The organism is Mycobacterium kyogaense (genome assembly GCF_036946525.1).
GTDB lineage: Bacteria > Actinomycetota > Actinomycetes > Mycobacteriales > Mycobacteriaceae > Mycobacterium > Mycobacterium kyogaense_A.
The window spans coordinates 1-56409 of sequence record NZ_JAQIIY010000010.1 but is presented as its reverse complement, the minus strand read 5'-3'; the positions used below and the strand labels follow the sequence as shown (position 1 = coordinate 56409).

Below are 56409 nucleotides of genomic sequence, written 5' to 3'. Positions count from 1 at the left end.
CCCGAGCAAGCTCGGCCATCCGCTGTGCCAGGTCGCGGTCGGTCGAACCGGTCATGACCTCGTGAACCCCTTCATCGAAGGGAACCGTACACCGCGACGGGTTTGCGGCGCTGGCGTGCGGGCAATGCAGGGCCGCAGACAGGCGCATCGGTCGACCGCGGCGCCTGTCAGGTCTCGTCGGTTCAGACACGTAGCCGGCGGGACCGCCTAGCCACTGTCACTCTGCTAGTTGAAGTAGTAGCGTCACGCGGGTGAGCACAGCGGGCGTCTGGATCCTGGGCGGCTACCAGAGCGACTTCGCGCGCAATCTCGAGCGGGAGGGTTCGGACTTCGCTGCACTCACCGCTGAGGTGGTCGACGCGACCCTGACCGCCGCGCGCGTGGACGCCGCCGACGTCGGTGTCGTCCACGTGGCCAATGCGTTCGGTGAGCTGTTCGCACGCCAAGGCCACCTCGGCGCGATGCCGGCGACGGTGTGCGACGGCCTGTGGGACACCCCCGCCACCCGGCACGAGGCCGCGTGCGCCTCCGGCAGCGTCGCGACGCTCGCCGCCATCGCCGATCTGCGGTCCGGCGCCTACGACAGCGCGCTCGTCATCGGTGTCGAGCTGGAGAAGACCGTGCCCGGCGACACCGCGACCGCGATCCTCGGCACCGCGGCGTGGACGGGCCACGAAGGCGCAGACGCAAAGTACATGTGGCCTCACATGTTCGACGTCGTCGCCGCCGAGTACGACCGCCGCTACGGGCTCGACGACGCGCATCTGCGCGCCATCGCCGCACGAAACTTCGCCAACGCGCAGACGAATCCCAACGCCCAGACCCGGTCCTGGGCCGTGCCGCACCCGCTCACCGCTGACGACGTCAGCAACCCGCCGGTCGAAGGCAGGCTGCGCCGCTTCGACTGCAGTCAGATCACCGACGGGGGTGCCGGCATCGTCCTGGTCACCGACGGCTGGCTACGTGCCCATCCCGGCGCCCGCCCGCTCGCCCGCATCGACGGCTGGGGGCACCGCACCGTCGGCCTCGGGCTGAACCAGAAGTTGCAGCGCTCCGCACAGTCCCCCTATGTCCTGCCCCACGTGCGCTCCGCAGTGCACGACGCGTTCGACCGCGCCCATGTCACCCTCGACGGCATAGACGGCTTCGAGGTCCACGACTGCTTCACGCCCAGCGAATATCTCGCCATCGACCACATCGGACTGACCGAGCCGGGACAGTCGTGGCAGGCCATCGAGAGCGGCGACATCGACCCCGACGGCCGGTGCCCGATCAACCCCAGCGGCGGACTCATCGGCGGCGGCCACCCCGTCGGCGCCACCGGAGTCAGGATGCTTCTCGATGCCGCCCGTCAGGTGAGTGGAACCGCCGACGGCTACCAGGTCGACGGCGCAACCACTTTCGGCACCCTCAACTTCGGTGGCAGCACCGCCACCACCGTCAGCTTCGTCGTCGGGAGACACTCATGAGTTTGCGCACCCATCCCGAGGTGGTCGCCTCGTTCCTGTCCACACTGCCGCCGGACGACGACCACCCCTATCGCACCGGCCCTTGGCGACCGCAGACCACCGAGTGGGACAGCGACGATCTCGAGGTCGTCGCCGGGACCGTGCCCGAGGATCTCGACGGGGTGTATCTGCGCAACACCGAGAACCCCCTGCATCCGGCACTCAAGAACTACCACCCGTTCGACGGTGACGGCATGCTGCACATCGTCGGCTTCCGGGACGGAAAGGCGTTCTACCGCAACCGCTTCGTGCGCACCGACGGGTTCCTCGCCGAGAACGAGGCGGGCGGACCGCTGTGGCCGGGCATCGCCGAGCAGATCGAGCTGGCCCGCCGCGACCATGGCTGGGGCGCAAGGACGTTGATGAAGGACGCGTCGTCGACCGATGTGATCGTGCATCGCGGTGTGGCACTGACCAGCCACTACCAGTGCGGCGATCTCTACCGCATCGATCCGTGCACCGGCGACGCGCTGGGCAAGGAGGACTGGAACGGCGGCTTCCCCAGCGACTGGGGAGTGTCGGCGCACCCCAAGGTCGACGGCGATGAACTGCTGTACTTCAGTTACAGCAAGCAGGCGCCCTACCTGCGCTACGGCGTGGTCAGCGGCAGGGGCGACGTGGTGCACACCGTCGACGTCGAACTCCCCGGTCCGCGGTTGCCGCACGACATGGCGTTCACCGAGAACTACGTGATCCTCAACGACTTTCCACTGTTCTGGGACGCCGCGCTGCTCGAACACAACGTGCATCTGCCGCGCTTCCACCGCGACACCCCGTCGCGGTTCGCCGTCATCCCGCGTCGTGGCGACGCCTCCCAGATCCGTTGGTTCGAGGCCGATCCCACCTATGTTCTGCATTTCCCCAATGCCTACGAAGACGGCGACGAGATCGTGCTCGACGGGTTCTTCCAGGGCGATCCCGAACCCGCCGACAACGGGATGGGCAACAAGTGGCAGCGGGCCTTCCGGTTCCTCGCACTCGACCGGATGCAGGCTCGGCTGCACCGCTGGCGGTTCAATCTCGTGACGGGCGAGGTCCGGGAGGAGCAATTGACCGACAGCATCAGCGAATTCGGCATGATCAACCCCCACCGCGCCGGCCTCCCCCACCGCTACATCTATGCCGCGACGGGAAAGCCGTCCTGGTTCCTGTTCGACGGGCTGCTCAAGCACGATCTGCACACCGGCCGCGAGGAGCGGTTCGCCTTCGACGACGGCGTCTACGGCAGCGAGACCGCGATGGCGCCCCGCCCGGGCGGTACCGCCGAGGACGACGGATACCTCATCACCCTCACCACCGACATGAACACCGACGCGTCGTACTGCCTGGTGTTCGACGCGGCCCGGGTCGCCGACGGCCCGGTGTGCACACTCGCACTGCCCGAACGGATCTCGAGCGGTACCCATTCGACGTGGGCGGCAGGATCGGAGTTGCCTCGCTGGCGCATCGACGATTCGGCAGCTTCCGCGATCGGGTTGTGACCGACGACCCGAACGCCGTCGCGCGGATGCTGGGCGTCCTCGGCGACGAGTGGAGCCTGCTGATCATCCAGCAGACGCTGCTCGGCGCCACCCGCTACGGCGACTTCGTCGACGCGCTTCCCGTGTCCCACGCGGTCCTGTCGGGGCGCCTCCGAGCCCTGGTCGCCGAGGGCCTGCTGGATCGGCGCGAATACCAAACTCATCCGATTCGCGTGCAGTACACGGCCACAGCGAAGAGCCGCAGCCTGTGGCCGATGCTGACGTCGATCTGGGAGTGGGAGCGTGGCTGGGTCACTGAACATCCGCGACCACTGCCCGCGATGCGCCACACGTCCTGTGGGGCGTTCTTCGCACCGAGACTGACCTGCCAAGCGTGCGATGCGGCTGTCGCCTCGGAGAAAGAGCTCGTGGCGCAGTGGGGTCCGAGCGGTGGCTGGCAGCGCTCGGTCCCTTCTACCTCGAATCGCCGCCGCTCCGCCGGCCGGCGCGCCGGAGTTCTGTTCCCGCAGACGATGACCGTCATCGGTGATCGCTGGGGATTCGCGCTGCTGGTGGCCGCGTTCGTCGGCATCGGCAGGTTCACCGATTTCCACGCCGAGCTCGGCGCACCGCCGGCGACGATCTCGGGCCGGCTGTCCGTCTTCACCGCCGAAGGGATTCTGCACGCGGTCGCCGGTCGCTACCTGCTCACCGACAAGGGCCGTGCGCTGCTGCCCGTTCTCGTGACCGCGCTGGCCTGGGCGCAGCGCTGGTACCCCGACCCCGACGGGCCGGCTGTCCGCGTCACCCACGTCCCGTGCGGGCGCAGGTTCCACCCGCGGCTCACCTGCGGCCACTGCCTCGAACCGCTGCGTGGGGCGCAGATAATGACGTCATGACCACACTCGCAGACCGGATGGCGATGGCGCTGCTCGTCGTCGACGTACAACACGACGTCGTCGCCGGAGCTTTCCGGCGAGACGCGGTGGTGGCCAACATCGCCCGGCTTGTCGAGGAGGCACGTCGACAGGAGGTTGCTGTCGTGTGGGTGCGACACCACGACGACGAGCTGCGCCACGGCAGCGACGGCTGGCAGATCGTGCCGGAGCTCTCCCCCGCCGACGGCGAACCCGTCATCGACAAGACCTACGGGGACGCGTTCGAAGCGACCTCGCTGGAAAACACCCTGGCTGAGCGCAGCGTCGGCCGGCTGATCGTCGTCGGCGCGGAAACCGATGCGTGCGTGCGCAGTACGCTCCACGGGGCCTTCGTTCGGGGCTACGACGTCACCCTCGTCGCCGATGCTCACACCGCGGGCGACAAGACGTCGTGGGGCGCTCCGCCCGTGCCCGCCGTCATCGACCACACCAATCTCTACTGGTCGTTTCAGGCCGCGCCCGGACGCGTCGCGGCGGTCACCGCCACCGACGCTGTCGCGTTCGGCGACAGCTGACTCAACCGGTCGAAAAGTCTTGGCACTCTCCGGTTTCGAGTGCTAATCTCGGCACTGCACAGTGATTTGGTCGCCCGCCAGGGTGGCGGGCTCTTGGACGATGTAGGAGGTGGATTGCTGTGCTTCGCTTTGATCCGTTCAGTGACCTTGATTCCCTGACCCGGGGCTTGCTGACCAGCCAGACCGGATCGAACCGCGTCCCGCGCTTCATGCCGATGGACCTCTGCAAGATCGACGACCACTACGTGCTGACCGCTGACCTGCCCGGTGTCGATCCCGGGTCGGTGGACGTGAACGTCGACAACGGCACGCTGACCATCTCTGCCCATCGCACGGCACGCTCCGACGAATCGGCGCAGTGGCTGGCCAACGAGCGGTTCTTCGGCGGCTACCGTCGGCAGCTCTCCCTCGGAGACGGGATCGACACCAGCGCGATCTCGGCCACCTACGAAAACGGCGTGCTGACGGTGACGATCCCGGTCGCCGAGAGGGCCAAGCCGCGCAAGGTCGAAATCCAGCACGCCGGCGCGCAGACGTCCATCGCTCCGACGACCGTCGACGCCGACTAGCACCGACTGACAACAGTTGCGGTCCAACCGGATTCGTCCGGTTGGACCGCACAGTCGCCTCACCGTCGCGGCAGCGTCAGGACGAACCTCGCGCCGGGCCGGTGCCCGACATTGACCAGATCCCCGCCGTGCGCCCGCGCCAGGGCTCGGGCGATCGGTAGCCCGAGCCCGGCGCCGCCGCGGTCACGATCGCGGGCCTCGTCGAGACGGACCAATCGCTCGAAGATCCGCTCCCGCTGATCGTCCGGCACGCCGGGACCGGTGTCGGTGACGGTGAGCACGGCACGATCACCCGCGGTGCGCACGTCGATGTCGATCACCCCGCCGGCCGGGGTGTGCCGGCGGGCGTTGTCGACGACGTTGGCGAGGATCTGCGCGATGCGCATGGCATCGGCGACGATCGGCAGCGCCGTCTCCCCGCTGCGTCGGATCTGCAGACCGGGGGCGAGAACCGCGCTGCGATCGCGCTCGGCGTCGGCCAGCGTCACCAGATCACACCGCCGCAGATCGAGCGGTGAGCCGGCATCGATACGGCTCAGGTCGAGCATGTCGGCGACCAGCCTGCCGGCTCTGCGTGCCTCGTTGAGGACCAGCTCGGCCCGATGGCGCTGGCGCGCGGACTCGGGGTCGTCGTGCTGCACGGCCGAGGACACGAGTTGGTCTGCGGCAGCGTGTATTCCGGTGATCGGGGTGCGGAGTTCATGCGCGGCGTCTGCGAGGAAACGGCGGGTTGCGGCTTCCGCCTGCGCGGCGGCCTGCGCCGACCGATGGGCGTGCTCCTCCGAGTACTGCAGCGCATCGACCATGGTGTCGAATGCCGCTGCGGCACGGCCGAGTTCAGTGCTGGGACGGTCCGGCCGTACCCGCCTGCCGCGGTCGCCGGCGGCGATGGACTCGGCGACCTGGGTCAGGCGGGTCAGGGGCAGCATCGTCGCGCGGGCGATCAGCGTCACGCCGAGTGCGGTGAGAAGCAACACGGCGATGCCCGCGACCACCATGAGGATGCGCAACTGCCGCAGCAGAGCCGAGGTGGCGGTCGTGTCGGCCACCAAAATGAGCCGGCTTCCGTCCGGCAGTCTGTGATCGATCACCGTCGCGGTGGCGTCCGGCGGGGGCGGACGGCGACCGCCCGGCGGTCCCGGCCCGCGGTCACGTCCGGGCGGGCCGGGGGGTCCAGGTGGTGCGGGTGGCGGGACGTCCTCGCCGACCGTGGTGTCGGGATCGATGCCGGGATCGCCGTATCGCTCGCCGTCAGCGGTGAAGACCGCGGCGCGGACACCCCCGCCGTCCACCTCGCCGACCCACTGCCACGGCGGGACTCCGGTACGCGCCAGTGCGTCGACACGGGTGACGCCCGCCTGGAGGCGGTTGTTCAGATCACGCCGGGCCTGGGCGCCGATCATCACGTCGATGACGACGCCGAGCACGACGAGGAGAACTGCGAGGAACAACAGGACGGCGATCACCACGCGTCGCTGCAGCGACGGCGTGGCGGTCATCGGGCCTGCAACCGGTAGCCGATGCCGCGCACGGTGTGCAGAATTCGCGGGCCGTGCGCCTCCATCTTGCGCCGCAGGCTGCTGATGTGGACGTGCACGAGATTGTCGTCGTAGGAGGCGTAACCCCATACGGCATTGAGGATCTGGTGCGCGCTGACGATGCGGCCACGTTGATCGAGCAGGAAGTCCAGCAGGCGGAATTCGGTGGCGGTCAGATCGAGCGGGAGGCCGGCGCGCGACGCGACCCCGGCGCCGCGGTCGACGACGAGGTCACCGGTCTGCACGGTCGCGGGCAGACGCCCGCGGCGGCGCAGAACAGCGCCGACCCGGGACACGAGTTCCGGCACCTCGAACGGTTTGACGACGTAGTCGTCGGCGCCGCCGTCGAGGCCGCGCAGCCGATCGGTGAGACCGTCACGTGCGGTCAGCATGATCAGTCCCACGTCGCCCCACTCGCGGACGACATCGGCCAGTGCGAACCCGTCCCGGCCGGGCAGCATGATGTCGACGATCACCAAATCAGGGCGGTAGCCGTCGAGTGCCCCCTCCAGGTCGTTGCCGTCGACGCGGCCGTCGGCGGCGTATCCGGCCGAGACGAGCGCATCGACCACCATCTCGCGGATGGCCGGGGAATCCTCGACGACGAGCACGCGGGCTGCGGCACGGTCGGTGTCTGCGGGGGCGCCCATGGGTCCATTCTGGCCGGTGCTCTCTGAAGCCCGTCTGAAGAATCCGCTGCGGCCGCCGCTCTTCAGGTTGGCTTCATCACCACGCCCTAGCGTCGCGATCAGTCCGAGTTATCCCGACGAAAGAGGTCCCATGGCCAACGAAGCTCGCTCAGACGACGACCGCCCGCACGAGGATCGGGCAGACGAGCACTTTGACGACACCCCCGAAACCGACCGCATCCCCGAACCGCACTATGCACCGCCGGCCCCTGTGGTCGAGAAGAAGAGCCGCTGGGCGACGATTCGCGAACCCGCACGTCGCCACCCGATCGGTGCCGCCGTGGGCGCTGCCGCCGCCGGTCTGGTCATCGGATTCCTCGGCGGCACACTGGCCGACGCGCATCCGATGATGTCGCTGTCGGTCGGCACCGCGTCGGTCGCTCAACCCGCGCCGCCCGGTCCGGGCTTCTGGGGCCCGGATGGACCGGGAGGCCCGGGTGGTCCGGGAGGACCCGCTGGCCCGGGTGGACCGGGCTGGGGTCCGGGTGACCCCGGAGGGCCTGAGCGCGGTCCGGGTGGACCTGGAGGACCGGGTGGTCACGACCGAGGACCCGGAGGCCCGGGTGGGCCGGCTGGCCCGGGCGGACCTGACCGAGGACCCGCAGGCCCGGGCGGGCCGGGTGGTCCGGGGCGAGACGCTCCGCCGCCGCCTCCGGGTGGTCCCGACGGTCCCGGCGGGCGCGGCGGGCCTGCCGGACCGGGTGGGCCTGCCGGACCGGGTGGGCCCGGTGGACCGGGTGGACCAGGTGGGCCTGCCGATCAGGCACCGCCACCGCCTCCGCCCTCCGGCGGGCCCGCCGGCCAGGCGCCTGCTCCCGCCGGCCAGGCGCCCGCTCCGAGCACACCGCCGCTGCCCGCCGAACGAGGTGCCACACCACAGGCGTGACGTCAGCCGTGCGGTCCAACCGGTATCGCAGGTTGGACCGCACGGCCGGCCATTCGATGTCGAGTATCACCGCGACATGGGCAGCGGTATGGACATCGCCTCAGCTACACAGGGTTTGGCGTGGAGTTCGCCCGTAGTGCTGGCGGTAGTACATCGCGAAGCGACCGGTGTGGAAGAAGCCCCACTGACGGGCGACGGTACTGACTGTCGTGACTCCGCGGTCGGCGGCGACGAGATCGAGATGCGCATTGTGCAGCCGAACGCGCCGCAGGTATTCGATCGGAGTGCAATCGCGGTGCCTGCGGAACATGTACTGCAGGGCGCGGGTGGTGACGAAGATGTGATTGGCGATGTCAGCGACCGTGATATCGGTCTGGGCGTGGTCGTCGATGTAGGCAAGGGCGCGCCGCAGCAGCGCAGGCGTGGAGTCGTGGCGGTCCTCAATGGTCGGTTCGAGCAGAGCGTTACTGGGGAAGGCGGCGATCATGGTCGCGGCGAGGTGCCGTGCGACCGAACCGACCATCAGTGGGCTGGCTGCAGCATCGGAGCTTGGCGCAACGTCATGAAAGAGGTAATGGAGCGTGTCGGCCATCAGCTTGTTGGCGACCGGTGACACCGGCATACCCGCGACAAGCTTCACAGGTTCAGGACTGCTGCCGAGCCCGGGTGCGGTCGAGGCCACGGCACCGAGCAACCCCCGGTCGACCGCCACCACGTCGAAATGCCCGCGATGAATGTCGCCAGCGATAGGCACTTCAGCCTGCCACCCTATTGCTGTCACCGTCCCTCTGTGACACGCGTGCCCCATGCCGCCGGGGTGCGCATGGCGAAGGGAGCCCGACCGCACCAGGCACAACACGATGTCGCCCATCGGGTCACACTCGAAACGGCAGCGATAGCTGTGTCTGAGTTGATCGAACGCCATCGTGCCCAACTGTGATCGCCCTGCCCAGGTATGGGGGGGCGATCAGAGGTCGGGCCGAACGTGGTCTTCGTGTAGTTCGCGCTCACGAAACTTTCTGCAGCGTCAAGCTCAGTCGTATCGAGGACGACGGCGCCCGCCGCAGGAGGATTCTCGTGATCGCCGCGTTGCAATTGAGCCAGTTCCATAGCGGACCCCCGTCCTCTGGGCGTACGTGTACTCAACCCACACTGGGCTTTCACCACGCCCGTTTCCTGATCCCACGGGCGCGAAGGGGCGACCGCAAATTCCTCCTCCTGTGCCCTGTTGACATCGCAGATGCGCCCTTCGCGATTTGTGGTCTGCGCCCGGCCTTGCCTTCTGCGCACAACGGCGTCGACTGCGGCTCTGTCGCGTTTGCGCCACGGTCTTGCACGCTGACGCTGGCGCGAATTGTCCGCTGTCCGAACATGTTTTAGCCGATCCCGGTCAGTGCGAATCGCGCATTCCGAGGCGGGTAGCCAGCGTTTCGGAGCACGGGAAACGTTCCCGCCGACGCCTTGCGTCGGGCACTGCCGCGTCACTTTCGAGCAGCCGTGACTGATCCACTCCACAAGAGATGAGGAAAAGCAGATGATCGCAACAACGAAGTTCGTGATCGGGGCCGCGCTGAGCGGGGCCGCTCTGGCGATGACAGGCGCCGGCACCGCGGCAGCGCAACCCGCAGACGAAAGCGTCAACGTGATGGTTGACGCCGTCACGATCCAGGAGCACGCCAGTCCGGAGGACGCAGCGCAAACCGCTGCGGCCATCTGCGCCCAGAGCACTGCGCAGATCACCGCACTGGCGCGCACCGTCAACACCACTGGTGCGCCGCAAACCGTCTGCAACGTCCCCGGAGGATCTGTCGTGCTGACCAAGTACGGTCAGAGCGAGGGCAACGTACCGGTCCACCCGCCGGCCGGCGCACAGCCCGCGCCTCCTCCGGCCCCCGGACGCTGACCTGACCACAGGAGCATGTCGCCTGGCCTCGCGCCAGGCGACATTGCTCTTGCAGCCTCTGCCCCTCCAGCCGAGCGACGGCGCAACGGCTCTCGAGCTACCTTCGGTCCAACCGGTGTCGCAGGTTGGACCGCACGGCCGGCCATTCGATGTCGAGTATCGAGTACACGACCGTGTCGCGCCGCGACCCGTCGGGCAACAACTGGTGGCTGCGCAGGATGCCGTCGAGCTTGGCGCCCAGCCTCTCGATCGCGGCACGACTGTCGCGATTGAGGTGGTGCGTACGCAATTCGACTGCCAGACAACCTAGTTCATCGAACGCGTGGCCGAGCATCAACAACTTGGTCTCGGTGTTGACCCCGGTGCGCCGGGCCGAGGCGACGTACCAGGTGTGGCCGATCTCCAGGCGCCGGTTCGGTGGATCGACGTTCATGTAGCTCGACGAGCCGACGATCGCCCCCGAGCGGTCCCGCACCACGAAAGTGAGCCCGGTGTGCGGGGTCTGCGCGGCCAGCCGGCCCGCCACCCACTGCGCGGCAGCCCCCGCTTTCGGCGCCGCGGTGAACCACAGGCCGCCCAGTTCCCCATCGGCGGCGACCGCCTCGATCTCCGCGACGTGGTCGTCTCGCAGAGGTTCCAGCGACACCCCGTGCTCGCCGTTCAGTTCGACCGGCTGGACGAAACCGTTCACCCTCTGGCACCGACGATTCCGGCCGAGCGCTTCCACGCCGCGAGCATCGTCCAGATCGACAGCAGCACCGACGCCGCCGCAACGCCGCCGACGACGTAGAGGCCATAGGCGGCCGACACCGGCGGATACACGTACAGCCGGTAGAACCACACCGCCAGCACCACCAGGATCACCGAAATCGCCAGTGCGGCAGTCGAAGCCATCCGCGCCGAGACTCCCCGCGCCGCCATCGCACCGGCCACCACCAACGCCGACGCCAACAACACGACCAGTTGCCCGACACCGAATCCGGGCGGTGGCACCGGCATCTCCCCTGCGACCCCGCCGATCCCGTTGGCGCGCCCTCCGCCCCCCGCCGATGAACGCAGCCACGGCAACCAGGCACCGACCGCCACCGCCAGCGCGCACACTGCCACCAGCCAGCCGGGACGGGCGCGAGACATGGGCAAAGACTACTAGGGTGAGCCGATGAGCGATCTCCCCGAATGGGCGCGTCGGCTGAACCTTTCCCCGCACCCCGAAGGCGGATGGTTCACCGAGACGTGGCGCAGTGAGCTCACGATGCCCGAGTCGGCACTCCCTGCGGACTACAACGGAAGCCGCAGCGCCGGCACGGCCATCCTGTTCTTGCTGATGCCCGGCCAGCAGTCGGCGTGGCACACCGTACGCAGTGCCGAATTGTGGCTCTACCACTCCGGCGGTCCGCTGCTCCTCGACGTCGGAGCGGAGCAGGACAGTGCCACCACCCATGTGCTGGGCACCGACATCCTCGCTGGAGAACATCCGCAGTTCGTCGTGCCACCGGGCCACTGGCAGCGCGCCCGCCCGCACGGCGACCACCCCTGCCTTGCCAGCTGCGTCGTCGTCCCCGGCTTCGATTTCGCCGATTTCGCCCTCGGAGCACCTACCGACTGAGCAACTCGACCGCGGCCGTGACCAGCGCCGCGTTGCCATCGGCCAACGAGCCGTCGGGTAGCCGCAGCGTGTCCTCCATCCCGATCCGCGTCTGCAGTCCACGCGCGCCGGCGTGCTGCAGCAGCGGCCAGCAACTCTCGTCGAGCCCATGCAGCAGCACCGGGGCAGGGGAATCCGCCGCGGCGACCTGCGCCAGCACCTCATCGGCCGTCGCGACGTCGCCGTCGGCGCCCAGCTCGACCATCACCCGCAAGCAGTGCGCAGCCACCTCCGAGCGCGCCCACGACTGGGCCGCCTCGACGTGAAAGATTCCGACTTCGACGCCGATGCCGCGGGACAGCAGCAGCTCGACGAGTTCAGGTGATCCGGGTTCGTGCCAATTCACTGACGCGAAATCCGGTGACACGGACCAGTTTTCGATCGCTCGACGGCGCTCCCCGGCATCGGGCAACGCCCAGAAGCCCGTCGTCACGCCCAGCGGTAGTCCCGGGACGGCTTCCCGCACGGCCGCCACGGCTGCCGCCACGTCAGCGGCCAGCAGCGAGTCGACGCCCCGATCGTCCTTGGGGTGCATGTGCACGGCCCGGGCTCCGGCGACGTGGGCGGCCATCGCTTCGGCTGCCAACTGATCCGGGGTCACCGGCAACGCCGAGTGTTCGTCCGGGGTACGTACCCCGTTGATGCACGCCTTCAGGTAGAACGTCTGTTCGTCCACGCCACCATCTTGACGCTTCCGCGACCATGTGACAGTTTTCGGATCCACACTCTCCGCACGCCGCCTGTCGATGGGCGGTGGGGAAAGGTATGGTCGGCGGCGGAGCCAGTTTCTCGTGGCCGGGCGGGTCAGCAGCGTACCCGCGCCGTGTGCCGCAGGTGAATGTCGAACTCAGATGAGGATGGACGAATGTCGAACACCGAGACCGATCAGCCGCAGGCCACAGCCCAGTCGAAGTGGCTGTCGAAGTCCGCGTCGGACACCCGCGGCTCGGACAAGCAAGAGGTCCAGTTCCACTACGACATCTCCAACGAATTCTTCAGGCTGTGGCAGGACCCCAATCAGGTCTACAGCTGCGCATACTTCGAGAAGGACGACTACACCCTCGAGCAGGCCCAGATGGCCAAGATCGACCTGTCCCTGGGCAAGCTCGGGCTCCAGCCGGGGATGACGCTGCTCGACATCGGCTGCGGCTGGGGCGCGACGATCATGCGTGCCGTGGAGAAGTACGACGTCAACGTCATCGGCCTGACGCTGTCGGAGAACCAGAAGGAACACATCGAGAACCACTGGTTTGCCAACTCCACCAGCAAGCGCAGCATGGAGGTGCGCCTGCAGCCCTGGGAGGAGTTCGAGGGCCAGGTCGACCGGATCGTGTCAATCGGCGCGTTCGAGCACTTCGGCTTCAACAAGTACGACGACTACTTCAAGAAGACCTACAGCTGGATGCCCGACGACGGCGTCATGATGCTGCACACGATCATCATCCCCGAGGATGAGGAGATCAAGGCCAAGGGACTGCCCTTGACCATGTCCAAGGTGCGGTTCATCAAGTTCATCATGGATTACATCTATCCCGGTGGCCGCTTGCCGCTGGCGTCGATGGTGCGCGACCACGCGGTCAAGGCCGGCTTCACGATCACCCGCGAGCAGCACCTGCAGCCGCACTATGTGAAGACTCTCGACACCTGGGCGTCGAACCTGGAGAACAAGAAGGACGAGGCCATCGAGATCACCTCAGAGGAGATCTACGAGCGGTTCCTCAAGTATTTGCAGGGCTGCGCCGATCTGTTCCGGGACGGCTACACCGACGTCGCGCAGTTCACCTGTGAGAAGCAGGCTTTGACGTCTGTGTAGTAATTTGAGCAGATTCGCCATCGGTGCGGATGAATTGGAGGTCGGTCGGGGAATGGGTAAGGGCGCTGCAGGGCGGTCCGCCACGAACAAGGACATGACGCCCCACTTCGAAGAGGTGCAGGCGCACTACGACCTCTCTGACGAGTTCTTCGGTCTGTTCCAGGATCCGTCTCGGACCTACAGCTGTGCGTACTACGAGCGCGAGGACATGACGCTCGAAGAGGCCCAGATGGCCAAGATCGATCTCGCGCTGGGCAAGTTGAACCTCGAGCCGGGCATGACACTGCTCGACATCGGCTGCGGTTGGGGGTCGGTGCTGCAGCGGGCCGTCGAGAAGCACGACGTCAATGTCGTCGGGCTGACCTTGAGCCGCAATCAGTGCAAGTTCGCGCAGGAACTGCTCGACGGGCTCGACACCGACCGCAGCCGCCGGATTCTGCTGCGCGGCTGGGAGCAGTTCGACGAGCCCGTCGACCGGATCATCAGCATCGAGGCGATCGAGGCGTTCCCCCAGGAGCGTTACGAGCCGTTCTTCAAGATGTGCAGCAGTGTGCTGCCCGACGGCGGGCGCATGCTCCTGCAGGCCATCCTCGGCCACCCACTGAAGAAGTGGCCGGAGTTGGGCATCCCGATCACGATGACCGACCTGAAGTTCATGCGGTTCATCGCGAAGGAGATCTTTCCCGGCGGATCGGTGCCCGGCGAGGAGAACATCGTCGAGCTGTCCGGCCAGGCGGGCTTCACCCTCGAGCAGACGCAGTTCCTCAACGCCGATTACGTGCGCACCCTCGACACGTGGGCCCACGAGCTCGAGGCCCATCACGACGAGGCAGTCGCTGCGACCTCGGAAGAGGTGTACCAGCGCTACATGAAGTACCTGGTCGGGTGCAGCGACTTCTTCAACCGCGGCGTCAGCGAACTCGGCCAGTTCACGCTCGTCAAGAGCTGATTCACCGTAATCCTTCGGTCAGGTCTGACCGTCTGCCGGCCGGGTATTCGCCGTGCATGAGCGAACTACACAAGGGCGACAAGGTCACGTGGCAGAGTCACGGCAACACGGTCAAGGGCACCGTCGAGGAGAAGATCACCTCGGATAAAGAGGCGGCCGGGCGCACGGTGCGCGCATCCAAAGATGATCCGCAATACCGGGTGGTCAGCGACAAGAGCGGCAACGACGCTGTGCACAAGCCCGACTCGCTGAACAAGAAGTCGTGAGCGATTCTCCGGACCAGACCCGCGAGGACTTCTCCGATGCGGTGAACATGACCGCGTCGGAGCTGGAGAAGTGGCTGGACACCGACGAATCACGCGATGTCGGGCAGAAGCCGTCGTCGGGCGGCGAGTCGACCGGACATCACAGCGGGCGGCGAATCATCGAGATCTTGCGCACCAAGAAGGCGGATCTGAGCGACGACGACTACGCCCACATGCGCAAGGTGGTGGGATACGTCAAACGCCACAGCGCGCAGGGCCCGGATTCCGACGTCGAGCACAGCAAATGGCGCTACTCGCTGATGAACTGGGGCCACGACCCGCTGAAGAAGTCCTGACCGCACGCGGTCAGGAGGTGACCCCGAGGACGCGCAGCGCGTTCTGCTTGTAGATCAGCGGCAACACCGCTGGGTCTACGTCGAGGGTGTCGAAGTCGCGGCGCCAGCGGTCGAGCTGCAGATACGGGTAGTCGGTCCCGAACAGCGCCTTTGTGCGCAGCTGTCGGCTCAATGCATGCACCAACTGCGGTGGGAAGTACTTCGGGCTCCACCCCGAGAGGTCGATGTAGACGTTCGGTTTGTGCGTGGCGATCGCGATCTGCGCATCGACCCACGGGACCGCCGGGTGGGCCATCACGATCGTCAGCTCCGGGAAGTCGGCGGCCACGTCGTCGAGCAGCATGGGGTCGCTGTAGCGCAGCTTGATGCCGTACCCGCCGGGAAGCCCTGACCCCATTCCCGTCTGTCCGGTGTGGAACAGCGCGGGCACACCGGCCTCGGCAATCGCGTGATAGATCGGATAGTGGGCGCGATCGTTGGGTTCGAACGCCTGCATGCTGGGATGGAACTTGAAGCCCTTGACCCCGAAGTCGCGCACCAGTTCGTGCACCCGGTGCACCGCGTGCCGGCCCTGATGGGGGTCCACGCTGCCGAACGGGATCAGCACGTCGTTGTTGCGCTCCGCGCCCAGCACCAGATCCTCGATCGAGTTCGGCATGTGCCGCATCCCGTGCCGAGCGTCGATCGTGAACACGACCGCGGCGGTGTTGTGCCGGCGGTACTGGTCGGCGATGGCGTCGACACTGGCGACGATGCCGGGCGGCATCTTGAAGTACTTCGCCGTCGCCTCGATCAGGACGTCGTCGTAGGCCCGGTGACCATGCCCGTCGATCTCGACGTGGGTGTGAATGTCGATGGCCTCGACGCGGTCGAAATCGATGTTGTAGGTGTACATTTCCCCGCTTCCTACTGCCGCGTCACGCCGACACCACGGCCTTGATCTCGAGGTACTCGTCGAAGCCGAAGCGGCCCCACTCGCGGCCGTTGCCGCTGCGTTTGTACCCGCCGAAGGGTGCCGCGATGTCGAAGGCGTGGTTGATTGCCACCGAGCCGGCGCGGATGCGCGTGGCGACGGCGCGTGCCTGGTCGGCGTCGGCACCCGAGACGTACCCTGCCAATCCGTACTCGGTGTCGTTGGCGATCTCCACGGCGTGGTCGAGATCGTCGTAGCCGAGGATGCACAGCACGGGCCCGAAGATCTCCTCGCGCGCGATGGTCATGTCGTTGGTGACGTCGGCGAACACCGTCGGTTTGACGTAGTACCCGGTGTCGAGACCATCGGGCCGGCCGAGTCCGCCGGCGACGAGCGTGGCCCCCTCGTCGATGCCCCGGGCGATGAGGCCCTGGACCTTGTCGTACTGGGCCTTTGACGCCACCGGTCCGATGGCCTTCTTGTCCGCGAGATCGCCGACTGTCACAGCCTGTGCCGCCTCCCTCGCCGCATCGACGGCCTCGGCCATTCGCGCCGCAGGCACGAGCATGCGCGACGGCGCGTTGCAGCTCTGGCCACTGTTGAGCATCATGGCCGTCGTCCCCGCTGCGACGCTCCTGGCGAACCGATCGTCGTCGAGCACGATGTTGGGGCTCTTGCCACCGAGTTCCTGTGTCACCCGCTTGACGGTCGCGGCGGCGTTCCTCGCGACCTCGACGCCTGCCCGGGTCGACCCCGTGAACGAGACCATGTCGATGTCGGGATGCGCGGCCAGCGCCGCCCCCACCCCTGGACCATCGCCGTACACGAGGTTGTAGACCCCTGCGGGAACTCCTGCAGCAGCGAGTATTTCAGTGAAGATCTGTGCCGAGAACGGTGCCACCTCAGACGGTTTGAGCACCATCGTGGCGCCGGTGGCCAGCGCGGGGAACACCTTGCAGGCGATCTGGTTGAGGGGCCAGTTCCACGGCGTGATGAGACCGCACACCCCGATCGGCTCACGGACCACGTGAGTGTTGCCCTGCTGCTCGTCGAACGCGAACGTCTTCAGCGTCTCGATGGCCGAGAGCAGGTGACCCAGTCCGAGGTTGACCTGAGGTCCCGCCGCCAGTGCCGGCGGCGCCCCCATCTCCTCGCCCACCGCGTCGGCCAGGTCGCTGCTGCGGTCGCGGTACCCGGCCAGGATCGCCGACAACACCTCGAGCCGGTCATCCCGGCTGGTCTGCGACCACGAGGCGAACGCCCGCCGCGCGGCCTGGACCGCGATGTCCACGTCCGCCGAGGAGCCCAGCGCGATGCGGCCGGTGACCTCTTCGGTGGACGGGTCCTCGACGTCGAGGGTGTTGGGCCGCAACGGCGGGACCCACTGACCGTCGATGTAGAACTCGAGATAGTCACGCATGCCACCACTGTTCCTCACCGGGCCCGCGTGCGGGCGCCTTCGGACGCAGCGTTTGGTCGGTTTGGTTTTGACGGATCGGGTAATTCCTCTTTCGCAATTGTGACGTGACCATGTCCTTAGAAGATCGGATTGATCATGATCGTGCTCGGCATCATCCTTCTGTTGATCGGCTACTTCACCAGCCTGTCCATCCTGTACACGATCGGCGCAATCCTGGTTGTCGTCGGTGTCGTGCTGTGGATTCTCGGTGCTGTGGGCCGTCCCGTCGGCGGGCGAAAAGTCTGGTTCTAGCGGGCCGACACATGCCGCCAAAGCCCACGGGCTTTGGCGGCATGCGGCATCGTTGATGCATGACCCCTCAGAAAGTCCCCAGTCCGAAGGAGATCAGGGCGGCGGCACAGGCGGCCGCCGATGCGGCCCAGACCGTCGCATCCACCGCGATGCGCATTCCGCCCGCCTCCATCCAGCTGGCCGCCGAGATGCCGGACCTGATCGAGAATCTGGCGGCCGCCACGGCGCGTCTCAATGCCGTGATCGACCGGACCGAACGGTATCTGGCGCTGGCCGACCCGATGTTGCGCACCCTCGATGCGCTGCTCCCCCAACTCGAAGCGCTGGTGTCCACCGGCAACGACGTCTACCGCGCGGTCTCCACGATGCCTGGGGTGTCCACGCTGGGCCGGTTCACCAACCGGGGCGCCGCCGAACCACCCAGTGAGGAGAAGCCGCCCCGTCGGCGCGCGTCACGCTCGAAACCTCACCCGACGTAGATCGTGTCGCCGGTCGGCGGCGGTGCGTCGATCGCCGCGACGATCGCGGCGGCGAACTCCGCGACGGTCGGCAGGGAACCCGCTGCGCGCCGGGCTGCCACCCCGTCCGGGTCGACGCGCTGCAGCAGCCTCAAGGCCACCGATCCTTCCAACAGATCTCCCGAGACCACCACCAACGTGAGGCCCTTCGCGTCGAATTCCGGGCCGAGCTCACGCAACGCCACCTCACCGGCATGTTTGCTTTCCGCCACCGCGGCGTAGCCGGCAATCGGCACCGGGCGGCGGCCGAAGAAATGCGCGGGATGGCTGGTGACGAAGACGATCACTGCACCGGGCGGCATGATCGCCAGCGCCCGCCGCGCGACATCCACCTGCGCGTCCCGGTTGAGCCGCCGAGCGTAACCGGCGTCGGCATGGCGCTCCAGACCACCAGAAGCGTTGAGCACCAGCACCTTCAGCGTCCCCAGGAGGGACACCTGGTCGAACATCGCACTCACTGCCTGCTCGTCGCAGAGGTCCGCCTGCACCGCCGTCGCGCCGGCACCGGTGTCACGCACCGCTGCGACGACCTCTGAGGCGCGACGCTCCTTCTCCCGAAAGTTCACCACGACGTGCCGACCGGGACGCGCCACCCCGACGGCGACGTCGGCGCCGACCCCGCGGGAGGCACCGGTCACGAGAACGACGTCGGGACGATCACTCATCCGGGTCAGGGTCGGCATCGCTGAGGTCGGCGTCGCTGAGGTCGTAATCGACCATGACGCCTCCCCACGCCTCACCGGCGCCGTAGGCGACCAGCAGGGCCCGGCCCTCGGTGGGAATGCTTCCTCGGCGCAGTGATTCACCCAGCGCCAACGGGATCGATGCCGCCGAGGTGTTGCCGAAGTTTTCGACGCAGTCGACGAACACGGCGTCGCCGATCTCGGCTTCGTCCCGGACCCGTTGCAAAATCCTCGAATTGGCCTGATGCCCAATGACGATGGACGGTTCGACATCGCCGTCCTGCAGGATCTTCGCCGTCTTGGTCATGGTGCGGACGGCGCGATGGTAGACGCGGATGCCGTCGAGCGTGATCCCCTGACCGACCTGACCGCGCATCAGATCCGCACCCGCGCCGTCGGATCCGGCGTGCCAGCGATGCTTGCGGAACTCCGGCCGGGGGGCGATCAGCACCGCGCCTGCGCCGTCACCGAACAGCGGCCCCGTGTTGCGGTCGGTCTTGTCCAACATGCGCGACATCGCCTCGACGCAGCACACGATCACGGCCGAGCCGTCGCCACCGTCGCACAGGGTCAACCCGGAGATCAGACCGTAGATGAAGCCACTGCACGCCGCGGACATGTCGAAAGCCAGTATTTCCTGCGGCAATCCGGCCTTGGTGGCCACCCGCTGGGCGATTCCCGGCACTGCGCCACCGGCCGAACTGCTCACCACCAGCAGCGCCGCGATGCGAGTGCCCTCATGCCGGGCGACCAGCGGTGCGCAGACGCGCGCGGCAACATCGTCGAGAGCTTCGTCGTCGTCCATCCACCACCGCGCAGCCACGCCGGTACGGCGGCGAATCCACTCGTCGGTGAGCCCGATGGAGTCGAAGAAAGCGTTCGGGACATGCTCTCCCGTTGTGGCCGTGGCGATGTCGACGATCCCGGCGTTCACGGTGTGCCGATCAGTCCCAGAAAGTAATTCTTGATGTCGGCGGGGCTGACACACTCATCCAATCGCTCCAGGTCGGCTTCGACGCTGAACTCCTTTTCCAAGAGCTCGGTGAGCTCGGCGACATCGAGCGAATCCAGGTCGAGATCCCAGATCGCCGTGGTGAAATCGTCGACGCCGGCGTCGGGCGATCGACGCTGGACGATCTTGAGCATGATGGTGTTCATTCGTTCTTCGATGGATGACAACGTCTTCGACCTTTCACCGTCGCTCGTCGAGTTTGTACAACACTGATCCTGACGTGGTGATCGACCTGGCATCCACCACTATTTCGACCACCGTGCCCGGCTTTTCGGCCATGAGATCGACACTGCTCTTGTCCGTCTCGAGCACCGCCACCACGTCGCCGCGCTCGACGACGTCACCGACGGAGACCAGCCATTCCACCACCAGGGCATCGGTCAGCCCGTGACCGAAGTCGGGTACGTGGATGTCCACCGTCGAATCCCCGGTCACCGGAACATCTCCTCGATCGCGCGGACGATGGCGGGCTGATCCACCAGGTGGCCTGCCTCGAAGTCCGCGGGCGGGTAGATGTGGCGCGGTGGCGCCAACCGGCGTACCGGGGCCGTGAGGTCGTGCCAGGCCCGCTCGCTCACCGTCGCCGCCAATTCCGCACCGACACCACAGAATTCGACTGCCTCGTGCACGATCAGCAACCGACCGGTGCGGGACACCGACGCCAAGACGGTGTCGACGTCCATCGGCGCGATCCAACGCAGGTCCACCACTTCGACGTCGACGGAACCGGCCAGATCTTCGGCTGCGGCCAGAACCTCTTCGAGCACGGCTCCCCAGCCTGCCACCGTGATGGCCGATCCGGGCCGGATCACGCGGGCTCCGAGCGCCGAACGTGGCTGCGAATCCGCCCTGGCTTGGCGCCGGCGATGCCAGTACAGACGTTTGGGCTCGAAGAAGATCACGGGTGAGCCGAGGTGACACGCATAGTCGAGCATCGCGGCCGCATCCTCCGGCGATGACGGGTAGGCGACGTGCAAGCCCGGCGTGTGGGCGAACAGCGCTTCGGGAGATTCACTGTGGTGCTCGACCGCGCGGATGCCGCCGCCGACGGGAACCCGCACCACCAGATGCAGGTCGAGCTCACCGTTCCAGCGAGTCGTCATTCTGGCTGCCTGCGTGACGATCTGGTTCATCGCCAGGTAGACGAAGCCGTCGAATTGGATCTCGCAGATCGGTTTGAGGCCCGCCATCGACATCCCGATGGCCTGGCCGACAATCGAGGATTCGGCCAGCACGGCGTCGCGCACCCGGCCGGCTCCGAAGCGGCTCTGCAAGCCCCGGGTGACCCGGAAGACCCCGCCCAGGCGTCCGATGTCCTGTCCGATCAACACGATCGAGCTGTCGCGGTCCATCAGATCGGACAGCGCGCCGTTGAGCGATTCGGCCAGGCAGCTGGGCCGCGCGGTGGTCATCGACCGAATACCTCCACCATCGCGCGGCTGTGCGCCTCGATGTCGCGGTCGACCTCGGCGAGCCATGCGTCGTCCACGACCCCGGCGCAGTGCAGCCGGTCTCGGTAGCGCTGTACCGGATCGTTGGCTGCCGCGGCAGCCAACTCCTGCTCGTCGCGGTAGAGCGTGTGCGCATCGGAACTGCTGTGTCCCGCCGTTCTCGTGGTGTGCAATTCGATCAACCCGGGGGTGCCCGTGGTCTCCACGTGCTCGCGCGCGCTGACGCACTGCAGATAGGCCAGTTCGGGATCCTCGGTACGGACGGACCACGAGGTGATACCGAAGCCGCGGGCCCGCTCGGCGATACTGGTGCGCATCTGTTCGTGGCTCGGTTTGGAGATCGCCCACCCGTTGTTCTGCACGACGAACAGCACCGGGACCGATTCGACCGCCGCGAGATTCATCGCTTCTGACACGTCCCCTTCGCTGGTTGCCCCGTCACCGAGATAGACCACCACCGTCTCGGGGAGGCTCTGCAGCCGACGGGCGATCGCGTAACCGACCGCATGCAGCGTCTGTGCGGCAACCACCAACGTGTACGGAAAGAACCGGTGCCGGCGCGGATTCCACCCGCAATAGGTGCGGCCCGCCCACTGCGCCACCAGTCCGACGCCGTCGATACCACGCACGATGGCCACGGCATGTTCGCGATAGCTCGGGAAGATGGTGGTGGCCTCACCGATGGCCATCGCCGACGCCACCTGCGCTGCTTCCTGACCACGGCACGACAGCCACAGATCGACCCGGCCCTGGTTCTGCAGACGGACCGCCTCTGCGTCCACGCCTCGCGCGACCAGCATGTGGCGCAACATGGCGCGGCTGGTCTGCACACTCACAGACGTTGCCAGATCGGTCAATTCAGCACCGTTCCTGTCGGCGTCGACGACTACGACCTACGACTACCTATTCACGACCTACCCAAGAGCTACCCGTGGACATCCCGGCGACCAGCCCGGGATGCGTGAGAGAAACTGGTTACGCAACGCTGTGACTGACCTTCGGAACAAGTTCTTAGCCACTGTAACTTACCGCACCGTCGAATAGTTCGTGTGCCTATCTTCACAGCACGGGCACGTCAGTCTGGCTGCGGCGCGTGCTCTCCGGAGGCACTCGGCCGAGTCGCCGTCGGACCGGCGGTGCCGAACAGGCCTGTGCGTGGCGGTGCTCCGTGCACGTTCGCGTGCCCGTGAACACCTTCGGCATAGGCGGTTTCGGCGTGCTGCGAGAAGTCGACACCCGACACCTCGTCCTCGGCGCTGATGCGGAAGCCGATGACCTTGTCGATCACCTTGGCGAGCGCGAACGATGCCGCGAACGCGTAACCGGCGACCACCACGACCGCCACCGCCTGCTTGCCGAGCTGGCCGAAGCCGCCACCGTAGAACAGACCGCTTGCCCCGCCCGTCATCGTCTCCGAGGCGAGAAGACCGATGAGCAGAACGCCGACCACACCACCGACGAAGTGCACCCCGACCACATCGAGGGAATCGTCGTAGCCGAACCGGAACTTCAGACCGATGGCGAAGGCGCAGACGACACCGGCGGCCACACCCACCACCGCGGCACCGAACGTGGTGACCGTTCCGCACGACGGCGTGATCGCCACCAGGCCTGCGACCACGCCGGACGCCGCACCGAACGTCGTGGGCTTGCCGTCGCGAAGTTGTTCGACCGTGAGCCACCCGAGCATGCCCAGGCAGCCGGCCACCAAGGTGTTCAGGAAGATCGCCGCCGCGGTACCGTTCGCAGCCAGCGCCGACCCGGCGTTGAACCCGAACCAGCCGAACCACAGCAGGCCGACGCCGAGAAGGACGAACGGCAGATTGTGCGGCCGCATCGCCTCCTTCTTGAACCCGATGCGTGGTCCCAGCACCAGCGCCAACGCCAACGCCGATGCGCCCGAGACGATCTCGACGACCAGACCACCCGCGTAGTCCAGGACACCCCAGCGCATCATCCACCCGCCGGGCGCCCACACCCAGTGGGCGACAACCGAATACACCACGATGACCCATACCGGGACGAAGACCACCCACGCCGCGAACTTGGCCCGGTCGGCGATCGCGCCACTGACCAGAGCGGCGGTGATGATCGCGAAGGTGAGCTGGAACGTCACGAAGAGGAGTTCGGGAACCTGCCCGTGCACGGTGTACGGGGTGATTCCGCCCAGCCCGAGATGCGACAGACTCCCTATCACTCCGCCGGCGCGGCTGTCCGAGAACGCGAGGCTGTACCCGGCGAGCAACCACGTCACCGTGACCAACGGGATCGCGATGAAGCTCATCATGATCATGTTGAGCACGCCGGTGGTGCGGACCATCCCGCCGTAGAAGATCGCCAGGCCCGGCGTCATGAGAAGCACCAGGGCGGTGCTGGCCAACAACCAGGCGGTCGCTGCGGGGTCGATCTGATTCACGTTCGCACTCCTTCGGGCGGTCCCGAACGAGAATGTCGACCCCTCGTTTCAGCGACAAGGCGATCATGTTTCCGACATGTTTCGTACAGCCTCCTTAAATCGGAGAGGTGTCCGACCGCCTTCACCGCGTGCCGTCGATCGAGGAGGTGCCGGCGGCCCAGCTTGCGCCGTGTCAGCGCCTGAACTCAGCGTCCGTGGGCGGCGAAGAAATCTGCGCCGGCCTGACTGGCGTCGAACCCGAATCCGGTCGGCCAGACGTGCCCGCCGCCGCCGATGATCACGAACTCGACCGCGGTGCCGTCGGCGCAGCCCGTCGCCGACGAGCGGCCCGGCGAATCCACCGGCGGCGGGCACTGATCGATGGCGCGCCAGCGGTTCACCAGTTCGGGCGCCGACACGATCACGCTCGGCCCACCCCGCCCGACCATCGGACCGCCACCGAACGGGACCACCGGATCGGCGTCGCCGTGCACGGCGAGTACGGACACCGGGCGTGACGGCGCGCACGGAACCGTCGCGCCGAGCGTCCCGGACACCGACACCACGGCCGCGACCAGGTCGGCGCGGTCGCAGGCCAGCCGCTGCGCCATGAAGCCGCCGGCCGACATGCCCGTGACGAACACCCGGCCCGGGTTGACCCCGTACTCGCCGGTGAGCTGCGTGATCAGCGCGGACAGGAAACCCACGTCGTCGACACCCTGCCGCTCGGGGACGGACCCGCCGCGACCGTCGGCCCAGCTCATGTCGACCCCGTCGGGGTAGGCGACGACGAACCCATAGCGGTCTGCGACGGCGTCGTAGCTGGTCCCCACCTCCTGGTCACGGCCGGTCTGCCCCGCGCCGTGCAGGTTGATGACCAGGCCGGTGACGGCACCGGGCGGTACGTGGACCGAGTAGGTGCGCTGCAGTCCACCGACCTGGAGCAACCCGGTGGCCGGCCCCGGTTGGGCAGCGGCAGGTACGGCCAAGGCGACGGTGCCCAGCACGGTGGCCAGTGCGGTCAGGAATCGGGCGGCGCTGCGATGCACGGGCGCCAGTATTGGCCCGACTGTTTCGGCCGAAACCAGCCGGGGCACGGTGGTAGACACGGCACCAGTGTCCCCGACCGAGGAGGAATCGACGATGCAGGTTGTCATCGCAGGTGGTCACGGCAAGATCGCACTGATCACCGAACGGCTGCTCGCCGCACGCGGGGATGCGGCCGTGGCGCTGATCCGCAACCCCGACCACGCAGCCGATGTGGAGGCTGCCGGCGCGCGAGCGGTCGTGATCGACCTCGAGAGTGCCACCGCCGACGAACTCGCCGCTCACCTGACCGGGTCGGACGCGGTGGTGTTCGCCGCCGGCGCGGGTCCGGGGAGTGGCGCGGCCCGCAAGCAGACAGTCGACCGGGATGCCGCGATTCTGTTGGCCGACGCTGCCGAAGAGGCGGGCGTGCAGCGCTACGTGATGATCTCTGCGATGGGCGCCGACGTGGACACTCCCGACGACGCCGCCGACGAGGTCTTCGTCGCCTACCTGCGGGCCAAAGGCGCCGCTGACGACGAGATCCGTTCTCGCACAGGTCTTTCGACGATTATCGTGCGTCCCGGTCAACTCACCGACGACGAGCCCACCGGCCGGGTGACCGTCGCCGAGAAGACAGGGCGCGGGAAGATCTCCCGGGCTGATGTCGCGGCGGTCATCGTCGCGGTCCTCGACGATCCCCGGACCACAGGTCGCACGTTCGAGCTGATCACCGGCGACACCCCGATCCCCGAGGCGCTCTAGTTTTCTCCGCGAGCAGACGCGAACTCAGGCTTTCTGATGTGTTTCCGCACGAGTTCGCGTCTGCTCGCCGGAAGAAATCAGGACGGGGCGAACACGGCCTTGAAGCGGTTCAGTGACTCCTGGATGTCGCTCTGCAGCGCACTCGCGACGACCATGCCGATCGGACCGAACAGCGCGGGGCCGCCCAGGTGCACGTCGAATTTCACGTTGGAGCCGTCAGGGGTATCGGAGGAAGGTGTGACCTTGCCCATCAACTTCACCTTGACCCCACCGCGCCCGACGCCGTTGAGCGTCATCGCCTCCGGCGGCTTGAAGTGCACGACAGTCCACTTGATGCGGTTGAGCATGCCCTTGACCTCGACGATGGAATCGAGCGTCGTGCCCTTGTCGATGGTGTCGGGCAGCGGCGAGCGCCACACCCGGTGAATGGACAACCAGTCCTTGTAGCGGGACAGATCCGACGCGCTCTCCCAAGCCTTTTCGGGCGGTAGGGGCACGTCGACGGCAACCGAGAGCTTGGCCATCGGCGGGTTACGACACCGGGGGCGCCGTCGGCGGCTCCTGCTGCGGCGGAACCGGCGGCTTGGCGGGGGTGCCGGTCTGACCCGGCTGACCGGTCTGACCGGTTTGGCCGGGCTGGCCCGGCTGGCCGGTCTGATCGTTCACGGCCTTCCTGGCGGCCTCCTGCACCTTGTCGACCGTGGACGCGTACTTGCCCTGCGTCTTCTTGTCGACGAGGTCACCGGCCTTGTCGATCACGGTGTCCACTTTGTCGGCGTTCTTGGAGAGAAGATCTTTCGCCTTGTCCAGAAATCCCATGCGCCCGACTTTACCGTTCTGGCGAGCGCCACAGCCTGCGGGTTTCGCCCAGGACCCTGCCCTGCACCCACCAGATCACCTCCACGGCGGCCGCCCCGACCAGCCCGATCACCAGCGCCGTCGAGCTGGTCGCCAAGTTCGTCGGATCGAGCAGGAACACCTTCCAGGCCAGCGGAAGACTGAAGATCAGCACGTAGGCCAGCGCGGACACGGCGACCAACGCGACGCGCCACCACTCGTAGGGCCGGGCGATCACAGCCAGCACCCACAGCGCCGACACCAGCAGGGTGATCAGCGCCGCTGTCGAGGCCTGCGTCTGCTCGACCGCGCTGGCGGCCCTGCCCTGGTAGGCCAACAGGTAGGACACGAACGTCGCGACCCCGACCACCAGCCCCGACGGCAGCGCCGCGGTCATCACGCGGCGCACGAAGCCCGGGTGCGCTCGCTCGGCATTGGGCGCCAACGACAGGATGAACGCCGGCACCCCGATCGTGAACCAGGCGGCGATCGTGACGTGGATCGGCTGGAACGGGAACAGCAGTGGATCGGTGCCGAAGACCTTGGCCGACAGACCTGCGAGCCCGACGAGCACCGCGAGCAACACCGAATAGACGGTCTTGGTCAGGAACAGGTTGGAGACCCGCTCGATATTGCCGATCACCCGCCTGCCCTCCCCCACCACGAAGGGCAAGGTCGCGAACTTGTTGTCCAGCAACACGATCTGGGCCACCGCACGGGACGCCGAACTTCCCGACCCCATCGCGACGCCGATGTCGGCGTCCTTGAGTGCCAGCACGTCGTTGACGCCGTCGCCCGTCATCGCGACGTTGTGTCCGCGTGACTGCAGGGCGTGCACCATGGCGCGCTTCTGGTCGGGGCGCACCCGGCCGAACGTCGTGCACTCCTCCAGCGTGTCGGCCAGACGGTCCGGTTCGGCTGGCAGGCGGCGCGCGTCCATCGTCTCGCCCGCCAGACCGAGGGAGGCAGCCACCGCACCCACCGACACCGCGTTGTCTCCCGAGATGACCTTGACCGAGACCCGTTGAGAGGCAAAGTAGTCGAGGGTGTCGCGCGCGTCGCGGCGCACCCGCTGCTCCAGCACGACCAGCGCGGCCGGGGTCACCGAGCCCGGCGCCTGCGGATCGTCGACCGGCAGATCACTGGACCCCAAGAGCAAAACGCGCAAGCCCTGCGCACCGATCTGCTCGGCCTGCGCCGCGGCCGACGACGACGGGTCGAGCAGCACATCCGGAGCGCCGATCACCCAGTTGCCGTGCTCGCCGTAGGACGCGCCGCTCCACTTCGTGGCCGATTTGAACGGTGCGGTGGCGGTGGCCGTCCAGCCCGGCGGCATCCGGTACGCCTCGGCGATGGCGGCCATGCTGGCGTTGGGCCTGTCGTCGTCGGCGGCGAGCTGGGCCAGCACCTCGGTGACGGCCGCGGTGCCGTCCAGTGGCTCGACCTCGCTGACCCGCATCCCGTTCTCGGTGAGCGTGCCGGTCTTGTCCGCGCACACCACGTCGACCCGCGCCAGACCTTCGATGGCGGGCAACTCGTTGACCAGACACTGGCGCCGGCCCAACCGCACCACTCCGACAGCGAACGCGATCGAGGTCATCAACACCAGGCCCTCGGGCACCATCGGCACCAGCGCGCCGACCATGCGCAGCACGGATTCCTGCCAGCCCGCATCGGTGGTGAACAGCTGGGTGTAGATGATCAGCGCCCCGGCGGGCACCAGCAGGTAGGTGATGAACTGCAGAATCTTGTTGATGCCGCTGCGCAGTTCGGATTTCACCAGCGTGAACTTGCTGGCCTCCTCGGCGAGCTTGGCGGCGTACGCCTCCCGGCCGACCTTGGTGGCGCGATAGACGCCGCTGCCCGCCACCACGAAGCTGCCCGACATCACGTGATCACCCGGGTGTTTGGCGATCGCATCGGCTTCGCCGGTCAACAGCGATTCGTCGATCTCCAGGTTCGCCGCCTCGACGACGTCACCGTCGACGATGATCTGGTCACCGGGTCCGAGCTCGATCAGATCGTCCAGCACCACCTCACTGGGCTGACGCGCCGCAGTACCGGAAAGCCTGCGCACCATGGGTTTTGCCTGGCCGACGATCGCGAGCTTGTCCAGGGTGCGCTTGGCGCGCAGTTCCTGGATGATGCCGATCCCGCTGTTGGCGATGATGAGCAGACCGAAGGCCCCGTTGATCACCGACCCCGTGGACAGCACGATGATCAGCAGCACACCGAGAATGGCGTTGATACGGGTGAACACGTTGCCGCGCACGATCTCCGACACGCTGCGCGCGGCACGGGTCGGGACGTCGTTGGTCTTGCCCTCGGCGATGCGCTGGTCGACGTCGGCGTCGGACAGGCCCGCAGCGGTCACCGGGTGAACACTCCCTTGCCCTCGGCGTTGTAGTAGTCGAGCGTCAGACGCGGGCCGTCGAACGTCGCCGCAGCCACCGTCCCAGGCGGCGCATTCTCGGTGATGAAGTCGTAGGCGAACGTGTTGCCGTCCCAATGCCGCAGCGGCACATCCAGATTCGCCCCGATTCGCAGTCTCAGCGTGCCGTTGACCTCGGTGACGGTGGCCGGGCCCCAGAAGTCGTTGCGGTAGGTGCCGAGGTATCCGGCCAGCGGCGCCGGCGGCGCGGGGTCAGCGGGTGGCTGCTTACCGGAGAGAGACCCGGTCGGAGCGTCGATCTGCTCGAACGCCTTCGCGTACAGGCTGCGCCAGTCCTGCCGGATCTCACCGAACTGCACCAGATCGGCGAACTCCGCGGTCAGCGTCTCCGGTATGCCGGTCGGGGTGGCGTTGGTGAGCGCGACGATCGCCACGTCGGCCGACGGCAGGATCAGGATGTTCGTCCCGGCGCCCAACTCGAAGGCACCCGAGTGGCTGAGTTCGGTGCGCGCCGCCGACGTCGTGCCGACGTTGAAGCCGAACCCGTAGAACCCGGTTCGCATCGCCGGCTCCGAGGCCGGGCTGGACACCGACTGCGGAGTCAGCGCGGGCAGCAGCGCCGCCGGGTCGATCACCTGCCGGCCCTCATAGGTCCCGTTGCCGAGCACCATCGCCAGCCAGTGCGTCATGTCCGTCACCGAGGCGCTGGCCCCGCCGGCGGGCGCCTGGGCGTCGGCGTCGCGAACGAACTGCGGCCGGTAGGTGTTGTCGATGCGGATGTGGCCGATCGCGCGGTCGGGGCGGCGCGCGTAATCCGCGAAGCGGAAGCTGGCCGTCGTCATACCCAGCGGACGGAACAGCACGTCGGACGCGAGATCCTCCCACGGTTTGGTCGCCGCGGCGGCCGTTGCCTCGGCGCCGGTGGTGAATCCGAAGTTCGTGTAGGCGTAGGAGATCCGGAACGGGTCGAGCGGATAGTCGCGCAACTTCTCCAGGACCTGCCTGCGGTCGTAGCCGAGATCCTCGAGCAGGTCGCCGGCGTGATCGGGCAGCCCGGAGCGGTGCGACATCATGTCCCCGATCGAGACCATCGGCGTGACAGCAGGATCGGCGAGTGCGAACCACGGCAGCTTCGACACGATCGGGGTGTTCCAGTCGACCGTCTTCGCGCCGACCTCGTGCGCAACCACCGTGGCCGACAACGATTTCGACACCGAGGCGAGCTGGAACACGGTGTCGGGCCCGACGGCGTTGTCGGCGCCGTCGGGTCTGCTCAGATCCTTCTTGCCGAACCCCTTGGCGTACACGGTCTTTCCTCCGTGCACCACGGCCACGGCCATCCCGGGAATGCCCGACGATGTCATCAGCTCCTCGGCGAGCCCGTCGAGCTTGGCCACGGCACCCTCGACCGCGCCCTCGGGCAGCGGCATCGCCGGTACCAGCGGCGGCGGCGTGTCGGCGTTCTGGCTCGGTGGCGCCGCCGTCGTCGTCGGGTTCGGTGAGGGTCCGGCCCCGCAACCGGCGGCCAGCACGGACAACACGGCGAGCACGGCCACCCCAGGTTTCATGCCCGAAACGGTAACCCGCGGCGCGTCGTTACAGCCGCCACCACGGGTCGAACGTCGAATCGCCGTCCACCCGGCCACCGGGGATCGGGACCGCGATCCGGACGCCTTCGGCGTCGGCGGCCACCACGAGACGCTCGGCCGGCTCGGCCCACGGGTGCGGCGCCAGCCGGAACGTCGCCCAGTGAATCGGCATCATCAGCCCGCCCTCGGTCATGTCCAGGTGGGCACGCACCGCGTCCTCGGGGTTCATGTGGATGTCCGAGAACGCCGGGTGGTAGGCGCCGATCGGCAACAGCGTCAGGTCGAACGGCCCGAACTCGGCGCCGATCTCGGCGAAACTCTTCGTGTATCCGGTGTCGCCTCCGAAGAACGCCCGGTGCCGAGGCCCCATCACCACCCACGACGCCCACAGCGTGGTGTCACGGGTGAAGAGCCGGCCGGAGAAGTGCCGGGCCGGGGTGCAGACCAGCGTCAGATCGCCGATGCGGTGGGACTCATGCCAGTCGAGCTCGACGATGCGGCTCTCCGGGATGCCCCACTTGCGCAGGTGCGCGCCGATACCCAGCGGCACCAGGAACGGCGCGCGCTGGCTGTGGGTGAGCGCGATGACGGTGTCGATGTCCAGATGGTCGTAGTGATCGTGGCTGATGATGATCGCGTCGACCGCGGGCAACGCCTCGATCAGCAGCGGGATCTCGTGCATGCGCTCCGGTCCAACCGCACGCGAGGGCGAGCACCGGCGGCTCCACACCGGATCGGCCAGCACGCGGTAGCCGTCGACCTCGATCAGCGAGCTGGAATGGCCGTACCAGCTGGCCGCGGCGGTCTTGGCCTCCGGATGCACCTTCGGCGGATCGGCGACGGGAATGGGCCCCGGCGGTTTACCCGAGGACCCGGCGTTGGCCAGATCACGCAGGAGGGTGCGCCGCGCTTCCCGGTCCACCGTCATGCCCGACGGCGGCTCGAGGTTGACGAACTTGCCGTCGCGGTACTGCGGCGAGCGCCGCGCCACCGGGGCGATCTCCGCGGGCGTGGCGCCCAGCGACGCCGAGGTGCCCTGCAGTGCCCGCAGCACCCAGCCTGCTCCCAGGAGGGAGGCCGTCCCGAACCCGAACCGCAGCGCCGCGGAGAACATCAGGCGCCCGTGAACTTCGGTGCGCGCTTCTCGATGCGGGCCACCTGCGCCTCGATGATGTCCTGGCTCTTCCACGCCCGGTCGAACAGCTCCTGGTGCGCGGGCCACGGATCCTCGTAGGCGCCGTCGTCGTTGAGCACCCGCTTGGCATGCTGCAGGGCCAGCGGCGCGTACCCGCCGATCTCCTGGGCCCAGGCCTGGGCGTCGGCCAGCGTGCCGATCCGGTTGGCCATCCCGGACTGCAACGCCGCCTCCGACGTCAGCCGCTCGGCGGCCAGCAGCATGCCGCGCGCTCGGCCCGCGCCCACGAGCGAGGTCAGCCGCCGGATGCTCCAGTTGTCCAGCGCGATGCCGTACCTGGCGACCGGGAACTGGAAGTACGCCTCAGGCGCCACCACCCGCAGATCGCAGATCATCGACAGGATGACCCCGGCCCCGATGGCCGGGCCGTTGACCGCGGCGATCACCGGTACCGGCGCCTTGTCGATCGCGAGGTTGAGCGCCCTGGCCTTGTCGGGCAGCTCGTCGGCGACGCCCTGGCCGCCGGACAGATCGGCGCCCGAGCTGAACACGTGCCCGGCGCCGGTGAGCACGATCGCGCGGACGTCCTCGGTGCCGGCTTTCTCGATCGCCTCGCGCAGACCGTCGACGAGTTGGGAGCTCAGAGCATTGCGCCGCTCCGGACGCTGCATCTCGAGAGTCAGCACGTGGCCGTCACGGGTGGCTTCAATCATGGGCCCAGCCTATTAGCCTCGAGCTGTGAGCCGGATCCGCGCCCTCGAGCTGCGCGACGCCGTCCTCGACGAGGAATCGTTCGTGAGCTGGGATTCCGCACCACTTCAGGTGCCGATGTCGGAGTCCTATCGCCGCGATATGGCCGCTGCCTCCGCCGCGAGCGGACTCGACGAGTCGGTGCTCACCGGGGAGGGCCGGGTGTTCGGCCGCCGGGTCGCGCTGGTCGTGTGCGAGTTCGACTTCCTCGCCGGATCCATCGGAGTGGCCGCCGCGGAACGCATCGTCGCTGCCGTGCACCGGGCCACCGCCGAGCGGCTGCCGCTGCTGGCTTCACCCAGTTCCGGGGGGACCCGCATGCAGGAGGGCACGGTGGCCTTCCTGCAGATGGTGAAGATCACCGCGGCCGTCCAGCAGCACAAGCAGGCGCACCTGCCGTATCTGGTGTACCTGCGACATCCCACGACGGGTGGGGTGTTCGCGTCGTGGGGTTCGCTGGGTCACGTCACCGCCGCCGAACCGGGCGCACTGATCGGATTCCTCGGCCCGCGCGTCTACGAGCACCTCTACGGCGAACCGTTCCCGGCCGGGGTGCAGACGGCGGAGAACCTCCGGCGTCACGGCGTCGTCGACGCCGTCGTGCCGCTCGACGTCCTGCGCGCGACGATCCACCGCACGCTGACCGTGGTGTCCGATCCGCCCGGCACCGCGCCGGCCGCTCCTGCCGCCGAACCGCTGCCCGACGTGCCCGCCTGGGAGTCAGTCGAGATCTCGCGGCGACCGGACCGGCCCGGAGTGGGCGCTCTGCTGCGCCACGGCTCGACCGAAAGGGTCCTGCTGTCCGGCACGGGACAGGGCGAGGCCGCGACGACCGTGCTCGCGCTCGCCCGGTTCGGCGGGCAACCCGCCGTCGTACTGGGCCAGGAACACGTCAAGGGCGTAGTCGGCCCCGCCGCGCTGCGCGAAGCCCGCCGCGGCATGGCGCTGGCCGCCGGCTTGCAGCTGCCGCTTGTCCTGGTGATCGACACGGCGGGCCCGGCGCTGTCGGTCGAGGCGGAGGAAGACGGTCTGGCCGGTGAGATCGCGCGCTGCCTGGCCGATCTCGTCATGCTCGACACCCCGACGGTGTCGGTCCTGCTGGGGCAGGGCAGCGGCGGCCCGGCGCTGGCGATGGTCCCGGCCGACCGGGTGATCGCCGCGCTGCACGGCTGGCTGGCACCGCTGCCGCCGGAGGGCGCCAGCGCGATCGTCTACCGCGACGTCGGGCACGCCCCCGAACTGGCTGCAGCACAGGGCATTCGATCCGCCGACCTGCTGCGCAGCGGCATCGTCGACGTGGTCGTGCCCGAGCATCCCGACGCCGCCGACGAACCCCGGGCCTTCATCAGCCGGCTGTCGGACACCATCGCCGCGGAGCTGCACGCCCTGGGGCAGGGACCCGACGAGCAACGCCTGGCCGCGCGCATCGAACGGTATCGCCGCATCGGCCTGCCCTGACAAGCGCCGAAACTGTATTCCACGCGGCGATATCGTCGAAAAGTCCACGTGGAATACAGTTTCGGCGTCAGGAGAGCCAGGTGGTCGCACCGATCGCGGCCTGGACTGCCAGCCCACCCAGCGCGAGCCACGCCGCCTGCCGCGCCCTGGCGACACGCCAGATCACCAGTCCCAGGGTCAGCATCAGCAGCACGAACCCGCCGTAGCGCAGCACGGGGCCATCACCGTGGGAAAGGAACAAGGCTGCGCGCCAACAGAATCCCTGCAGGAGCAGCAGCACCACGGCACCGGCGAAATCCCCGAGCCGTCGATCGTCGCGGCTCACCTCAGACCTCGATCGGCGGGTGCAGCCGCTCCATGGTGTATTGCCTATTGCGTCTCGCCGCCCAGGAGCTGGCGGCCAGCGAGGCCAACAGGACCGCCGAGAGCACCGCAATTGCCGTCCACAACCGGGCATCCACGCCGCCGACGATCAGCTGACGCAAACCGTTGACCGCGTATGTCATCGGATCGAAGGGGTGCAGGATCTGGAAGGGCTTCGCGGTGGTCTCGACCGGATAGATGCCGCCGGCGGAGACCAGCTGCAGCATCAGGAAGGCCAGCGTCGCGACGCGTCCGACGGCGACCCCGAGCACCGCGTTGAACGCCTGGATCAGCGCGAGGAAGGCACCGGCGACCAGCGCGAGGAACGCGACCGTCGCCAACGCGTAGGTGGCATGCAAACCGACGCCGACATGGACGACGACGTACATCACCACCACCTGGCTGACCACGACGAGAAGCCCCGGCCAGTAGGACGCCAGCACCACACGCAGTGCACCCAGCCCGTTCACGATGGGTCGAGACTGCAACGGCGTCAACAACATCCACACGATCATCGCCCCGATGAACAGCGCCAGAGGCAGGAAGAACGGCGCGAATCCGGTCCCGAACGTCGCCGCCGGGTGGGTGTTACGCAGATCGAGTTCCGTCGGCGCGGCCAGCGTGCGCGCGACCTCGGTGCGCTGCTGCGGGTTCCACGACGGGATCTGCTCCGCGCCCTGACGCAGACGGGTGGCCAGCTCCTGCCCACCGGTGCGCAGCTGCGTGGTGCCGTCGGCGAGTTGATGCGCCCCCGCGGACAATTGATTACCACCGGCCGACAGTTGACCGAGGCCCGCAGTGAGACGCTGCGCGCCGGAATCGAGTTGATGGACCCCGTCACGCAGCTGCGCGACATCGGAGCGCAGACCGCCGTTGAGGGCGCGGGTCAGGAATGTCCGCAGCCGGCTGTTCGGGTCGCCGAGTTCGCCCTCCAGCGTGGCAGCGCTGTCGCGCAGCCGGACCAGACCGTCGTCGGTGGTGGGATCGATACCCCGGGCGCGCAGCAGGCGCTGCGCACCAGCGAGCGCCTGCCCGGCGTCACGCACCGCGGGATCAGGATTGTTCTGCAGGAAGCCGACGGCCTGGTCGACGATCGCGGCCGCCTGGGCGCTGCTGACGTTGAGCGCGGCGATCCTGTCGGTCGTCGACCGGACCGCGCCGGACAGATGCTGCGCGGCGCCGGCGACCTCGTCAGGATTCAGGCCCAGCCCGCCCACCCGGTCGAGCACGTCGAGCAGCGGTGCAGTCGCCGTGTCGACGGCCCCGCTCAGACGTCGGGTGCCCGCGGCCAGCTGCGCCGATCCCGCCTGCGCGGTGCGCAGGCCCGAGGTCAACGTGTCCGCGCCACCGGCGAGCCGGTGCGCGCCGTCGTCGGCGGTGACCAGGCCACCGGCGAGTTGCTCGGCGCCGCCGGCCGCCTGATCCAGGCCCGTGCCCGCCTGGGCCAACCCGTTGACGACGGTGCCGATACCGCGCTCGCCGATTTTCGCGTTGACCTGGTTGAGGATCTCCCGCGAGGCGTTCTGCCCGATGACCGTGCCGAGGTAGTTGTTGGCGTCGTTGAAGGTGAACTGCAGCGGGGCCTGCGCCGGACGCGGACCGGACGGAGAGGCGACCAACTCGGAGAAGTTCTCCGGCAACGTGATCGAGAAGTAGAAGCGGCCGTCGGCCACGCCGTCAGCGGCCTCCTGCGCGGAGACCTCGGTCAGATCCAGCTGACCCGAATCGAGCAGGGCCCGGGCCACCTCGTCACCCGCCCGCACCTGTGTGCCCTGCACCTGTGCACCACGGTCGGCGTTGACCAGAGCCACGGGCACCTTGCCGACCTCGGCGAACGGATTCCAGAACGCCCACAGGTACATCGCGCCGTAGAGAAGTGGCAGCAGGATGATCGTGACGAGCGCGATCCGCGGCATCAGCCCGTGCGAATACCGCTTCAGATCCGTGCCCAAGGACATCCCGGCCAGCACCACTACGCCTCACCTCTCTCATGCCCTGCGAGTTCGGCGCGCGAGACGCCTGCAACCCGCATCTCCCGCAGCCCGGGGCGGGCGGCGACACCGTTGACACTCGCGGTCAGCACTGTCTGCTCGCGGCCCAGATCGACCAGCCGGTCGACCAGCAGGTCGCGGTTCTGGTCACTGGTGACCTGCTCCAGATTGCCCACCACGAGCAGCCGCGGCCGGCGTGTGTTGGCCAGTGCGATGCGCAGCAGCAACCCGTCGAGTTCGGTGAGCTCCTCGACGAACTCCGTTCGGGGCGGCAGCGGCAGCTCGCCGAAGACCGGCCCGCACACGCGCCTCACGTCGTCGTCGGTGGCGCGGCGAATCAGCCTGTACCACTTCGCATCCCAGCGCAGTTGCTCGGTGACGAGGTCCCCCACCGTCACCGACTCGGCCACCGTGTCGAGTTCGTCGATGCCGGCCAGCGCCGCGTCGGCGAAGATGTCGCGGGCGCGGGTCCGGCCGAACACCGTCAGCGACCCCGACGTCGGACGCATCCGTCCCGCCAGCGTCATCGACAGCGCAGTCCGCCCCGATCCCGCGGGACAGACCATGACCGTCACCCCCGCCGCGGGGACGTCGAGATCCACCGGTCCGTACACCGGTCCCCACGGCCCCCGCAGCGTGAGCCCGCGGGCGACGATGGCGGGCTCGGGAAGGGCTGGGTCTGGCGGCGCGTCCGGCACCAGACAATCCCACCACACCGGCCGGTGGCATTCTGGGCGTGTGGAGGCGCTGTTGCAGTTCGCCGGAAACTACTGGTGGCTGGTCTTTCCGCTGGGCGGGGTGATCGGCGGAGCCGCGCGCGGCATCTCGGCCGCCAACGAGCGCCGCGCCCAGCGCCGGCTCGAGCGGTACCGCATCAAGCAGGAGACCAGGGTCGCACTCGCGAGGGAGAAGGCCTCCGGTACCGCCACGGTGGAGAACCGGCGCCGCGAACTGGCCAGACTGCTCGAGCGCCACGACGCCACCGATGCGCGATGGCTCTCCTACGAACTGGATGTCGCCAAGCTGCTGGACTTCCCGGTGATGACGGACATGCGGGAGCCTCTGACACTGGCCTTCCACAAAGCCAAGAGCCGGGCCGACCTGCTGCGGCCCGCGCAGCCCGAGGACATCGTCGAGGATCGCGATGCGGCCGCGGGATATCGCGACGCGGTGACCGACTACGTCGCCGCGTTCGACGCTGCCGAGGCCGAGGCGGCCCGGCGCCGGCGCAGCGACTTCTCCGCCGACGACCAGGACCGGCTGGCGCGTGCGCAACACCTGCTGCGCCTGGCGGGCGACGACGGCGCCACCCCGCAGGAACGCCAGAACGCCTACGGCCGTGCGCAGAAGGAACTCGCGGGCCTCGTGGTGCTGCCGGTCGCCACCCGCGCGGCTATCGAACGCAAGGTGCTCGGCGAACTCGAGGCGTGAGCCCGGGCGGTCGGTAGCCTCACCGACGTGGATTACGAGACCCTGCAGTGCACCGTCGACGCCGACGGGGTGGCACTGCTGACGCTGTCGCGTCCAGAGCAGCTCAACGCCTTCACGGTGACGATGGCCAGGGAGCTGGAGCAGTTCTTCGCCGTCGACGCCTACGACGATGCGATCCGTGCCGTCGTCGTCACCGGCGCCGGCCGCGCGTTCTGCGCGGGGATGGACCTCTCGGCCGACGGCAACGTGTTCGGTCTGGACGAGAGCCTGGCGCCGACACCCGAGCAGATGCAGGATGACTACGCGAGCGAGCCGCTGCACAGCGGCATCCGCGACACCGGTGGCCGGGTCACCCTCGCGATCCATGCGCTGCCCAAGCCCGTCATCGCGGCGATCAATGGCGCCGCGGTCGGTATCGGCGCGACCATGACACTGGCCATGGACATCCGGGTGGCGTCCGAGAACGCCCGGATCGGTTTCGTGTTCGGCCGGCTCGGCATCGTGCCCGAGGCCTGCTCCTCGTGGTTCCTGCCCCGGCTGGTCGGCATCCAGCAGGCCCTTGACTGGGTCTACTCCGCCGACATCATCACCGCCGAGGACGCACTGCGCGGCCGGCTGCTGCGATCGGTGCATCCGGCCGACTCGCTGGTGTCGGACGCGATCGCACTGGCCCGCAGCTACGTCTCCGGGCGTTCTCCTGTGGCGCTGGCGCTGGCCAAGCAGCTGCTCTACCGCAACGGGGCCGCCGAATCACCGCTGCAGGCCCACCTGAGCGACTCGCTCGCGATGTTCTACACCTCGATCGGGGACGGCAAGGAAGGCGTCGCAGCGTTCCGAGAGAAGCGGCCGCCGAACTTCACCGGCAGCGCCACGGCGTTGCCGCAGATCTTCCCGGAGCAGTGATCAGGCCAGCGCCAGCGCGGCGAGCATCGCGCCGGAGGTGACGAGCAACAGCGGCACCCGCAATAGATTGCGTCGCGTCCACCGCACCGCAGCCGCCTCGTCGACGTCGGCGGGATCGGTGCGTTCGAACTCCGCGGCGCGCGGGACCAGATCGAACAGCGCCCACAGCCGCATAACGGCGTGGCTGACCAGCGCCACCAGCAGAGCTGTCCCGACCGCGGAGTCACCCCACGTCAGGATCAGCGTGACGATCAGCAGCACCTCGAACACCACGGGCGCGGGCAGCCAGAACCGGACGCGGGCGATGCCGCCGTTGCGCGACTGGATCAGCCCGGGGCGACGCGGCCAGTACGGATCGACGACCAGCGCTTCGTAGAGCGCGGCGCCCAGGCAGATGCAGGCGGCCAGCGTGGTGGCGGCGAGCAGGACGAGCGTCGGGGTGGACACAAGCTCCGATTATCCCGGTGCCAGGATGAGCTATGCCTGACGTCACGCCGTTCCGCATCGCCGTCCCCGACGCCGACCTCGCCGACCTGCGGGAGCGGCTGGCGCGTACCCGGTGGCCCGAGCGCGAATGCGTGGACGACTGGAGCCAGGGTCTGCCGCTGTCCTACGCCCGGGAGCTCGCCGACTACTGGCGCGACGAATACGATTGGCGGCCAAGGGAAGCCGCGCTGAATCGATTCGACCAGTTCACCACCGAGATCGACGGGCTCTCCATTCACTTCGTGCACCAGCGCAGCGCCCGCTCCTCCGGCGAGAAGGCCTTCCCGCTGCTGATCACCCACGGCTGGCCGGGGTCGATCGTCGAGTTCACGAAGGTGATCGAGCCGCTGACCGCCGCGGGCTTCGACGTGGTGTGCCCATCGCTGCCCGGTTACGGCTTCTCGGGCAAACCCACCGCGACCGGATGGGGCATCGAGCGCATCGCGACGGCGTGGGACGAGCTGATGGTCCGCCTCGGATACGAGCGCTACGGCGCCCAAGGTGGCGACTGGGGCTCGGCGGTGACCACGCAGATCGGCCGCAACGAGGGCCACTGCGTGGCGATCCACACCAACATGCCGATCGGCCGGCCGCCAAAAGACCTGAGTGACCTGACGCCGCAGGAGCGTGAAGTGCTCGAGGGCTACGCCGAGCATCAGCAGTGGGGCACCGGCTACTCCAAGCAGCAGTCGACGCGGCCGCAGACGCTGGGCTACGGGCTCACCGACTCCCCTGTCGGGCAGATGGCGTGGATCGTCGAGAAGTTCTGGGCCTGGACGGATTCCGACGGACACCCGGAGAACGTGCTGACCAAGGACGAGATGCTCGACAACGTGATGCTGTACTGGCTCACGGCGAGCGCGACGTCGTCGGCGCGGCTCTACTGGGAGAGCTTCGGCTCGTTCCGCGATGGCGGCCGGGTCGAATTGCCCACGGGCGTCGCGTCATTCCCCAAGGAGATCCTGCGCTCATCGCGCCGCTGGTGCGAGGCGACCTACAACATCACCCGCTGGACCGACATGCCCCGCGGAGGCCACTTCGCGGCGTTCGAGCAACCAGAGCTGTACACCGACGAGGTCATCGCGTTCTTCTCCGACTTCCGCTAGAGGCCCAGCATCGCGATGCTGTCTCGGCGCATGTCGACCTTGCGCACCTTGCCGGTGACCGTCATCGGGAACTCGTCGACGATGTGCACGTAGCGGGGAATCTTGTAGTGCGCCAACGCCTCTGATGCGAACTCGCGCACCGCGGCCGCGTCCAGTGCGGGCCGGCCGGGGCGCATCCGGATCCAGGCGCAGATCTCCTCGCCGTAGACGGCATCCGGCACCCCGATCACCTGGGCGTCCTCGATGTCGGGGTGAGTCAGCAGGAAGTCCTCGACCTCGCGAGGGTAGACGTTCTCCCCGCCCCGGATCACCATGTCCTTGATCCGCCCGACGACGTTGCAGTACCCGTCGGCCCGCATCACCGCGAGGTCACCGGTGTGCATCCAACCGTCGGAATCGATGGCCTCCGCGGTCTTCTCGTCGTCGCGCCAGTAGCCGAGCATCACCGAGTACCCGCGCGTGCAGAACTCACCGGGCTCACCGCGGGGCAACGTCTCGCCGGTGTCGGGATCGACGATCTTGATCTCGACATGCGGGTGCGCCCGGCCGATGGAGGAGGTGCGTCGGTCGAGGTCGTCGTCGACGAGGGTCTGGCACGACACCGGCGAGGTCTCGGTCATCCCGTAAGCGATGGCCACTTCCGTCATCGACATCTCCTCCACGCAGCGCTTCATCACCTCCACCGGACACACCGAGCCCGCCATGATCCCGGTGCGCAACGACGAGAGGTCGGTGGCGGCGAAGTCGGGATGGTTCTGCATCGCGATGAACATGGTCGGCACGCCGTAGACCCCGGTGCACCGTTCCTGCTCGATGGCGTTCAGCGTCGAGCCCGCATCGAAGCCCGGCGCCGGGATCACCATCGTGGTGCCGTGACTGGTGCAGCCGAGGTTGCCCATCACCATGCCGAAGCAATGGTAGAACGGCACCGGAATGCAGAGCCGGTCCTGCGGGCCGAGCTTGATGAGCTCGGTGGTGAAGTATCCATTGTTGAGGATGTTGCGATGGGAGAGCGTCGCTCCCTTCGGGAAACCCGTTGTGCCCGAGGTGTACTGGATATTGATCGGGTCTCGGTTGTCGAGTCCTGCGCCACGCTCGGCGAGTTCGTCGGTTCCCACCGCGGACGCCCCGGCGCGCAGGCCATCCCAGTCGGAGGTGCCGATGAACACGACGTCGGTGAGATGCGGAACGGACCCCCGAACTTCACGGACCATGCTCACGTAGTCCGACGTCTTGAACGACGTCGCGGCGATCAGCAACCGGGTCCCCGATTGCGTGAGCACATAGGCGAGTTCGTGCGTGCGGTAGGCCGGGTTGATGTTGACCAGGATCGCACCGGCCTTGGCGCACGCGTACTGCGCGATGATCCACTGCGCGCAGTTCGGCGCCCAGATCCCGACACGGTCGCCCTTGGCGATCCCCTTCGCCATCAAGCCGCGGGCGATGACGTCGACCTCGGCGTTCAGCTCGGCGTAGGAGTACCGCAGACCCTGCGCGACGTCGACGAGCGCCTCGACGTCGGGGCATCGGGTCGCGGTGCGTTCCAGGTTCGCGCCGATGGTCTCCTCCAGGATCGGCGTGTCGACCGGGCCGGCCTCGTAACTGGAGCTCATGACAACAGATCCTCGTACCGGTGTTCGGTCTCGATGGGCGTACCCGCGGCGTGCGCCTCCTCCTCGCGGCGGCGCAGGTCGACTCGGCGGATCTTGCCCGAGATCGTCTTGGGGAGTTCGAAGAATTCGACGCGGCGCACCTTGAGGTAGGGCGCCAGGTGGTCGCGGCTGTACTGCATGATCTGCCTTGCCGTTTCGGCATCGGCAGACCACCCGTCGGCCAGCGCCACATAGGCCTTCGGCACCGCGAGGCGGGTGTCGTCGGGGGCGGGGACGACGGCCGCCTCCACCACGGCGGGGTGCTCGATCAACACACTTTCCAGCTCGAAGGGCGACACCTTGTAGTCCGAGGACTTGAAGACGTCGTCGGTGCGCCCGATGTAGGTGATGTAGCCGTCCGCGTCGCGGCTGGCCACGTCCCCGGTGTGGTAGTAGCCGTCGCGCATCACAGCTGCGTTGCGCTTCTCGTCGTCGAGGTATCCAGTCATCAGATTCCGCGGGGTGGCGCGCAGGTCGAGGCAGATCTCTCCCTCGTCCGCCTCGGCGCCGGTCAGCGGATCCACCAGGACCACCGGCACGCCGGGCATCGGCCGCCCCATCGAGCCGGCCTTCACGGGTTGGCCGGGAGTGTTGCCGACCTGCAGCGTCGTCTCGGTCTGGCCGAAACCGTCGCGAATCGTCAGGCCCCACGCCTTGTCCACCTGGGCGATCACGTCCGGGTTGAGCGGTTCGCCCGCTCCGAGGATCTCCCGCAGCCCCTCGGGTCTGTCACCGAGGTCGGCCTGAATCAGCATGCGCCACACGGTCGGCGGAGCACAGAAGGTATTGACGCGCGCGCGGCGCAGCTGGTGCAACAGCGCTGCGGCGTCGAAGCGCGCGTAGTTGTAGACGAAGATCGTCGCCTCGGCGATCCACGGCGCGAAGAAGCAACTCCACGCGTGCTTCGCCCACCCGGGCGAGCTGATCGCCAGGTGCACGTCACCGGGCCTCACCCCGATCCACGCCATCGTCGACAGGTGCCCGACCGCGTAGCTCACCTGCGAGTGCTCGACCAATTTCGGCCGGCTGGTGGTGCCGGAGGTGAAGTACACCAGGCTGGTGTCGTCGACCTCGGTGCACGCGGCGAACGGCGTCGCCTGGCTCGAGTGCGCGTCGGCGTACGCGTGCCAACCGGGCACGGGGTCACCGACGACCACGCGCATGTAGTCGCCCTCGACCGCGTCGAACTTCGTCGAGTCCGCGGTGTTCGCGATGACGACTCGGGCACCGCCGCGGCTGATGCGGTCGGCGAGGTCGGCGGCGCCCAGCGCGCTGGTCGTCGGCATGATGACGGCCCCGAGCTTGGCGATCGCGAGCATCGACACCCACAGCTCGACCTGATTGCCGAGCATGAGAACCACCCGGTCGCCCTTGCCGACTCCGAGGCCCGCCAACCAGGTCGCGACGCGGTCGGACCGGTCGGCCATCTCGGCGAACGTCACCGTGGTCTCCGAGCCGCCCTCCTCGACGATCCAGAGCGCCGGCCGGTCAGCAGACGACGGATCGCGGGCGATGACGTCGAACCAGTCTGTCGCCCAGTTGAACTGGCCGGTGATCTCCGGCCATTCGAACGTCTCGACTGCTGAGTCGTAATCGCCGATCACGGCCACGAGGTGATCGCGGGCGGCGCGATACCGATCGGTGTTGGTCGTCATGGCCACTAGGATCTATGTCACACCTGACCAACCGCTACCCCCGAAAGAGGGGATTCTGTGCCATCGCTGACGAGGCCTCGCGACGCCGACGTCCTGCGCGCCGAGCTGCGGAGAGTGGCCACCGAGGGCCGGGTGCCGGTGCTGTTCGGCGGCGAGGTGCAGGGCGACGTGCTGCGGCTCAGCGAGTTCGTCGGAACACGAACGGGCTTGCTGCGAGGGCTGGTGGTGCGTTCGAGTTCCGGCCTCGGCGGCGCCAGCATGGTCGCCGGCCGGCCGCTGTCGGTCGCCGACTATCGCAATGCCGCGACCATCACCCACGACTACGACGTTCCCGTGTTGTCCGAGGGCATCAAGTCGGTGCTCGCCGTGCCGGTGATCGTCGAGGGCGTCCCCCGAGTGATGCTCTACGGCGCCTACCGGACGGGCGCGCCGGTCGGGGGCCGCGCCGCGGACCTGATGGTGTCAGCGGCCCGCCGGATCGGCGACGAACTGCGCATCCGCGACGAAGTCGACCGTCGGCTGTCGATGCACGAGACCGCGACGTCTCTCGGAGCGACGTCGGAGCGGGTCCGCGAGGTGCATGCAGAACTGCGTCGGCTCGCCCATGTCGCGCCCACTCTGCACGACGAATTGACGCGGCTCGCCGAGCGGTTGGTCGGCGGCGAGGAGGCCACAGTGCACCTCACCGGCCGCGAGCTCGACGTGCTGACGCAGGTTGCGCTCGGCTGCTCGAACGTCGTTGCTGCGGAGCGTCTTTCTCTGAAGACCGAGACGGTGAAGAGTTACCTGCGCAGCGCTGCGGCCAAGCTGGGTGCCCACACCCGGCACGAGGCGGTGGCGAAGGCGCGACGGGCCGGTCTCCTGCCCTGACCCAGCGCTCGAGACGCCGAGCGCCCGCGGGAACTCTCAGGCGCTGCCGCCTGCGCCTCCCGCGCCGCCGGTTCCGCCGGCCCCGCCGGTCGTGGTGCCCGCCGACGGCTTCGAGCCTGCGCTGCCGGAGCTGCCGGAGCTGCCGGGATTCGGTGTCGCGGCACCCGAGGCGCCACCGGCACCGCCGGTACCACCGCTTCCGCCGGCACCTCCGGTGCCGTTGGCGCCACCAGAGCCGTCGGCGCCGTCACGTCCGAACAGAGAGTGTCCACCGCGTGCGCCGCTTCCACCGATGCCAGCGTTGCCGCCGGCGCCACCGGTGCCTCCCGCACCTCCGGACGCACCGCTGTTTGCGATCCGGGTCGGTATGGCAGCGACGAAGGAGCCCTGACCGCCGGCGCCGCCGGTTCCGCCCTGCGCGCCGGCCCCGCCGTTACCTCCCGCGCCACCCGTACCGCCGGTGCCACCTCTACCGAACACGCCTCCTCGGCCACCCGCACCGGCTGCGCCTCCGTCGGTGCCGCTCTCGCCAGGCGCCCCCGAGCCCCCATCGCCGCCGACTCCCGACTTCCCGGCGGTTCTGGAACTTCCGTTGCCGTAGGCAAAGCCTCCTCGTCCGCCGACACCGCCCGTTCCCCCTGCGTCGCCGCCGCGTCCACCGCGGCCGCCGTCTCCACCCTGGGACAGCGTGGCGAACCCCGGGAACACCGAGCTGGTGTCGCCGTAACCGCCGGCACCGCCCGCCCCGCCGGAGCCTCCGCCGGCACCGTCACCGCCGGCGCCGCCCGCTCCGCCGATCGCCGTCAGCGTTCCGGGCGGCGGCGTGTCCCCGGGGAAGACGACGGTGTGCGATGCATTTCCTCCCATACCGCCTGCGCCGCCGGACATGTCAGTGCCCGGATCGGCGTCCAGCCCGTCACCGCCCTTGTCCGCCACGACCACACCGCTGCCGTAGGTGAAGCCTCCGTCCTGCCCCGCCGCAGCCTGTCCGGACGCCACGCCGTTGACGCCGTTTCGACCTGTGTAGCCGCTGCCTCCGTCGCCGCCGTTTCCGCCGCGCCCGAACCATGTCACGTTGCCGCCGGCGCCGCCGGCACCGCCGCCGACACCGGGTGCGCCATCTGCGCCGTTGCCGCCGTCGCCGGCCCTCCCGTACAGCGCGAAGAGCCCGACATCGCCGCCCCTCCCGCCGGCCTGACCCGGGATCGTGCCGTTGCCGCCATCGCCCCCGTTCCCGGCCAACAGGCCGCCCTTCCCGCCGTCTCCGCCGTTGGCACCCGCGCCACCGTTGCCGAAGAGCAGTCCCCCGTTACCTCCATTGCATGCCGCCCCTGAACAGTCGGCGGCAGCGTCCACACCGTTGCCGACCAACCAGCCCCCAGGGCCGAACGCGGGTCGCGACGTACCAGGTGTGGCGAGAAGCAACGACGTCGGCGATGGCGTCGCTCCTGCGTGACCGAACAACCCTGAACCACGCGTGCAACCCTGCGCGGCCAACGACAGGCAGGAAGGATCACCGACGGGAGTAGTAGCGCCATCGGAAGGTGTGTCGGCGAGCGCGACAGCCGTCGGTCCCGCCAGCGCCAGAGAACCTGCTGCGATGACCCCGCCGGCCCACCGCACTGCGGTTGGATGCAGACGAACACTGTTGCGTGACATGAGGCTTACCCGTTTCTGTCGGGAAGCAGAAGGCCCGACGCACCACGAGCGATTATGGGGTCGACGATCGTGGTGGCGTCGCAACTCGACTACTGCTTTTTCGGGCCGATGCCGAGCTCGACTACTGCAATCTGAGCGCCGCGCCGGCACACTACGGCACACCGAGAATGCGGGGAGATCGCATATCGGGCGTCGATCGCGATCTGCCCGCAGTCTCGGCGGCGTCGTGGGTCAGGCCAGCGACTGCACCCAGGATCTGTGCAGTGCCGCGTAGTGCCCGCCGTCGCGGGCCGTCAGCTCCTCGGGCGAGCCGTCCTCGACGATCTCGCCGTGCTCGAGCACCAGCACCCGGTCCGCGATCTGCACGGTCGAGAGCCTGTGGGCGATCACGATCGCCGTGCGTTCGGCGAGCACGGTCTCCAACGCCCGCTGAACCATCCGCTCGCTCGGGATGTCCAGCGACGACGTTGCCTCGTCGAGGATCAGCACCGCGGGGTCGGCCAGGAAGGCCCGCGCGAACGCGACGAGCTGGCGCTGTCCCGCCGACAACCGGCCACCACGCTTGGCGACGTCGGTGTCGTATCCCTCGGGCAACGCGGTGATGAATCCGTCCGCGCCGACTGCCGTGGCCGCCGCCCGCACCTCCGCGTCGGACGCATCGGGCTTGCCGAAGCGGATGTTGTCGGCGACCGTGCCCCCGAACATGAAGTTCTCCTGCGTCACCATGACCACGTGGCGGCGTAGATCGTTCTGGGCGAGGTCGCGCAGGTCCACGCCGTCGAGCGACACGCTGCCCGCCACCGGATCGTAGAACCGGGTGACGAGCTTCGCGATCGTCGTCTTGCCCGCACCGGTGGTGCCGACCAGGGCGACGGTCTGCCCGGCGGGAACCACCAGATCGAGATGCGGGAGCACCGGCCGGTTCGGCACGTACTCGAAACGGACGTCGCGGAATTCGAGGTCACCGCGCACCGCGCCGAGCGCAACAGGCGCGACGGGGTCGCTGATGCCCGGCTTCTCGGCCAGCACCCCGGCCAGCTTCTCCAGCGCCGACGACGCCGACTGGAACGTGTTGAAGAACTGCGAGATCTCCTGCATCGGTTCGAAGAACATCCGCAGGTAGAGAAGGAACGCGGCCAGGATGCCGATCGTCATCTCGCCGTGCAGCACCCGGAAGCCGCCGTAGAGCAGGACCACGCCGGTGGTGATGTTGCCGACGAGCTTGACGCTGGGCATGAAGATCGCGAGCAGCCGGAAGGTCTTCTCGTTGATCACCCGGTAGCGGTCGGCGATGCCTTCGAAGATCTCCTGGTTGCGCGGCTCCCGCCGATACGCCTGCACCGCTTTGATACCCGTCATGGTCTCGACGAACTGCACGATCACCAGCGCCGAGATCTCGCGCACCTCACGGTAGATCCGCGACGACTCGCGGTGGAACCACGCGACGAGGACCACCAGGATCGGGAACGCCGCCAGGCACATCAGGCCGAGCTCGGCGTCGAGTGTGATCAACAGGATGGCGGTGCCGACGAGAGTGAGCACCGCGGTGATCAGGCTGTCGAAGCCCGTCTCCAGCATGTCCTGGATGGCCTCGACGTCGTTGGTGGACCGGCTGACCACGCGGCCGGAGGTGTAGCGGTCGTGGAACGCGATGTCGAGGCGGCCGAAGTGCCGGAACACTCGTCGCCGCAGTTCCCGCAGCACACGCTGACCGATGCGACCGGAGCGCCGCAGGAAGAACATCCGCGCGCTGGCCTGCACGAGGACGACCCCGCACAGCACACCGACGATCGTCATCAACGTCGCCGCCGACCCACCCCCGAGCAGAGGCGGGATGCCGTCGTCGATGCCCCGCTGCACGAGGATCGGAACTGAGAGCCGCGCAACGTTTTCAACGACAACGACAGCGGCCAGCGCGGTCACCGTCCACTTGTACGGGCGCAGCAGCGAGCCCAGCAGCGCGCGGGCTTCGCGCCGCCGCGGCACCGACTCGTCGATGGGCAGGTCGTCGTGTTCGTCGAACCGACCGCGCCACTCCGGGGTCACGCTCGTCACGTGCGTCCCTCCAGGATCTCGTGATCCAGCCGCTCCCGCGCCGCTCGTTGCTCCCAGTCGACCTCCCGCTCGCAGCCGTCGTCGAGTTCGTCGTCGGCGGCCAGCAGGTAGCGGTACTCGGGCACGGTCGCCAGCAGCTCGGCGTGGGTGCCGACGTGGGTGATCGTGCCGTTCTGCAGCAGCGCCACCCGGTCGGCGAGCAGCACCGTCGAGGCGCGATGCGCCACGACGACGCCGGTGACCGCGTGTAGGACACGGCGCAGCGCCTCTTCGACCACGGCCTCGGTGTGCACATCGAGGGCGCTCAACGTGTCGTCGAGAACCAGGATGCGGGGTGCGGCGAGAATGGCGCGGGCCAACGAAAGACGTTGCCGCTGACCGCCGGACAGGCTCATGCCCTGTTCGCCGATGCGGGTGTCCAGCCCGTAGGGCAGGTCGTAGACGAACTGCGCGGCGGCCACCTCGACGGCTTGGCGCAGCTCGTCGTCGGTTGCGTCCGGTTTCCCGAGCTTGAGGTTCTCGGCCACCGACATCGAGAACAGCGTCGGGTCCTCGAACGCCGTGGCCACCGCCCGTCGTAGCGCCTCCAGGCTCAGCTCGCGGATGTCCTGGGCGTCGATGCGGATCTCGCCCTCGGTCACGTCGTAGAGCCGAGACAGCAGACCCACCAGCACCGACTTGCCCGACCCGGTCGCGCCGACCAGCGCCAGCGTCTCCCCCGGCTCCACGGTGACGTTCACGTGGCGCAGCGCCCAGTCGTCGGAGTCCGGAAACCGGAACCCGACGTCGACGAGCTCCAGGCGGCCGCCGCGCGGGGTCGCATCGCGCGGGCCGTCGGCGATCTCGCGCGGGGCGTCGAAGATCTCGGCGATACGGTTGGCCGCCGTGAACGACTCCTGCGTCATCGACAGCAGGAAGCCCAGCGACGCGATCGGCCAGACCAGCGACAACATCATCGTGATGAATGCGACCAGCGTGCCCATCGTCACGAAGCCGTGGCCGGCGGCGTAGGCGCCGAAACCCAGCACCAGGATCAGCGTGAGGTTCGGGATGATCTCCAGCAGAGTCCAGAACTTCGCCGACACCGTCACGCGGCTCACCTGCGTGTCGTAGAGGTCGGTGAGTTGTTCGTCGAAGCGGTCGTAGACGTAGTCCTCGCGGCCGAACGACTTGACCACACGCAGCCCGAGCGCGGCCTCCTCGACGTGGGTGGCGACGTGGCCGGCCTGATCCTGGGCCAACCGCGACAGTCGCGTGTACTCCTGCTGGAAGTGCAGCACGGTCAGGGTGATCGGCACGATCGACACCAGCACCACCACACCCAGCGGCCAGTACATCGCGAGCAGGATCGCGGTGACGATGGTGATCTGCAGGATGTTGAGGATCAGGAACGTCAGCCCGAAGGACATGAATCGGCGAATCGTGCCCAGGTCGTTCATGATTCGCGACAGCAGCTGACCCGACTGCCAGCGACCGTGGAACGACATCGGCAGGATCTGCAGACGCGCGTAGAGGTCCTTGCGGATGTCGGCCTCGACGCCCATCGTCGCGCGCGACACCAGCCACCGCCGGATGAACCACAACACCGCTTCGGCGATCCCGAGGCCCATCGCCGCCGCACCCAGCGTCCACAACCCCTGCTGATCCTGATGGCGCACCGGCCCGTCGATGACCGCCTTGGTCATCAGCGGAATCCCGACCGTCGCCCCCAGACTCAGGAAGGCCGCCGTCAGCATCAGAATCCACCGGCCGCGATACGGAAGCAGGTACGGCAACATCCGCCACAGGTCCGAGCTGGGCCTCACCCGCCGGGGCCGCGGCGCTATCGCGGGCGCTGCGCGCAGCGCGTTGCTTCCGGAATCAGCCACTCACAACATCTTCCCACTGCGAGCAAGTGGTTAACCCATCTAGCGAATGCGACCTGTGGCACGGCATGTGCGACCGCGCGCCCGACGGCGCCCCGAACTGCGTGCGGTAGAGCTCGGCGTAGCGGCCACCGCGGGCGAGCAGCTCCGGGTGCGTCCCGCGCTCCACGATCCGTCCGTCCTCGACGACGAGGATCACGTCCGCCGCGCGGATCGTCGAGAGGCGATGCGCGATGACCACAGACGTGCGACCGGCCAGCGCTTCTGCCAGGGCTTGCTGCACCTTGGCCTCCGATTCGGAGTCCAGCGACGCGGTCGCTTCGTCGAGCACGACCACCCGGGGTGCGGCGAGCAGCAGACGCGCGATGGTGAGGCGCTGCCGCTGCCCACCGGAGAGCCGATAACCGCGCTCCCCGACGATCGTGTCCAGACCGTCGGGCATGTCCGCGACCACGGTGTCGAGACGGGCCCGGCGCAGCGCCTCCCAGATCTCGGCGTCGGTGGCGTCCGGCGCCGCCAGCGCGACGTTGGCCCGGATCGACTCGTGGAACAGGTGCCCGTCCTGGGTCACCATGCCGACCGTGTCCTTGACCGACGCGAAGGTCGCGTCACGGACGTCGACGCCGTTGAGACGGACGGCCCCGGAGGTGACGTCGTAGAGCCGGGCCAGCAGCGACACGCTCGTCGACTTCCCCGCCCCCGAGGAACCGACGAGCGCGATCATCTGCCCCGGCCGGGCCGTGAACGAGATGCCGTGCAGGACTTCGTCGCCGCCACGGTCGTCCAGCTCGCTGACCTCTTCCAGCGAGGCCAGCGACACGGTGTCGGCAGCGGGATAACCGAACCGGACGTCGTCGAACTCGACGGTGACCGGACCGTCGGGGATCGCGACCGCGTCCGGTCGCTCCTGGATCAGCGGCACCAGATCGAGCACCTCGAAGACCCGCTCGAAGCTGACCAGTGCGGTCGCGACCTCGACGTGGGCGTTGGCCAGCGCGGTCAGCGGCGCGTAGAGCCGCGTCAGCAGCAGGGCCAGCGACACGATGGACCCGGCCTGCAGCGTCCCGCCCAGCGCCAACGCGCCGCCCAGTCCGTAGACCAACGCCAGCGCCAGCGCCGACATCAGCGTCAGCGAGTTCATAAACGTCGACTGCAGCATCGCGGAGCGCACCCCGATGTCGCGCACACCCGGCCCGCGCGCACCCCGAACTCCCGGGACTCCGCGTCCGCGTCCCCGAACAGCTTGATCAGCGTGGCACCCGGCGCGGAGAACCGCTCGGTCATCTGGGTGTTCATCGTCGCGTTGTGGCCGGCGGCCTCCCGCGAGAGTCCCGCCATCGCCGCGCCGATGCGGCGGGCGGGCAGCAGGAACAGCGGCATCAGCGCCAGCGACACCAACGTCACCTGCCACGAGATGCTGATCATCACCGCCAGCGTCAACGTCAGCGTGACGACGTTGGAGACGACGCCCGAGAGCGTGTCGGAGAAGGCCCGCTGGGCACCCATCACGTCGTTGCCCAGGCGGCTCACCAGCGCGCCGGTGCGCGTCCGGGTGAAGAACGCCACCGGCATCCGTTGCACGTGGTCGAACACCGCGGTACGCAGATCGAGGATCAACCCCTCGCCGATGTTCGACGACAACCACCGCGTCAGCAACGACATCGCCGTCTCGGCCAGCGCGACACCGGCGATCACCACGGCCAAGATCACGACCGTCGACACCGAGCCGCCGCGGGTGATCTCGTCGACCACCCGGCCCGCGAGCAGCGGCGTCGCCACCGTCAGCACCGCGCCGAACACGCTGACCAGGAGGAACCAACCGAGCATGCGATGATGCCGAGCGGCGAACCGCCAGATACGCGCCATCAGCCGGCGATCTGCCAGACCGCGCAGATCACCGCCCCGGGCGTGCGTCTGCCGGTACAGCGACTGCCGGGCAACCGTTTCCAAGCTCATCTCATCACCGTAGAACCTCAACAATGGGTGAGGTCAAAGACTTCCCAGGTGGTCCCACTACCGTCAGAACCGGATTCGTCACAGGACTTCGAGGAGCACAGGGCGTGGAAACCAAGTTGCAGGCGTGGGAGCGCCGCGCCGAATGGCCGCTGGCCGTCGCCGCCCTGCTGTTCCTGGCCGCCTACAGCGCGGAGGTGCTCGCCCTCCCCTCAGGAGCGGCCCTCGCGGCCATCCATGTCGTCAGCCTGGTCACCTGGACGATGTTCATCGTCGACTACCTCGTGCGACTGTCCCTGGCCGAGCAGCGCTGGCGGTGGTTCTGGCGACACCTCTTCGACCTCGCCATCGTGGCGCTGCCCATCCTGCGACACCTGCGTCTCCTGCGACTGCTCACCCTGATCACAGTCCTCAACCGTGCCGTCGGCCACGCCATCCGCGGCCGCGTCGCGATGTACACGGTCGGCGGGGCGGTGCTGCTGATCTACGTCTCCTCGCTGGCCGTGCTGCAGGCCGAGCGGCACTACCCGCACGCGCACATCACCCATTTCGGGGAGGCCCTGTGGTGGGCGATGACGACGATCACCACCGTCGGCTACGGCGACCTGACCCCGGTCAGCCCCACCGGACGGGTGATCGCCGTACTGCTGATGATCGGCGGAATCAGCCTGCTCGGCTCGATCACCGCGACGCTGGCGTCGTGGATCGTCGAGCGGGTGGCCGACGAGGACACCGCGGCCCAGCAGGTGACGACCGCGCACCTCGACACGCTGGTCCAGGAGATCGCCCAGCTGCGCGAGGAGGTCGCGCGGCTCGGCGACCCGGTTCCCCGACGCGACCGCCCCGACGGGTAACGGGCAGGTTCCCGCAGCCCGGGCTCCTCGTCAGGCAAGATTGCGGGCATGGACAGTGCAGTGGGTTCGCCCCGGGTGCTCGTGGTCGACGACGATCCCGACGTGCTGGCCTCCTTGGAGCGCGGCCTGCGACTGTCCGGGTTCGACGTCTTCACCGCTGTCGACGGCGCAGAGGCGCTGCGCAGTGCCACCGAGACGCGGCCGGACGCGATCGTGCTGGACATCAACATGCCGGTTCTCGACGGCGTGTCCGTCGTGACCGCACTGCGCGCAATGGACAACGACGTCCCGGTCTGTGTGCTCTCGGCGCGATCCTCGGTCGACGACCGGGTGGCCGGACTGGAGGCGGGCGCCGACGACTACCTGGTCAAGCCCTTCGTGCTGGCCGAGCTGGTCGCCCGGGTGAAGGCGCTGCTGCGCCGACGCGGCTCCACGGCGACGTTCTCGTCGGAGACCATCGCCGTCGGCCCACTCGAGGTCGACATCCCTGGCCGGCGCGCCCGCGTCGACGGGACCGACGTCGACCTGACCAAGCGCGAATTCGACCTGCTGGCCGTGCTCGCCGAGCACAAGACCGCGGTGCTGTCCCGCGCGCAGCTTCTCGAGCTGGTGTGGGGCTATGACTTCGCCGCCGACACCAACGTGGTCGACGTGTTCATCGGCTACCTGCGGCGCAAGTTGGAAGCCAACGGAGCCCCCCGCCTGCTGCACACCGTGCGCGGGGTCGGGTTCGTGCTGCGACAGCAGTAGTGATGAGCGCTCGCGCGAAGAACCGACGGCCACGCTCGTGATCCCCTCATGATCTCGGTGTCGCGGATCTTCCGCCGCACGCCGTCGCTGCGCACCCGTGTCGCGTTCGCCACCGCGATCGCCGCGGCCATCGTCGTCGGCATCGTCGGCGCGGTCGTCTGGGTCGGCATCACGCAGGACCGCAAGGAAAGACTGGACCGGCGCCTCGACGAGGCCGCCGGGTTCGCGATCCCGTTCCTGCCCCGCGGTCTCGACGAGATCCCGCCCTCGCCCAACGACCAGGACGCCGTCATCACCGTCCGTCGCGCCGACGGGCAGGTGACGTCCAACTCCGTCGTCCTACCGGAACTGCAACCCGGATACGCCGACACCACGGTCGACGGGGTGCGCTACCGCGTGCGCACCGTCGAGCTGTCCACGCCGGAGCCGATGTCGGTCGCGGTCGGCGCCACCTACGACGCGACGATCACCGACACCAACAACCTCCACCGTCGGGTGCTGATCATCTGCTCGATGGCGGTGGGCGCGGCGACGTTCGGCGGCTGGCTGTTGGCCGCGTTCGCGGTCCGGCCGTTCAAGCGGCTGGCCCAGCAGACCCGGCAGATCGAGGCGGGCGACGAAGCACCCGACATCGACATCCGCGGCGCCACCGAAGCCGTCGAGATCGCCGACGCGATCAAGGGTCTGGTCGGCCGCGTGTGGGAGGAGCAGGGCCGCACCAAGGATGCGTTGACGTCGGCCCGCGACTTCGCGTCGGTCTCCGCCCACGAGCTGCGCACCCCGCTGACCGCGATGCGTACCAATCTCGAAGTGCTCGCGACCCTCGACCTCGCCGAGGATCAGCGCAAGGAGATCGTCGGCGACGTCATCCGCACGCAGACCCGGATCGAGGCGACACTCGGTGCGCTGGAGCGGCTGGCGCAGGGAGAACTGTCCACCACCGACGACCACGTGCCGGTCGACATCACCGAACTACTCGACCGGGCCGCGCACGACGCGATGCGGGTGTACCCCGACCTCGAGGTGTCGCTGGTGCCGGCGCCGACGGTGATCATCGTCGGGTTGCCTGCGGGGTTGCGGCTGGCTGTCGACAACGCGATCGCCAACGCGGTCAAGCACGGCGGTGCGACGCGCGTGCAGCTGTCCGCGGTCAGCTCGCGGGCCGGAGTGGAGATCGCGGTCGACGACGACGGCGTCGGGGTGCCCGACGAGGAACGCACCGTGGTCTTCGAGCGGGTTCTCGCGCGGCTCGACGGCATCGCACTCCGGGTCGGGCCTGGGATTGGCCCTGGTGGCGCAGCAGGCCGAATTGCACGGCGGCACAGCCTCTTTGGAGGCGAGCCCGCTGGCGGCGCACGGCTGTTGCTGCGCCTGCCCGGCCCGAGCTAGCTCTTGGCTAGCGGGTGCCGAGCAGGTCGATGATAAAGATCAGCGTCTTGCCCGACAGACGGTGTCCGCCGCCGGGCAGGACCGTAGGCCTGCTCCGGCGGGATCGTCAGCTTGCGCCCGGCCGCCGACCTTCATCCCCGGGATGCCGTCCTGCCAGCCCTGGATGAGGCCGCGCAGCGGGAACTCGATCGACTCACCGCGGTTCCAGGAGCTGTCGAACTCCTCGCCGGAGTCGTACTCGACACCGAGGGTAGTGCACCTCCACGTTGGCGCCCGGGACCGCTTCGGGGCCGTCGCCGACGATGATGTCTTCGATCACCAGCTCAGTGGGTGCCGGGCCGTCAGGGAACTCGATCTCGGGTTTGGTCGACATCCGCTCAGCCTAGACCGGCGCCTCACCGGCGACCGGACCTCCTCGGGCTGCAACCACTCCGGTCGGCCGCAGCAGCACCACCTCGGGGAGGATGCACGCCGCCGACAGGCGCGTCGTCATCCGCACGACCTCGGCCACGTCGCGCGGAGCGATCATCGTCGACGCCTCGATCGCGCCGCGGTAGGCGTCGGCCATCGGGGTGTCCACCAGACCCGGGCAGATCGCGGTCGCCTTGATACCGGAGGTGGCGAGCTCGTCGTGCAGCGCCTCGGTGAACCCGACGACCGCGGCCTTGGTCGCCGAATACGACGACAGCCGTCGCCTCGCCCCGCTTGCCCGCGTTCGACGCCGTGTTCACGATCTGTGCCGAACCACGTTGACGCACAGCTTCTTTCAGCAGCGGTTGAGACTTGGAGGTCAACAACACGACGGCGCGGACGTTGACGGCCAGCTGGGCGTCGAGGAAGTCCGCGGTGATGTCGGCGACCGCTCGGTTCCCCGCGATCCCGGCGTTGTTGACCAGCGAGGTCCAGCGACCCGTGCCGCTCGGCGTGGAACGCCACCACCTCGTCGAGAAAAGACTCCTCGGTCAGCGATCCGGCGATCGTGTGCACCGCGGAGCCGCCGATCGATGCGGCCACCGCGTCCAGCTTGGCCGGATCGCGACCGACCAAGGTCAGCGCGAAGCCCTCGTCGTGCAGGGCTGTCGCGATCGCCGCCCCGATACCGCTCGACGCCCCGGTCACCAGGGCACTACGCATGGTCACCGGTCCATTAGATCGCGTCGAGGGGCAGACTGTAGGGCGTGGGCCAACGACGAAGACATCCTCGCCCAGGTGAACCAGCTCGTCGCGGAGGAGAAGGATCTCCGCTCCAAGCTGCAGCATCACGAGATCGACGAGTCCGAAGAGCACCAGCGGTTGCGCGCGGTGGAGGTCGCCCTCGATCAGTGCTGGGATCTGCTGCGCCAGCGGCGGGCCCTGCGCGAGACCGGCGGGGGATCCGAGCGCCGCGCAGGTGCGACCGGCCGACGAGGTCGAGGGCTACCTGAACTGAGCGGCGCCACGGACTCCCGCGCCGACGTCGTCATCGTCGGCGGCGGGCACAACGGGCTGGGTGGCCGCCGGGTACCTCGCCCGCGCAGGCCGCCGGGTCCGCCTGCTGGAGCGGCTCGACCACGTCGGCGGCGCCGCGGTGTCGGCCTACGCGTTCGACGGCGTCGATGCGCGGTTGTCGCGGTACTCGTACCTGGTGAGCCTGCTACCGCAGCGCATCATCGACGATCTCGGGCTTCGTGTGCGTCTGGGTGCGGCGGCGGTGGTCGTCGTACACGCCCGACCCGGTTTCAGGCGGCCGCACCGGACTGCTCGTGGGTCCGACGTCGACGTTCGGTGCGGTGGGGGCC

General features: G+C 68.4%; 55 protein-coding genes and 8 pseudogenes (1 of these 63 only partly in view). 25 read left to right on the top strand and 38 right to left on the bottom strand.

The window, feature by feature from the left end:
* Positions 1-55, bottom strand: partial view of a GAF and ANTAR domain-containing protein gene (locus tag PGN37_RS08695; protein WP_335330630.1) — the 5' portion only. It extends 632 nt beyond the left edge of the window; the window shows 55 of its 687 coding nt (coding positions 1-55); the start codon lies at positions 53-55; the stop codon falls past the left edge of the window.
* Between the two features lie 196 nt (positions 56-251).
* On the opposite strand from PGN37_RS08695, the gene PGN37_RS08690 reads away from it, so the two are divergent.
* The 5 genes from PGN37_RS08690 to PGN37_RS08670 all read left to right on the top strand — a co-directional run bounded on the left by PGN37_RS08690 (position 252) and on the right by PGN37_RS08670 (position 4990).
* Complete coding sequence (locus tag PGN37_RS08690) at positions 252-1469, top strand: acetyl-CoA acetyltransferase (protein ID WP_335330629.1); 1218 nt, start codon at positions 252-254, stop codon at positions 1467-1469.
* Positions 1466-2989: a carotenoid oxygenase family protein gene (locus PGN37_RS08685; protein WP_335330628.1), complete on the top strand. Its 1524-nt coding sequence runs from the start codon at positions 1466-1468 to the stop codon at positions 2987-2989. Before PGN37_RS08690 ends, PGN37_RS08685 begins: the two co-directional genes overlap by 4 nt.
* Positions 2990-3015: 26 nt before the next feature.
* Positions 3016-3867 (top strand): winged helix-turn-helix transcriptional regulator, encoded by an 852-nt coding sequence (locus PGN37_RS08680; RefSeq protein WP_335330762.1) that lies wholly within the window; start codon positions 3016-3018, stop codon positions 3865-3867.
* The gene (locus PGN37_RS08675) at positions 3864-4421 is read left to right on the top strand and encodes an isochorismatase family protein (protein ID WP_335330627.1); all 558 of its coding nucleotides are present in this window, start codon (positions 3864-3866) and stop codon (positions 4419-4421) included. The genes PGN37_RS08680 and PGN37_RS08675 overlap by 4 nt, the downstream gene beginning before the upstream one ends.
* 119 nt (positions 4422-4540) lie before the next feature.
* Complete coding sequence (locus PGN37_RS08670; protein WP_335330626.1) at positions 4541-4990, top strand: Hsp20/alpha crystallin family protein; 450 nt, start codon at positions 4541-4543, stop codon at positions 4988-4990.
* 59 nt (positions 4991-5049) lie between these two features.
* On the opposite strand, the gene PGN37_RS08665 is transcribed toward PGN37_RS08670, so the two are convergent.
* Positions 5050-6489, bottom strand: coding sequence for a sensor histidine kinase (locus tag PGN37_RS08665; RefSeq protein ID WP_335330625.1), 1440 nt, complete (start codon positions 6487-6489; stop codon positions 5050-5052).
* A complete protein-coding gene (locus tag PGN37_RS08660) occupies positions 6486-7178 on the bottom strand; it encodes a response regulator transcription factor (RefSeq protein WP_335330624.1) in 693 nt (230 codons plus the stop codon). The genes PGN37_RS08665 and PGN37_RS08660 overlap by 4 nt, the downstream gene beginning before the upstream one ends.
* A gap of 130 nt (positions 7179-7308) precedes the next feature.
* Here PGN37_RS08660 and PGN37_RS08655 point away from each other — a divergent pair, with 130 nt between their 5' ends.
* Positions 7309-8103 carry a hypothetical protein gene (locus PGN37_RS08655; protein ID WP_335330623.1) on the top strand — a complete coding sequence of 265 codons (795 nt, stop codon included), beginning with the start codon at positions 7309-7311 and terminating at the stop codon, positions 8101-8103.
* A 100-nt stretch (positions 8104-8203) separates the two neighbouring features.
* Here PGN37_RS08655 and PGN37_RS08650 read toward each other — a convergent pair whose 3' ends face one another.
* Complete coding sequence (locus PGN37_RS08650; protein ID WP_335330761.1) at positions 8204-9028, bottom strand: helix-turn-helix transcriptional regulator; 825 nt, start codon at positions 9026-9028, stop codon at positions 8204-8206.
* A gap of 609 nt (positions 9029-9637) precedes the next feature.
* On the opposite strand from PGN37_RS08650, the gene PGN37_RS08645 reads away from it, so the two are divergent.
* Complete coding sequence (locus PGN37_RS08645; RefSeq protein ID WP_335330622.1) at positions 9638-10006, top strand: hypothetical protein; 369 nt, start codon at positions 9638-9640, stop codon at positions 10004-10006.
* Between the two features lie 97 nt (positions 10007-10103).
* Here PGN37_RS08645 and PGN37_RS08640 read toward each other — a convergent pair whose 3' ends face one another.
* Complete coding sequence (locus PGN37_RS08640) at positions 10104-10697, bottom strand: GNAT family N-acetyltransferase (RefSeq protein WP_335330621.1); 594 nt, start codon at positions 10695-10697, stop codon at positions 10104-10106.
* Entirely contained in the window at positions 10694-11140 is a 447-nt protein-coding gene (locus PGN37_RS08635) for a hypothetical protein (protein ID WP_335330620.1), read from the bottom strand. The genes PGN37_RS08640 and PGN37_RS08635 overlap by 4 nt, the downstream gene beginning before the upstream one ends.
* A 25-nt stretch (positions 11141-11165) precedes the next feature.
* Between PGN37_RS08635 and PGN37_RS08630 the strand changes: the two genes are divergently transcribed.
* Positions 11166-11612, top strand: coding sequence for a cupin domain-containing protein (locus PGN37_RS08630; protein WP_335330619.1), 447 nt, complete (start codon positions 11166-11168; stop codon positions 11610-11612).
* Here the strand turns inward: PGN37_RS08630 and PGN37_RS08625 are convergent.
* A complete protein-coding gene (locus PGN37_RS08625; protein WP_335330618.1) occupies positions 11602-12327 on the bottom strand; it encodes a 3-keto-5-aminohexanoate cleavage protein in 726 nt (241 codons plus the stop codon). The two genes, PGN37_RS08630 and PGN37_RS08625, sit on opposite strands and share 11 nt — an antisense overlap.
* A 189-nt stretch (positions 12328-12516) precedes the next feature.
* Between PGN37_RS08625 and PGN37_RS08620 the strand changes: the two genes are divergently transcribed.
* The 4 genes from PGN37_RS08620 (at position 12517) to PGN37_RS08605 (ending at position 15014) form a co-directional block, all read left to right on the top strand.
* Complete coding sequence (locus tag PGN37_RS08620) at positions 12517-13464, top strand: cyclopropane mycolic acid synthase family methyltransferase (protein WP_335330617.1); 948 nt, start codon at positions 12517-12519, stop codon at positions 13462-13464.
* A gap of 94 nt (positions 13465-13558) precedes the next feature.
* Complete coding sequence (locus PGN37_RS08615; RefSeq protein WP_335330616.1) at positions 13559-14413, top strand: cyclopropane mycolic acid synthase family methyltransferase; 855 nt, start codon at positions 13559-13561, stop codon at positions 14411-14413.
* Positions 14414-14469: 56 nt separating this feature from the next.
* Positions 14470-14679 (top strand): DUF2945 domain-containing protein, encoded by a 210-nt coding sequence (locus PGN37_RS08610; RefSeq protein ID WP_335330615.1) that lies wholly within the window; start codon positions 14470-14472, stop codon positions 14677-14679.
* Positions 14676-15014, top strand: coding sequence for a DUF3140 domain-containing protein (locus tag PGN37_RS08605; RefSeq protein WP_335330614.1), 339 nt, complete (start codon positions 14676-14678; stop codon positions 15012-15014). The genes PGN37_RS08610 and PGN37_RS08605 overlap by 4 nt, the downstream gene beginning before the upstream one ends.
* Before the next feature lie 10 nt (positions 15015-15024).
* Here PGN37_RS08605 and PGN37_RS08600 read toward each other — a convergent pair whose 3' ends face one another.
* Positions 15025-15909, bottom strand: coding sequence for an amidohydrolase family protein (locus PGN37_RS08600; protein WP_335330613.1), 885 nt, complete (start codon positions 15907-15909; stop codon positions 15025-15027).
* Between the two features lie 22 nt (positions 15910-15931).
* Positions 15932-17347 (bottom strand): aldehyde dehydrogenase family protein, encoded by a 1416-nt coding sequence (locus tag PGN37_RS08595; RefSeq protein WP_335330612.1) that lies wholly within the window; start codon positions 17345-17347, stop codon positions 15932-15934.
* Between the two features lie 135 nt (positions 17348-17482).
* On the opposite strand from PGN37_RS08595, the gene PGN37_RS08590 reads away from it, so the two are divergent.
* A complete protein-coding gene (locus tag PGN37_RS08590; protein ID WP_006241027.1) occupies positions 17483-17638 on the top strand; it encodes a hypothetical protein in 156 nt (51 codons plus the stop codon).
* Between the two features lie 59 nt (positions 17639-17697).
* The gene (locus PGN37_RS08585) at positions 17698-18117 is read left to right on the top strand and encodes a hypothetical protein (protein WP_335330611.1); all 420 of its coding nucleotides are present in this window, start codon (positions 17698-17700) and stop codon (positions 18115-18117) included.
* On the opposite strand, the gene PGN37_RS08580 is transcribed toward PGN37_RS08585, so the two are convergent.
* From PGN37_RS08580 to PGN37_RS08545, 8 genes are all read right to left on the bottom strand, one after another.
* Entirely contained in the window at positions 18105-18821 is a 717-nt protein-coding gene (locus PGN37_RS08580; RefSeq protein WP_335330610.1) for an SDR family oxidoreductase, read from the bottom strand. The two genes, PGN37_RS08585 and PGN37_RS08580, sit on opposite strands and share 13 nt — an antisense overlap.
* Positions 18814-19773, bottom strand: coding sequence for a ketoacyl-ACP synthase III (locus PGN37_RS08575; RefSeq protein WP_335330609.1), 960 nt, complete (start codon positions 19771-19773; stop codon positions 18814-18816). Before PGN37_RS08575 ends, PGN37_RS08580 begins: the two co-directional genes overlap by 8 nt.
* The gene (locus PGN37_RS08570; RefSeq protein WP_335330608.1) at positions 19770-19997 is read right to left on the bottom strand and encodes an acyl carrier protein; all 228 of its coding nucleotides are present in this window, start codon (positions 19995-19997) and stop codon (positions 19770-19772) included. The genes PGN37_RS08575 and PGN37_RS08570 overlap by 4 nt, the downstream gene beginning before the upstream one ends.
* A 34-nt stretch (positions 19998-20031) precedes the next feature.
* Entirely contained in the window at positions 20032-20286 is a 255-nt protein-coding gene (locus PGN37_RS08565) for a biotin/lipoyl-containing protein (RefSeq protein ID WP_335330607.1), read from the bottom strand.
* On the bottom strand, positions 20283-21263 hold the full coding sequence (locus tag PGN37_RS08560) for an alpha-ketoacid dehydrogenase subunit beta (RefSeq protein ID WP_335330606.1): 981 nt from the start codon (positions 21261-21263) through the stop codon (positions 20283-20285). The genes PGN37_RS08565 and PGN37_RS08560 overlap by 4 nt, the downstream gene beginning before the upstream one ends.
* Positions 21260-22102, bottom strand: a complete 843-nt coding sequence (locus tag PGN37_RS08555; RefSeq protein WP_335330605.1) for a thiamine pyrophosphate-dependent dehydrogenase E1 component subunit alpha — start codon at positions 22100-22102, stop codon at positions 21260-21262. The genes PGN37_RS08560 and PGN37_RS08555 overlap by 4 nt, the downstream gene beginning before the upstream one ends.
* A 275-nt stretch (positions 22103-22377) precedes the next feature.
* Positions 22378-23718, bottom strand: coding sequence for an ammonium transporter (locus tag PGN37_RS08550; protein ID WP_335330604.1), 1341 nt, complete (start codon positions 23716-23718; stop codon positions 22378-22380).
* Between the two features lie 185 nt (positions 23719-23903).
* Positions 23904-24746 (bottom strand): alpha/beta hydrolase family esterase, encoded by an 843-nt coding sequence (locus PGN37_RS08545; RefSeq protein ID WP_335330603.1) that lies wholly within the window; start codon positions 24744-24746, stop codon positions 23904-23906.
* Between the two features lie 94 nt (positions 24747-24840).
* On the opposite strand from PGN37_RS08545, the gene PGN37_RS08540 reads away from it, so the two are divergent.
* Entirely contained in the window at positions 24841-25488 is a 648-nt protein-coding gene (locus PGN37_RS08540; protein ID WP_335330602.1) for an NAD(P)H-binding protein, read from the top strand.
* Positions 25489-25565: 77 nt separating this feature from the next.
* On the opposite strand, the gene PGN37_RS08535 is transcribed toward PGN37_RS08540, so the two are convergent.
* The 6 genes from PGN37_RS08535 to PGN37_RS08510 are packed head-to-tail and all read right to left on the bottom strand — an operon-like array spanning position 25566 to position 32154.
* Positions 25566-26012 (bottom strand): type II toxin-antitoxin system Rv0910 family toxin, encoded by a 447-nt coding sequence (locus PGN37_RS08535; protein WP_335330601.1) that lies wholly within the window; start codon positions 26010-26012, stop codon positions 25566-25568.
* A 7-nt stretch (positions 26013-26019) separates the two neighbouring features.
* Positions 26020-26307, bottom strand: a complete 288-nt coding sequence (locus tag PGN37_RS08530; protein WP_335330600.1) for an antitoxin — start codon at positions 26305-26307, stop codon at positions 26020-26022.
* A 10-nt stretch (positions 26308-26317) separates the two neighbouring features.
* Positions 26318-28699, bottom strand: coding sequence for an HAD-IC family P-type ATPase (locus PGN37_RS08525; protein WP_335330599.1), 2382 nt, complete (start codon positions 28697-28699; stop codon positions 26318-26320).
* Positions 28696-30285, bottom strand: a complete 1590-nt coding sequence (locus PGN37_RS08520; protein WP_335330598.1) for a serine hydrolase — start codon at positions 30283-30285, stop codon at positions 28696-28698. The genes PGN37_RS08525 and PGN37_RS08520 overlap by 4 nt, the downstream gene beginning before the upstream one ends.
* A 28-nt stretch (positions 30286-30313) precedes the next feature.
* Complete coding sequence (locus PGN37_RS08515) at positions 30314-31420, bottom strand: MBL fold metallo-hydrolase (RefSeq protein ID WP_335330597.1); 1107 nt, start codon at positions 31418-31420, stop codon at positions 30314-30316.
* Complete coding sequence (locus PGN37_RS08510; RefSeq protein ID WP_335330596.1) at positions 31420-32154, bottom strand: enoyl-CoA hydratase; 735 nt, start codon at positions 32152-32154, stop codon at positions 31420-31422. Before PGN37_RS08510 ends, PGN37_RS08515 begins: the two co-directional genes overlap by 1 nt.
* 25 nt (positions 32155-32179) lie before the next feature.
* On the opposite strand from PGN37_RS08510, the gene PGN37_RS08505 reads away from it, so the two are divergent.
* The gene (locus PGN37_RS08505) at positions 32180-33649 is read left to right on the top strand and encodes a carboxyl transferase domain-containing protein (protein ID WP_335330595.1); all 1470 of its coding nucleotides are present in this window, start codon (positions 32180-32182) and stop codon (positions 33647-33649) included.
* A gap of 67 nt (positions 33650-33716) precedes the next feature.
* Here the strand turns inward: PGN37_RS08505 and PGN37_RS08500 are convergent, their stop codons facing one another.
* The 3 genes from PGN37_RS08500 to PGN37_RS08490 are packed head-to-tail and all read right to left on the bottom strand — an operon-like array spanning position 33717 to position 36701.
* A complete protein-coding gene (locus PGN37_RS08500) occupies positions 33717-33974 on the bottom strand; it encodes a hypothetical protein (protein ID WP_335330594.1) in 258 nt (85 codons plus the stop codon).
* 1 nt (position 33975) lies between these two features.
* On the bottom strand, positions 33976-35970 hold the full coding sequence (locus PGN37_RS08495) for a YhgE/Pip domain-containing protein (RefSeq protein ID WP_335330593.1): 1995 nt from the start codon (positions 35968-35970) through the stop codon (positions 33976-33978).
* A 14-nt stretch (positions 35971-35984) separates the two neighbouring features.
* Positions 35985-36701 (bottom strand): hypothetical protein, encoded by a 717-nt coding sequence (locus PGN37_RS08490; RefSeq protein ID WP_335330592.1) that lies wholly within the window; start codon positions 36699-36701, stop codon positions 35985-35987.
* A 40-nt stretch (positions 36702-36741) separates the two neighbouring features.
* Here PGN37_RS08490 and PGN37_RS08485 point away from each other — a divergent pair, with 40 nt between their 5' ends.
* Positions 36742-37434 carry a hypothetical protein gene (locus PGN37_RS08485; protein ID WP_335330591.1) on the top strand — a complete coding sequence of 231 codons (693 nt, stop codon included), beginning with the start codon at positions 36742-36744 and terminating at the stop codon, positions 37432-37434.
* 27 nt (positions 37435-37461) lie between these two features.
* Positions 37462-38337: a crotonase/enoyl-CoA hydratase family protein gene (locus PGN37_RS08480; RefSeq protein WP_335330590.1), complete on the top strand. Its 876-nt coding sequence runs from the start codon at positions 37462-37464 to the stop codon at positions 38335-38337.
* Here the strand turns inward: PGN37_RS08480 and PGN37_RS08475 are convergent, their stop codons facing one another.
* Positions 38338-38784: a hypothetical protein gene (locus PGN37_RS08475; RefSeq protein ID WP_335330589.1), complete on the bottom strand. Its 447-nt coding sequence runs from the start codon at positions 38782-38784 to the stop codon at positions 38338-38340.
* 32 nt (positions 38785-38816) lie between these two features.
* On the opposite strand from PGN37_RS08475, the gene PGN37_RS08470 reads away from it, so the two are divergent.
* Complete coding sequence (locus PGN37_RS08470; protein ID WP_335330588.1) at positions 38817-39929, top strand: epoxide hydrolase family protein; 1113 nt, start codon at positions 38817-38819, stop codon at positions 39927-39929.
* Here PGN37_RS08470 and PGN37_RS08465 read toward each other — a convergent pair.
* Both PGN37_RS08465 and PGN37_RS08460 read right to left on the bottom strand, forming a co-directional pair.
* Positions 39926-41542 (bottom strand): AMP-binding protein, encoded by a 1617-nt coding sequence (locus tag PGN37_RS08465; protein WP_335330587.1) that lies wholly within the window; start codon positions 41540-41542, stop codon positions 39926-39928. The genes PGN37_RS08470 and PGN37_RS08465 overlap by 4 nt on opposite strands.
* Positions 41539-43236: an AMP-binding protein gene (locus tag PGN37_RS08460; RefSeq protein WP_335330586.1), complete on the bottom strand. Its 1698-nt coding sequence runs from the start codon at positions 43234-43236 to the stop codon at positions 41539-41541. The genes PGN37_RS08465 and PGN37_RS08460 overlap by 4 nt, the downstream gene beginning before the upstream one ends.
* A gap of 57 nt (positions 43237-43293) precedes the next feature.
* Here PGN37_RS08460 and PGN37_RS08455 point away from each other — a divergent pair, with 57 nt between their 5' ends.
* Positions 43294-44106: a helix-turn-helix transcriptional regulator gene (locus PGN37_RS08455; RefSeq protein ID WP_335330585.1), complete on the top strand. Its 813-nt coding sequence runs from the start codon at positions 43294-43296 to the stop codon at positions 44104-44106.
* 36 nt (positions 44107-44142) lie between these two features.
* Here PGN37_RS08455 and PGN37_RS08450 read toward each other — a convergent pair whose 3' ends face one another.
* The 4 genes and pseudogenes from PGN37_RS08450 to PGN37_RS08435 all read right to left on the bottom strand — a co-directional run bounded on the left by PGN37_RS08450 (position 44143) and on the right by PGN37_RS08435 (position 51641).
* Complete coding sequence (locus tag PGN37_RS08450) at positions 44143-45765, bottom strand: hypothetical protein (RefSeq protein ID WP_335330584.1); 1623 nt, start codon at positions 45763-45765, stop codon at positions 44143-44145.
* Positions 45766-45996: 231 nt separating this feature from the next.
* On the bottom strand, positions 45997-47820 hold the full coding sequence (locus PGN37_RS08445; protein ID WP_335330583.1) for an ABC transporter ATP-binding protein: 1824 nt from the start codon (positions 47818-47820) through the stop codon (positions 45997-45999).
* A complete protein-coding gene (locus tag PGN37_RS08440; protein WP_335330582.1) occupies positions 47817-49688 on the bottom strand; it encodes an ABC transporter ATP-binding protein in 1872 nt (623 codons plus the stop codon). The genes PGN37_RS08445 and PGN37_RS08440 overlap by 4 nt, the downstream gene beginning before the upstream one ends.
* A pseudogene (locus PGN37_RS08435) lies at positions 49681-51641 on the bottom strand (ABC transporter ATP-binding protein). The gene PGN37_RS08440 and the pseudogene PGN37_RS08435 overlap by 8 nt, the downstream one beginning before the upstream one ends.
* Positions 51642-51745: 104 nt before the next feature.
* On the opposite strand from PGN37_RS08435, the gene PGN37_RS08430 reads away from it, so the two are divergent.
* The 3 genes and pseudogenes from PGN37_RS08430 (at position 51746) to PGN37_RS08420 (ending at position 54631) form a co-directional block, all read left to right on the top strand.
* Positions 51746-52492 (top strand): potassium channel family protein, encoded by a 747-nt coding sequence (locus PGN37_RS08430; protein ID WP_335330581.1) that lies wholly within the window; start codon positions 51746-51748, stop codon positions 52490-52492.
* Between the two features lie 39 nt (positions 52493-52531).
* A complete protein-coding gene (locus PGN37_RS08425; protein ID WP_335330760.1) occupies positions 52532-53242 on the top strand; it encodes a response regulator transcription factor in 711 nt (236 codons plus the stop codon).
* 48 nt (positions 53243-53290) lie between these two features.
* Positions 53291-54631 (top strand): annotated as a pseudogene (locus tag PGN37_RS08420) (ATP-binding protein).
* Between the two features lie 7 nt (positions 54632-54638).
* Here the strand turns inward: PGN37_RS08420 and PGN37_RS08415 are convergent.
* The 5 genes and pseudogenes from PGN37_RS08415 to PGN37_RS27280 all read right to left on the bottom strand — a co-directional run.
* A pseudogene (locus PGN37_RS08415) lies at positions 54639-55004 on the bottom strand (FKBP-type peptidyl-prolyl cis-trans isomerase).
* Between the two features lie 9 nt (positions 55005-55013).
* The gene (locus PGN37_RS08410) at positions 55014-55199 is read right to left on the bottom strand and encodes a hypothetical protein (protein ID WP_335330580.1); all 186 of its coding nucleotides are present in this window, start codon (positions 55197-55199) and stop codon (positions 55014-55016) included.
* Positions 55200-55223: 24 nt separating this feature from the next.
* Positions 55224-55268, bottom strand: a pseudogene (locus tag PGN37_RS27290) (hypothetical protein); the annotation flags it as partial.
* Positions 55269-55383: 115 nt separating this feature from the next.
* A pseudogene (locus tag PGN37_RS27285) lies at positions 55384-55482 on the bottom strand (SDR family NAD(P)-dependent oxidoreductase); the annotation flags it as partial.
* A gap of 73 nt (positions 55483-55555) precedes the next feature.
* Positions 55556-55765: pseudogene (locus tag PGN37_RS27280) on the bottom strand (SDR family NAD(P)-dependent oxidoreductase); the annotation flags it as partial.
* A 12-nt stretch (positions 55766-55777) separates the two neighbouring features.
* Between PGN37_RS27280 and PGN37_RS08405 the strand changes: the two are divergent.
* Together PGN37_RS08405 and PGN37_RS08400 are read left to right on the top strand one after the other, a co-directional pair.
* Positions 55778-56060, top strand: a pseudogene (locus PGN37_RS08405) (DUF2630 family protein).
* Positions 56057-56409: pseudogene (locus PGN37_RS08400) on the top strand (FAD-dependent oxidoreductase); the annotation flags it as partial. The pseudogenes PGN37_RS08405 and PGN37_RS08400, both read left to right, overlap by 4 nt.

Coding starts and splice junctions, on each gene's coding strand:
- PGN37_RS08620 (WP_335330617.1), top strand. CDS start 12,517: ATGTCGAACACCGAGACCGATCAGCCGCAGGCCACAGCCCAGTCGAAG.
- PGN37_RS08660 (WP_335330624.1), bottom strand. CDS start 7,178: ATGGGCGCCCCCGCAGACACCGACCGTGCCGCAGCCCGCGTGCTCGTC.
- PGN37_RS08570 (WP_335330608.1), bottom strand. CDS start 19,997: ATGAACACCATCATGCTCAAGATCGTCCAGCGTCGATCGCCCGACGCC.
- PGN37_RS08520 (WP_335330598.1), bottom strand. CDS start 30,285: ATGAAACCTGGGGTGGCCGTGCTCGCCGTGTTGTCCGTGCTGGCCGCC.
- PGN37_RS08650 (WP_335330761.1), bottom strand. CDS start 9,028: ATGGCGTTCGATCAACTCAGACACAGCTATCGCTGCCGTTTCGAGTGT.
- PGN37_RS08470 (WP_335330588.1), top strand. CDS start 38,817: ATGCCTGACGTCACGCCGTTCCGCATCGCCGTCCCCGACGCCGACCTC.
- PGN37_RS08580 (WP_335330610.1), bottom strand. CDS start 18,821: ATGAGTGATCGTCCCGACGTCGTTCTCGTGACCGGTGCCTCCCGCGGG.
- PGN37_RS08530 (WP_335330600.1), bottom strand. CDS start 26,307: ATGGGATTTCTGGACAAGGCGAAAGATCTTCTCTCCAAGAACGCCGAC.
- PGN37_RS08590 (WP_006241027.1), top strand. CDS start 17,483: ATGATCGTGCTCGGCATCATCCTTCTGTTGATCGGCTACTTCACCAGC.
- PGN37_RS08600 (WP_335330613.1), bottom strand. CDS start 15,909: ATGTACACCTACAACATCGATTTCGACCGCGTCGAGGCCATCGACATT.
- PGN37_RS08630 (WP_335330619.1), top strand. CDS start 11,166: ATGAGCGATCTCCCCGAATGGGCGCGTCGGCTGAACCTTTCCCCGCAC.
- PGN37_RS08555 (WP_335330605.1), bottom strand. CDS start 22,102: ATGCTGGTCGCGCGAGGCGTGGACGCAGAGGCGGTCCGTCTGCAGAAC.
- PGN37_RS08610 (WP_335330615.1), top strand. CDS start 14,470: ATGAGCGAACTACACAAGGGCGACAAGGTCACGTGGCAGAGTCACGGC.
- PGN37_RS08595 (WP_335330612.1), bottom strand. CDS start 17,347: ATGCGTGACTATCTCGAGTTCTACATCGACGGTCAGTGGGTCCCGCCG.
- PGN37_RS08460 (WP_335330586.1), bottom strand. CDS start 43,236: ATGACGACCAACACCGATCGGTATCGCGCCGCCCGCGATCACCTCGTG.
- PGN37_RS08615 (WP_335330616.1), top strand. CDS start 13,559: ATGACGCCCCACTTCGAAGAGGTGCAGGCGCACTACGACCTCTCTGAC.
- PGN37_RS08495 (WP_335330593.1), bottom strand. CDS start 35,970: ATGTCCTTGGGCACGGATCTGAAGCGGTATTCGCACGGGCTGATGCCG.
- PGN37_RS08410 (WP_335330580.1), bottom strand. CDS start 55,199: ATGGCCGACGCCTACCGCGGCGCGATCGAGGCGTCGACGATGATCGCT.
- PGN37_RS08450 (WP_335330584.1), bottom strand. CDS start 45,765: ATGTCACGCAACAGTGTTCGTCTGCATCCAACCGCAGTGCGGTGGGCC.
- PGN37_RS08515 (WP_335330597.1), bottom strand. CDS start 31,420: ATGTTCTCCGCGGCGCTGCGGTTCGGGTTCGGGACGGCCTCCCTCCTG.
- PGN37_RS08675 (WP_335330627.1), top strand. CDS start 3,864: ATGACCACACTCGCAGACCGGATGGCGATGGCGCTGCTCGTCGTCGAC.
- PGN37_RS08680 (WP_335330762.1), top strand. CDS start 3,016: ATGCTGGGCGTCCTCGGCGACGAGTGGAGCCTGCTGATCATCCAGCAG.
- PGN37_RS08645 (WP_335330622.1), top strand. CDS start 9,638: ATGATCGCAACAACGAAGTTCGTGATCGGGGCCGCGCTGAGCGGGGCC.
- PGN37_RS08665 (WP_335330625.1), bottom strand. CDS start 6,489: ATGACCGCCACGCCGTCGCTGCAGCGACGCGTGGTGATCGCCGTCCTG.
- PGN37_RS08655 (WP_335330623.1), top strand. CDS start 7,309: ATGGCCAACGAAGCTCGCTCAGACGACGACCGCCCGCACGAGGATCGG.
- PGN37_RS08535 (WP_335330601.1), bottom strand. CDS start 26,012: ATGGCCAAGCTCTCGGTTGCCGTCGACGTGCCCCTACCGCCCGAAAAG.
- PGN37_RS08560 (WP_335330606.1), bottom strand. CDS start 21,263: ATGACCACCGCGCGGCCCAGCTGCCTGGCCGAATCGCTCAACGGCGCG.
- PGN37_RS08635 (WP_335330620.1), bottom strand. CDS start 11,140: ATGTCTCGCGCCCGTCCCGGCTGGCTGGTGGCAGTGTGCGCGCTGGCG.
- PGN37_RS08685 (WP_335330628.1), top strand. CDS start 1,466: ATGAGTTTGCGCACCCATCCCGAGGTGGTCGCCTCGTTCCTGTCCACA.
- PGN37_RS08585 (WP_335330611.1), top strand. CDS start 17,698: ATGACCCCTCAGAAAGTCCCCAGTCCGAAGGAGATCAGGGCGGCGGCA.
- PGN37_RS08465 (WP_335330587.1), bottom strand. CDS start 41,542: ATGAGCTCCAGTTACGAGGCCGGCCCGGTCGACACGCCGATCCTGGAG.
- PGN37_RS08510 (WP_335330596.1), bottom strand. CDS start 32,154: ATGATTGAAGCCACCCGTGACGGCCACGTGCTGACTCTCGAGATGCAG.
- PGN37_RS08540 (WP_335330602.1), top strand. CDS start 24,841: ATGCAGGTTGTCATCGCAGGTGGTCACGGCAAGATCGCACTGATCACC.